Raw genomic sequence first — 52839 nt, forward strand, 5'->3', positions numbered from 1 at the left:
CGAGAATACCGAATGACGAACCGTGCCGGCCAGAAAGGCGACCTTCTTGCCTTTCAGATCTGCAACCGTCTTGATCGGCGAATCCGGTTTGACGATGATCGTGGTCGACGAATTCTTGGTGAAGCTTGACAGGCCGATCGCCTTGACATCGGCACCAAGGGCTGCGGCACGCAGGGCCGGGTTGTTGCCGGTGTAGGTTACTTCGATTGCCCCGGTCGCGAGCGCGGTCAAGGCCTCGGAGCCACCATTCGTGAAGGCTACCAGCTCGACCTTGATGCCATCCTTGGCAAATTCCTTTTCAAATGCGCCGTCATGGCGGCCCAGAATGAACTTCAGATGGCCCGGTGCGGTGGTGCCGATCCGGATCACGTCCGGCTTGTCTTCGGCAAACGCTGCGCCTGAGAGCAGGGAAGCGCCGAGAAAGGTGAGGGCGATGCCCTTTAAAAGGTCCCGGCGCAGGCGGGTGAATGTGTCGGTCATGGTCGTCCTTTGGCGGTTGTGTGTCGAACAGGGGATTAGTGGGGGGAGGATTCCGATGGGCTCTTCCAGCCGGTCGCCCAGCGCTCGAACCACACCAGCATGTAGTTCACGATCAGGCCAATGAAGGTCATCGTCAGGATGCCGGCATACATATCGGCCGTTTCCATCATCAACTGCGAGTTCTGAATGAGGTAGCCAAGTCCGGATTTGGCCGCGAGCATCTCGGCGCCGATCACCGCGAAGATGGAAGATTTCACGGCAAGCCGGGCGCCTGCGACGATGTGCGGAATACTGGCCGGCAGGATGACCTTGCGGAAAAGGTCCAGATCGGAGGTGCCCATCGACCGGGCGGCCTTCAACAGAAGTGGATCAACCGACTTCACGCCGGCGATGGTGTTGATCAAAAGGAAGAAGATCGATGAGTAGAAGGTGATGGCGATCTTGGAAGCCTCGCCGATGCCGAGCAGGAGGATGAAGACCGGCAGCAACGCGAACTGCGACGTGTTGCGCAGGGTCTGCACGAGAAGGTCAGAAACCTTCTCGAACGTCGAATATCGCCCCATCAGAAACCCAAGCGGGATCGCCACCACAAGGGCGAGTGCAAAGCCAATGAAGGCGCGTTGCAGGCTGATGCCGATATTGGCCGACAGCGTGCCATCCAGCAGCATGGCGTACCAGGCGGTCAGCACTTCGCTGAGCGGTGGAAAGAAGAGCGGGCTCAGCCAGCCAAGGCGCGGGGCGATTTCCCAAAATACGAAGAATATGATCAGCAATGGGAGTCCGTAGCCGAACGTGCCCAGATGAAGCCCGCGGCTCTTTCGGCGTGCCGGCGCTGACTTGTCGCGGGACCGTGGTGTCACTGCAGGCACGAAGCCGGATTTATCGGTTACAAAAGCCATCTTGGCCTCCCATTGTCTTTATGCGGCGTACAGCCTTCAGGCAGCATAGGCGGGCGAAAGCGCCCAATCTTTCTGCGCCTTGTTCACTTCGTCCCGCAGCGCTTCCCAGACGCGGCCGCGATGGCCGTTGAACTCGGTGCTGGAGCGGATATCGCCGTCGCGCGGACGTGGCAGATCGATATCGATGATCTCCTTCACGCGACCCGGGCGCGCCGTCATCACAACAATCCGGTCGGCGAGATAGATCGCCTCGTCGATGGAGTGGGTGACGAACACCACCGTCGTGTTGATCTTTTCCCAGATGCGCAGCAGTTCACTCTGGAGGATCTCACGGGTCTGGGCATCGAGAGCCGCAAACGGCTCGTCCATCAGCAAAACTTCCGGATCGGCCGCCAGCGCCCGGGCAATGGCGACACGCTGCTGCATGCCGCCGGACAGCTGGTTGGGGAACCGGTCCTCGAAGCCCGAAAGGCCGAAAAGCGACAGGAAATAACGCGCTTTGTCGGTGCGCTCGCGCTTGGTGACACCGCGCACTTCCAGCGCATACTCGATGTTGGCGAGCGCTGTGCGCCAGGGAAATAGCGCATATTGTTGGAAGACGTAGCCGGTCTTCGGATCGGGCTTGGTAATGACCTTGCCGTCGATCTCGACCGCACCGCGGGTTGCTTGTGTGAGCCCGCCGATGATGTCCAGCAGGACGGACTTGCCGCTGCCACTCGGGCCGACAAGTGTGATGAACTCACCCTTGCGGATTGTCAGATCGACCCCGTCGAGAACCGTAACGCTATCGGAGGGCTGGCCGTCGATGGTGACAAACTGACCAGGCTTCAGCTGGAACGTCTTGTGGACATCGGTAACGGTGATACGGTCCATATTTATGGTCTCCTTCGGTCTCAGACTTGAGCGACGCGAATGCGGTGTGTCGGATCGAATTGCGTGCCGCCGGGTTTGCCACGCTTCCAGCCGAGCGCACGGGAATAGCTGCCAAACAGGTCGCGCTGCTCGATCTCCGCCTCGGTGATGGCGATTGGTCCATCGGCATGCTCGGCCACATAGAGCGCATCTGTCGGGCAATAGATTTCGCACAGGAAGCATGTCTGGCAGTCATCCTGCCGGGCGATCACTGGCACGCCGCCGGTCTTGTCGAAGACATTGGCCGGGCAGACCTTGACGCAGATGTCACATTCGATGCAGCGGTTCCCGGAAATCACCTCGATCATCACGCAAGCTCCTTGCCGTGCTGTAGGGGAGGGGAGCCTTCAACGCGGATATCATCGACGCCGCTGACAAGAATGGGACGCGTGAAAGCGGGATCGCTTGTTTTGAAGTCAGCGCGCCGATGCATGCCACGGCTTTCCTGACGGGCAAGAGCGGCGTTCAGCGACCAGCGGCCGGTTGCGGCAATTGCTGCGGCTTCGCGGGTCCGGTAACGATCGACGCCGGCACCGGCCAGATGATGGCGGACGTCATGCCAAAGCGTGTCGAGTGTCAGGCGGCTTGTCTCCAGGCGATTACCATCGCGGAAATAGTTCTTTTCGAGCGGCAGGACTTCCGCCTGCACGGCAGCAACGACATCTCTTGCCGTGATACCGGGTTTTGGCGTGCCAGCCGGCCGTAGGCCGGCTTCGCCGAGGGGGTTGGAGGTCGAGCGAAAAGCCGACCGTTGTTCATGCCGCCTGGCAAATTGCGACGCGCCCTGACCAGACCACCAGCCGCTGGCAATAGCCCAAGAGGAATTGACCGCCCCGCCGCCCGACACGGCGCCGGTCATGTTCTCGCGGCTTGCAGCATCACCGGCCACATAGAGACCGGGTACATCCGTGCCGCAGTCGGCGGTGGCAACGCGAATTCCGCCGGTACCGCGAACCGTGCCCTCCGCCTTGAAGGTGACGCGGAACAAATCCTTGAACGGATCGATCCCCATACGGGAATACGGCACGAAACAGTTGGGCTGCCCTTGGCGCAGCCAGTCCTGCAATGCGGGTTCCGCCTGATCGAGGCGTGCATAGACCGGTGCCTCGATCATCGCCCGGGCGATTTCCTTTTCGCGTTCGCCGATACCGTTGCGCAGGGGTTCGCCGTCGCTGTTGATGAGCTCTGTGCCACCCTCGCGATAGAAGGTCGCCCAGCGGAACGGCAATCCCTTGTTGAGCGAGGAGCCATGCGGCGCCAGCGTATATTTGCCGGTGAATTCCATGCCGGAGAGCGTCGCCCCCGCCTCCGCGGCCATGAGATAGCCGTCTCCGGTCAGGCCCGTGGCACCGAGAATTCGCTCGTGAAAGGCGCAGCCGCCAGTCGCGAGCACCACAGCTTTCGCATCGACGCGCCAGTCACGATGTCGCTGGCGATCCACACCGGCCGCCCCGGTCACGGTTTCGCCGTTGGACAGAAGTTCAAGAGCCGGATGCTGATCGAGAACGGTGACGCCCGCAAGAAGTACACGGCGGCGCATGAAAGCCATGTAGTCCGGCCCGCGCAGATTGGCGATGTAGAGTTTGCCATCGTCCTCGCTCGGAAACGGGTAACCCCATTCGACGAGCTTCAGGAGATTTTCATAGGCCCGATCGACACAGCGCAGCATCCAACGTGGGTCAGCCAATCCGGCGGTGCGCTGCCATCGCCGTTCAACGATCTGGGCGCGGTCCTCGCCTGGGGCAACGCACCAAGTTCCGGTATTGGACGGCGCCGTGGCTCCGCTGGTGCCAAGATATCCTTTGTCGGCCAGCACGACCTTGGCGCCATTCTCCGCTGCAGCGAGCGCTGCCCACGCTCCCGAAGGGCCACCCCCGATCACGAGAACGTCGGCTTCCAGTTGAAGGCGGTCGGATCCGCTCGGATCTGTTTGTTTTGACGACATTCCGTCTCTCGTACACACTTTGGGAAGGCGGAGGCGGACCATGCCGCCGCTTGCGGAAAACGGATGCCTTAGGCAGCCGATGACCAGGACGGTTCGTTGCCCGGTTCCCATTTGATGTTGCAACCGATCGAAGGAATTTGGTTGGCTGCCGGGCGGGCGCCGGAGATGACTGCATCCACTGCCGCGCGCAGATCAGCGCCGGTTACATCCTTGCCGTTGCCCGGCCGCGCGTCGTCGAACTGACCGTGATAGGCGAGCTTGCGGTCGGCATCGAACAGGAAAAAATCAGGTGTGCATGCGGCGCCATATGCCTTGGCGACATCCTGCGAAGCGTCCTTCAGGTAGGGGAAGGTATAGCCATGGTTCTCAACTTCTTCACCGAGGCGCGACAGGCTTTCTTCCGGATGTGCGGCGGCATCATTGCTGTTGATTGCAATGATCTGCAGCCCTTTGCTTTCGTATTCCCGTCCAAATTTTGCGAATTCCTCACGCAGCAGGACCACAAACGGACAGCGATTGGAAATAAAAGCAACGAGCAGCGCCGGCTTGCCGGCAAAATCGGCCAACTGATGGATGCGGCCATGGGCGTCCGGCAGTGCGAAGCCTGCAGCATCGACGCCGATCTCGATGGGGTTGGATTGAGTTTTTGGCATGGATTCCCTCAAGGCTGAGTTTGATATTATGCTTGCTTTTAGTCTATAGATTTTATGTTCTTTGTATCGGGCGATTTTCCTTTCTGACGGGCTGATAGCGAACGATTTTTCTGCAGATAACGCATCCGGCGTCCGCATAGTGCCAATCAACGGCAAAACAGGATCCTGATTCCCGGTCTAGCGTGATCTTCGTACTTTCAAAAATTGAGGTGCCAGCCGAGGCGCCGTATGTGCCGGATTATAGTGTGTTTCCGGTATCACCGCTTCCTCAGCCTTGCGGGATGCCACCAGCGTTCCCACCTAAAAGGGAGCTACGATGCACTTCTGCCGAGATCGAAAATGGACATAAACTCAGTCACGCGTTCAATGGTTGGCATTCGCACTTCCATTCCTGATGATGCTTTCACGGCCGGGTCGCTCGGCACGGTTCGCGAAGGCAGTGGCGTAATTATTCGCGAAGACGGGCTGGTTCTCACAATTGGCTACTTGATCACCGAGGCAGAAGAAGTCTGGCTTACAACCGCGGACGGAACAGTCGTACCAGGTCATGCGCTCGCCTATGATCAGGAGACAGGTCTCGGTCTGGTTCAACCGCTCGGCGCGCTGGGTGGCCCGGCCATCACGCTCGGCGACGCTTCAAAAACACGTGTCGGCGACCCTGTTGTCTTTGTAGACGGGTTTGGGCGGTCGTTGCCGACCAAGATTGTCGCAAAGCGGGAGTTTGCCGGATATTGGGAATATCTGCTGGACGAGGCAATCTTTGTCTCACCCGCCCATCCGTCATGGGGAGGTGCCGCAGTCATTGATGAAGATGGCAGGCTGCTGGGCATCGGTTCGCTGAAGCTGGTGATGAGCCGGAACGGGACCACGTCCGACATTAACATGGTTGTGCCGGTCAACCTGCTTCCGCCCATTCTCGACGATTTGCTGACTTTGGGACGAGTGAACAAGCCGGCACGCCCCTGGCTTGGTGCTTTCACCGCGGAAAGCAACGGGGATGTGGTTGTCATGAGTGTTGCTGCTGGTGGACCTGCTGCGCAGGCCGGACTGCAGGGGGGCGATATTATTGCGGAAGTACGCGATGGAGAGATTACCGGCCTTGCGGATTTCTACCGTCAAGTCTGGAAGAGCGGCCAGGCAGGATCGGAAATTCCCGTCAGGATACTGCGCGACGGCCGCGAGGCTTGGCTGCGCGTCAAATCTGCTGATCGCGACAGTTTCTTGAAGAAGCCGCAGTTGCAGTAGGTTTGGTGTCGGCCAGAGAGCACATGAATGTCGATATAATAGAGTGAAATCAGATGTTTGTACGATTGAGGCCAGGCGTCGTGCTTGATGATCACCACCAATATTACGGCTGCCCGCAGTCCTCAACTCGGAAGAACCACCGGACGCAGAACGATACTGCCACTGAGGCTTCGACCCTGTTCCAGCGTTACCAACCCTGAGCCTGCTGGCATATTGTGGGCATTGGGCAGATGCGTCATGGGCTCAAAGCAGAAAAAATCCGCGTCGGCATCCGGCGAATAGATCATGAAGCAGTCGAATGGGCCGTCGGTTGTGACGGTGAGGTCAAGACCGTGCTCGGGCCAGTCTATCAGTGCTTCTCCACACCAGCCGTCATACGCATTGTTCAGCCAATGCGGGGGAAGGGTTCTCGCATCCGCGAAGTCCAGGTGGTTGGGGATCGAGGTGGGAGCGTCAGGCAAGTGTCCGCTACGCTCGGTCCAAAATCTCCTTGCCTTGGCCATCAACCGGGTCTGCGGCGTGCGCGGAAAGAAGGGGTGGAACCCCAATCCGAACGGCAGTGGATCATGGGACGTGTTGGTGACCGTCAGTCCCAATGTCAATGCATCCCCCTCGAGCAGGATCGTCTGTACGGCGTTATAGGCGTAGGGACCTGACGGGTTTTGATGGTGGACATAGCCCAGTACCACGTTGCAGCAGGATTGCGACAGGACTTCCCACTCGGCGAGCCAGCCGTCTCCGTGCAGGCAACAGGGGTCGGCGGTATTGGGTTGCATCGAAAACCGCTTGCTGCCGAAATCGAAGACGTTCGCCTCGATCCGGTTGCCGTAGGGCACAAGCGGGAAGCTGGCCTCCGCGCCGAACCGGCGTGACGCAAGCCCCGCCGTCGGCGTTGGTTTCAGGAAGGGTGTTCCGCGATACATTCCAGACAGAAGCGAGCCGCCGAAGCGGCTCACGTCTACCGAGAGATCACCATTCCGCAGATGCAGAACGTCCTCGCCCATCCGCGCTTCAGCCGCGCCGGCCGACGGCCACGGAGCGCAGGTTATCGAGGAGAACCGCGAGCAGCAGGATCAGTCCGCGCACCACATATTGGTAGAAGGCCTGAATATTCAGAAGGTTCATGACGTTTTCGGCAATGCCCATGATCAGCACGCCGACAATGACGCCAGCCATCGCGGCGCGGCCGCCTGCAAGCGAAACACCGCCGAGAACGCAGGCCGAAATCACCGAGAGTTCAAGGCCAGTCGCAGCATTCGGCTGGCCCGAAGTGATCCGGGACGCAAGCAGCACACCGGCGATGCCGCACACCAACCCCTGCAGCATGAAGATCCAGATGCGCATGCGGACGACATTGACACCGGCCAGCCGCGACGCTTCTGGGTTGCCGCCGATTGCCAGCGTATTTTTACCGAAGACGGTCCGGTTCAGCAGAAAGCCGAAGGCTACAAAGAGCACGCCCATGACCCAGATCGGTGTCGGCACGCCGAGGAATTTTGAAAGCGCCAGCTGGTAGAAGCCGGGATCATTGATGCCGACGGCCCGGCCGTCGGACGAGATCAATGCCAGGCCGCGAACGATCTGCATGGTTGCCAATGTGGTGATCAGCGCGTTGATACGGAAACGGGCAATCACCACACCATTGACCAGGCCGACGAAGCTGCCGCAAACCAGTGCTGCGAGCAGACCGAGAACGATTGATCCGGTGGCATTCGAAGCCATGACCGCGACCATGCCGGAAAACGCCACGGTCGAGCCGACCGAAAGATCGAAGTCGCGGGAAGCGAGGCAGAACATCATGGTGCAGGCAACGATGCCGATGGTGACGACCGACTGCAGCAAGCCAAGCATGTTGCGCTCGGTCAGAAAGTTGGGAACCGTCAGCGAAACGATCGCGAAGGCGAGGGCGAAGATGACGACCAGTCCCTGTTCGCCGAGAAGGAGTTTTTTCAAGGATGTCATCGGCTCTGTACCTGTTGAAGAGGAAGTTCGGCGGCGTTCGAAACGTCCGGCAGCGCGGCGGCGAGTATCCGCCGTTCATCGAAATCCGGGCGTTCGATCTCTGCGGCCATGCGGCCTTCGCACATGACGATGATCCGGTCGGTTATGCCCATGATCTCCGGCAACTCGCTGGATATGACGATGATCGCCATGCCCTGTGCAGCAAGGTCATAGAGGATTTCGTAGATTTCCGACTTGGCGCCAACGTCGATACCGCGCGTCGGTTCGTCGATCAGCAAAACCTTGACGCCCTGCTCGGAAAGCCAGCGGCCGAGGATGACCTTCTGCTGGTTACCGCCGGACAGGTTGATGATGTCCTGTTTGCGGGACGGCGTGCGCACGCGCAGCTTGGCGATGAAGGTTTCGGCCAGCTCGCGTTCCTTCTTCGGGTTGAGGATGCCGAAGGGGGAAAAATGACGGCGCGAGGAAATCGCCATGTTTTCCTCGATGGACCGGCCCTGAATGATGCCGTCCAGCTTGCGATCCTCCGGACACAAAACGACGCCGGCGCGGATGGAGTGCGCGGGACTGTCGGCTGTGACAGTTTCTCCGTCCACCGCGACCGTGCCTTGTGCCCTTGAGTCCGCGCCATAAAGGAGCCGGGCCATTTCGCTGCGACCAGCACCGATGAGGCCAAAAAATCCGAGGATTTCACCTTTCCGGACGCTGAAATTAATCGGCTGGGGCAGTTTGGGACCGGCAAGATTGTCGACCTGCAGCCGCGTGGCCCCTAGAGGCCGGGACCGCCATCCCCAGATATTGGCAATCTCGCGCCCGACCATCTCGGCGATGATCTGATCGCGCGTTACCTCAGAAATATCCGGATGGTGGGCGGCGAGTTTGCCATCGCGCAGCACCGACAAGCTATCGCAGAGGCGAAAGATTTCATCGAGACGGTGCGAGACATAGAGAATGACCGTGCCGTTTGCCCGCAGCCGGTCGATCAGCGAAAAGAGAATTTCGCTTTCCCGGGAAGACAGGGATGAGGTTGGTTCGTCGAGCGCGATGACACGCGCATCAACCATGACAGCCTTGGCAATCTCGACCATCTGGCGTTCGCCGATGGACAGTGACGCGACCTTGGCAGCCGGATCGACGTCGATGCCCATTTCGGTGAGCTTTTCAGCCACGACACCGATCAGCTTGCGCCGGTCGAGCACGCCGGCCCGGGCAGGGAAACGGCCGAGCCAGAGGTTCTCGGCAACGGTCAGTTCGGCGACCAGCTGCAGTTCCTGATGGATGACGATCACACCGGCCTGAAAGGCATCGCGAACCGACTTGTAGACCTGCTGTTCGCCGGCGATGCGGATTTCGCCGGTATCCGCAGCCTGATCGCCGGACAGGATGCGGATCAGGGTGGATTTTCCGGCGCCGTTTTCACCCATCAGGCCATGCACGGTCCCTTTCCGGACGGAAAAAGAGACATCGGACAGAGCCTGAACACCTGGATAGCCCTTTGATATGGCTTTGAATTCGAGAAAGTCTTGCATGAGCGGCGCTCCGAATAGGGGCGCCCGGCGGCTGAAGGCCGCCGGGCGTTTTTCGTTGATGCGACGATTACTCGATACCAAGTTCCTTGCGGACCGCTTCATAATTGTCGCGCAGTGCCACCTGGCCGGCCGTCAAGATCAGCTTTTCCGGCTCCTTGCCGTTGGCAACCCAGTCGTACATGTTGAGCGCAGTCTCATAGCCGTGACGCTTCGGCGAGATGATGATCGTGCCGAAAAAGCCGGTGGCCGTTGGCTTCTTGAACTCGTTGATGGCTGAATCCGCACCGCCGATGCCGACGCCGATCATGCTGTCAGCCGTAATGCCGACAGTTTCAGTGGCGCGCACGGCGCCGAGAACGGCTTCGTCATTGAGGCCAACCGCGACCCATTTCTTGATATTGGCATTCTTATTGAGAACGACGGTCGATGCGTTGAGTGCCGCTTCCGTATCTGTCTTTGCCTGGGGTGCATCAAAGATGTTGGCTTCCGGGAAGCCATTGGCCTTCAACACCGAAAGAGCACCTTCGATACGATCGACGGCCGTCGGAAGCTGATCGTAGGAAACGCGGATCGCGCCGACTTCGCTCATGTTCCAGCCGCGCTTCTTGATCTCGTCAACGATCGACTGACCGACCGCTTCGCCGATTTTTGTGGCAGAAATGCCCATGTGCGGCACGTCTTCGATCGGGCTGCCATCGGCGTTGACCAGGCGATCGTCAACCGTCATCAGCTTGAGATCGTTGGCCGCAGCCTTGGCAATGATGCCGGGGCCGAGCTTGACATCAGGCGTGCAGATGATGAAGCCCTGCGCACCCTGTGCGCCAAGGTTGTCGATTGCCGATTGAACCTTCTCGCCGTCTTCCGCGCCGATCTTGACGAGCGTGAAGCCCTTCTCCTTGGCAGCGACTTCCGCGAATTTCCATTCATCCTGGAACCAGGGCTCTTCAGGCTGCTTGACGATGAAGCCGATTTTCACATCGGCAGCAAAGGCCGACGTGGCAGCGAAAACGGCGACAGTGCCAGCCAGGATGGCTGCTTTTATAAAGCGCATGGTCTCTCTCCCTAAATCAAACTGCTCCCTGCAGTGATCATTTGTGTATGATGAAACATCATACTGGTCAATTGCGTTTGTATGATGATTAAAATATCTATGTATGATATTGTGAATGAGCGTGGCGGACCGTTCGCAGCGGTCGCCATGCAATTCAAACTGCGATATGCATCGCCAAAGGCGCGTTGAGCGTGCTGCGGCGGGGATGGAGATGCCGGTGGAAGGACAACAGGATCGATCAGTGGACGAGGGCGGCAACACGGTTGTCCGGCGGCCGCGCGTCCAGAAGAATGTGACGAGGGCTATCGCCGACGATATCTGCGCCGATATTTTTTCGGCTGGCGATTTCCTTCCAACAGAGAACGACCTGTGCGACCGTTACGGCGTCAGCCGCACGGTCATCCGCGAGTCGCTGAAGATTCTCGAATCGAAAGGACTGGTGCGCGGGCGTTCCCGTGTCGGTACCGTCGTCTGCCGTAAGGACGAGTGGAATATCCTCGACCAGCAGGTGCTGGAATGGATCGGTCCCCGGATCTTTGCATTCGATCTCTTGAACTGCATCCTTGAAGCGCGTCGCGCGATCGAGCCGGCTGCGGCGGAACTGGCTGCCGAACGGGCGACGGTCCAGGAGATTGCCGATGTCGAACGCGCCTGGCTTGAGATGCGCGACGCGGAAGGCGATATCGAGCGTTTTACCAAGGCGGACGTTGCGTTCCACACAAGCCTTCTGAAGGCCAGCCACAATCAGGTATTCCTGCAATTGTCGAGCATCATTCAGGTCGCATTGGAATTCTCGCTGCATGCTTCCAACGAGGTGGTGGATAGGCGCGACGAAGCTGTCGACATACACCGGCAGCTGGTCGAGGCACTGCGCATGCGTGACACGGCGGCCGCCCGCAACTGCTCTCTCCAGTTGCTGTCTCTTGCCGCGCGCGACCTTGCCGTCGCCGTAAAGAAGCACCAGCCGCAAGCCTCTTCATAACTGTCCGTTGCATCGGCGCCATGGCCGCTTCGATCCTGACGGACCAACACTTCTCTTCGACACAGGACCTTCGCTGATGAAGATCACCAAACTGACCACTTATATCGTTCCGCCGCGCTGGCTGTTTCTCAAAGTCGAAACAGATGAGGGCATCGTCGGATGGGGCGAGCCGGTGGTCGAGGGACGGGCGCTGACGGTACAGGCTGCGGTTCACGAGCTGGAGGACTACCTGATTGGCAAGGATCCGTTCCTGATCGAAGATCACTGGAACGTCCTGTATCGGGGTGGCTTCTATCGCGGCGGCGCCGTGCATATGAGCGCCATTTCCGGCATCGACCAAGCGCTCTGGGATATCAAGGGCAAGGCGCTCGGCCAATCCATCCATTCGCTGCTCGGCGGCCAGGTTCGTGACAAGATCAAGGTCTATTCCTGGATCGGTGGCGATCGCCCGGCTGACGTTGCCAACAATGCTAGGGACGTGGTTGCCCGCGGTTTCAAGGCGATCAAGCTGAACGGCTGCGAGGAAATGCAGATCGTCGATAGCTACGACAAGGTTGAAAAAGCCGTTCAGACAATCGCCACCATCCGCGAGGCGGTCGGCCCCTATATTGGCATCGGCGTCGATTTCCACGGCCGGGTTCACAAGCCGATGGCTAAGGTGCTGGCAAAGGAACTCGATCCTTACAAGCTGATGTTCATCGAGGAGCCGGTTCTGTCAGAGAATAAGGAGGCCCTGCGCGATATCGTCAATCATACCTCGACGCCGATAGCGCTTGGGGAGCGGCTGTATTCGCGCTGGGATTTCAAGCAGGTTCTGTCGGATGGCTTCGTCGATATCATCCAGCCAGACCTCTCCCATGCCGGTGGCATCACAGAATGCCGCAAGATCGCGGCGATGGCGGAGGCCTATGATGTGGCGCTGGCGCCGCATTGCCCGCTTGGGCCGATCGCGCTTGCCGCCTGTCTGCAGATTGATGCCGTCAGCTACAATGCCTTCATCCAGGAGCAGAGCCTCGGTATCCACTACAATAAGAGCAATGACATCCTCGATTACATCTCCAACAAGGAGGTCTTCCAGTATGCCGACGGTTTCGTCTCGATCCCGCAGGGGCCGGGTCTCGGTATCGAGGTTGATGAGGCCTATGTGATCGAACGGGCCAAGGAAGGTCATCGCTGGCGCAACCCGATCTGGCGCCATGAAGATGGCAGCTTTGCCGAGTGGTAATGGGGGAGTAGTGCGATGACGGACCGGCTCAAGGGCAAACGGATCATGATCACGGGAGCGGCGCAAGGCATTGGCCTTGCGATCGCCCGCGCCTGCGTCAAGGAAGGCGCAAGCCTGTTTCTCGTCGACCTCGATGCCGGCTTGCTGGAGACGGAAGCAAAGGCATTGCAGACCGGTGGCGCCGCCATCGGCTACGCCGTCGCGAGCATCGCGGATACAGTCGCAATTTCTGCAGCCATCGACCGTGCAGGAACCGAGATCGGCCCGATCAACGCGTTGATCAACAATGCCGGCGTCAATGTTTTTCATGAGCCGTTGGAGACCAGCGACGCGGAATGGCAGCGCTGCTTTGATATCAATCTGAAGGGCGCCTGGAATTGTTCGAAGGCCGCGCTTCCGGGGATGATCGGACAGGGCGGTGGCGTGATCCTCAACATCGCCTCGACCCATGCCTTCACGATCATCCCCCACACATTCCCCTATCCCGTGGCGAAGCATGCGCTCCTGGGCATGACCAAGTCGCTTGGCATCGAATACGCGCCCAAGGGCGTGCGCGTAAATGCTCTGGCACCGGGTTATGTGTTGACCCAGAAAGCCACCGAATACTGGAACAGCTTTCCCGACCCCGTGGCTGCCGAAGCAGCTACAATGAAGCTGCATCCCGGCGGCCGTATCGCCACGGCCGATGAGATCGCGCTCGCGGCTCTCTTCATGATCTCCGACGAGTGCCCGTTCATGAACGCCACCTGCCTGACGATCGATGGTGGCCTGAGCGTCCTGCACCACCCCGTCTGAACCGGCACGCTGTATCACCATCTCTGCTGAATTGACCATACATCAAAAGCTAGAAAATGTTGTAAAAGCATTAATCGGGAGCCATACTCGAAATGTACTCACAGTAAAATCGATCTCTTCGAGCAAAGCCGCCAAACTACGGGATGGTGGCGGACTATACCTTATGTCTAAGGGAAATGGCCGTTATTGGATACTCAATTATACATTTGGCGGCAAGCGCAGGGAGATGGGTTTCGGACCATTACACACTCTCGGGTTGGCGGACGCCCCTACAAAGCTAAAGATGCGCGCAAACTGATCCGACAAGGCGTTGACCCAGTCGCAGCGCGCAAAGAAGGCTGCAAAAGCAGGCAGGTGGCGCGGCGCAAATACCGAAGCGCGGTGGCGCAATCTGCTCGAAAACCATGCGAGGCCCATCAGGTCGAAAGCGTTGCAGGATATCACGACGACCGATGTCGTCGCATTGCTGAAGCCGCTTTGGGGCGAGCGGCAGGAAAGTGCCGAAAAGCTTAGGGAGGCCATCGAGCGCGTCCTGGATGCCGCGAAGGCAGAGGGCCATCGGCGAGGTGAAAACCCTGCTCGGCGGAAGGGCCACCTTGCCCTGTTGATGCACAAGCCCAACACCCTGACCACCGGAAGCCACCATGCCGCCATGCCGTATGGTGAAGTGCCGGCACTGATGTCGCGGCTTCAAAAAGAGAAGGGCGTCAATTTTCGCGCGCTGGAGCTCACAATACTCACGGCGGTTCGCAGTGGCGAGGCCAACTAGCATGTCGAGAACGATGGTCACTCGCTACCTCGCAGAAGGGCGGTTTCCGGTCGTCGAAATGGGTGATCGACGGATCGCCTTTGTCCGCAGCGAGGTGACGGAAAGGGTTAGGGCGAAAATTGCATTAAGGGCTGTAGCGTGAAATAAGGCGATTTGTTGTCTCGCCCCTTGATGGAGCCGGACCCAATATCGTTAATATCTACAGCGGGCCTAAATTGGAGCCCGTTACTTTTTACTATCCGCAGCCAACATCAGCCCAGCATAAATCTGAAGGCAATCACCGGAACCGCGGAGGCCGTGGCGGTTCATTGTTTTTCACCTCGTGCTGCGGCGCGTGTTTGCCGAGCAGTCTAAGCAATTTGCGCTCCTCAGCGGGGCCGATACCGAATTTACGACATTGCTGCACGACGCATCGGTCGTTGGGTCCGGGGGTGCGAATCTGACGATTATCGGATGAATGAGACATGACGTTTTCCTCCATAAGGAGGAGAACCAATCGCCGGAAGAGTTGTTCCGGCTCGCGGCATAAAACCAAGCAGTAGCAAAAAAACAACCGGCATTTTTTCTCGCCGTTTCACTACTTACAGTAACCATCAACCCCACCAACACGATCATGAACCGGCCGCTGCGCCGGGAGCAGGATCTATGCCCATTATTGCCACCAAAGAAGGTATCAACGTGAACCCGGCCCATGTTGTGCAGTACGAAAAGCTCCGCAACGGCTAAGTCCAAGGCTGTGGCGAATCAGAAGGCCGCTGATGCTGCTGCAGAAGCCGCAACGGTGCGCACCGATCTTGCAGCTCACCATCTGCACGGTGCGGAAAACTACATCGCCAAGGCAGGTATGCGCGAATCCACCAAGTTGATCATGGAGGCGCTACAAGGCGTCAAGCAAGCCGTCGATCATGTGGCGCTGCGCGTTGACCGAGTGGTCGAGAACCAGATTGGCAAGCCGCGCCCGCGCTCAGTTTAGCGAATCATGATATCCTGCCAGTGGTGGCGGACTGAACAGCCCCTTGCCTTAATTGGCGAGGGTTTTTTTTGCTTTTTACCTCTCGGCACGGTATTTGCGTAGAGGCTAATATAAATATTGCAAATTGAGGATGTGTCATGGGTTCGGACATATCGTGCCAATTTCCGACGGTTTGGCTGCTTACTGATGTCGGAGAACAATACAAACCAGTGAATACTGTCCTTGGAGCTGCTGATATCCTGCTTCATGAATGGCCACTGACTGTAGGAAAAGCTTACTTGGGGGCACTCGAGACCTGCCTTAGCGCGCTGAAGGAAAATGAACCGGCAACGGTTGTCCCCGAAGCACTAATGCGAGCCGCAGATGAAGCTTTCATTTGTTACATTCACGTTATTGGCGGTGGAATGCGACCTCACTGACAGCAAAGAGCGGTGTCCCGGTCACAACACTTCTAAACTCGCCGGACTCCGGCCTGCAATGCTGGACGTTGCCTCACTCGGGGGCTGCACCCCTGGGAAATCAGTCCTATGAGGAAAATGCAACTTAGCGAAACCCTAATGGCAAATTCCGATCTGCCAAAAATACGGTTCGATGTGAGCTTTGTTCGGGGCTTGTGGGTAGCGACGGTCTACAACGGTGACAATACCGAAAATCGGTCGTTCCGTAATGAGGACGATGACTTTGACCACGCTGAGGCCCGAATTGACCAGATCCGTTCGGGCCATCAAGAAATCCGCATATCCTAAATCCATTAACTGCTAATATGAGAAGAAAACCCTCCCGCGTTTCCGCAGGAGGGTCTGGGGGCATATGCTTCAAGCCGCTTGGAGTGGCCGTCCAAGCTCATGCTAATATTCCCACCGCGAGGTTAACGAAACGTTAACGTAGTCAGTCGGCAACCTCGGTCTCGCCATCCACCTTTGCCCACGTCAGTGACCATTCGTCCATGCTACCGGCGGCATGGGTGTAGGTGCCGTGGTCGGAAATCTCTGGGTCCATCATGTCCCAATCCAGCGGCGCCCCGCCGGGAAGGTCCATGACGCGCAGGTATTCATGCAACTCGGCCAAATCGGTGACGCGCTTGATATCTTGCCGGCCAGGTTTTGCGATGGTCCATACATAGATCGTCATGATTTTTCCTCGCCACCGCGGCCGTGGATGAGGGCGCGACCTTCATTGCTCTCTTCCTGAGCGGCGTTAGGATGGGGATGATCAGCGTACATAATGCGAAGGTTTTTCAGAACTTCTTCCATAGCGCTGATAGTCTCGAACGTGCCCCAGCCGTGAGACGTTGCTCGATCAAGGATGTCTTGCAGCGATCCGTCAACTTCCTCCTGACAGAGAAGATGACGATCGTCGTGAGAGACGGGAACTTTCGGCGTGTCAATCATCTTTGTACCTCCTATCGCGAGGAACCTGACTGCTACCGAATTGTTCCCCCCGAGAGGAGGGATCAGTCAACCTCGAAAAAATTGGCTTCTTCGGCGTCATCGCGAAGCCCTTTGAAAGAGGCATGCCTTAGTTTTCCGTCACCCGTCCAAGCGCGAAACTCGACTTCAGCGACCAGTTTCGGGTGGGCATAGACGAGGTTCTTCCCTTTGATGGAAACGGGCGGCCGCTCGATCGGCATCTGGTCTAGCTGCTGTTTCAGCTTGCGGGCCTCGCTGTGTTTGAAGCCAGTTCCTACAGAACCGACGTAGACCAGCCTGCAACCTTTGCGGGCGGCCAATAGCAGGCTGGCAATGGCGCCGGGCATCGTGGTCGATGGCTCGTAACCCACTACAGCAAAACTCTCGCTCTGAACGCACTTTATTTTTAGCCAGTCACCGAGCCTGCCAGACCGATACGGGCGACGGCGATGCTTCGCAATGATGCCTTCGAGGCCATACTCGCACGCGGTCGCCAGAAGCATATCGCCATCGGCTCCGATCTCTTCCGAGAGCCGGATTGGTCCCTCCATCTCGGTTATGATGCTCTCAAGGATTGCCCGACGTTCTCCTTGTTCCATCCGGGTGAGATCATGGCCATCATAATAGAGAAGATCGAACGCATAGAAGATCGCCGCCCCGGCATTTCTCTTCCCACCCCGGCCGCCCAGCGCAGTCTGCAGCGCTCCGAAATCTGACCGGCCCTGGTCGTCAAGAACGACCGCTTCCCCATCCAAGATCATAGTGGCGCCGAGGTCTCTGGCGGCTTTCTCTAAGCCCGAGAAGCGCGTCGTCCAGTCGTGGCCGCCTCGGGTCAGTATCCTGACCTTTGTCGGCTCGACGTCGATTGCCAGCCGGTATCCATCCCATTCGATTTCGAATGCCCAGTCGTCGCCCTTTGGCGGTTTGCCAGCCAGTAACGCCAGAGAGGGCTCTATTCGATCTGGCATGGGGTCGAAGGGAAGGCGGGGCTGGTTGGCGTCTCGGGTTTTGCGCGCCCGACTCTTCAGCGGCAGATCGGGTTCGGTGCGAAGGTCTATGGATTTGGGAGGTCGCTTTGCCATCCCGATATTGCGCCACAATCAGATTAACGAGTACTTGTGGCGCTTTATTTCGCGTCAGTTGGAGACGGTGGCGGGGTGGAGGCCTCGTCCCCTGCGTTTCTGGCTAGGCGCATCTCCCTGAGACGCTGTGTTTTCCGGGCCTCCGCTTCGCGATGTTCCCGGATCGTGTCCTCAGCTATAGCCTTGGACTGGTCGAAATTTCCGTATGGAGAAGGGCCGCGCTTGCGTTTCGGTTTCAGCACTTCCATTTCATGCCTCCTACAAGTAGCCGGCCACCTTTTCTTTGGCCCGAGTGAGAGCAGTGATTAAATCTTCTGGCAGACAGGGCTTTGAAACCCAAACGGCTTCCGTAAAAACCGGATCCGCGTCCTCCTGACTTGAGCCAGAACAAACGACAAATGGAACGCCCTTGTTCCTCAAGATTGTCGCAACGTCGGAACACGGGCCATCTCGGAGACGGACATCCAGTAGGGCGATTGTAGGGGAATTAGACTTGAGCCATTCGAGCGCTGCGGAACACGAGGAAAACATCGTGATCTGCGTAAAACCAGCTTGCCTCACATGGAGGTCATGATCCAAAGCGATGAGAGGCTCATCTTCAAGAATAAGAATTGATCTGGTTGTTCTGGCGTCCATTAAGGTCTCCTTCCATGACCCTAGGCGTTTCAACAACCTTGAATTAAAAATCTGATCTCGTCCGGAAGCAATAAAGAATTTAATACGCCTCGATATTTTTGGGGGTGGGAGACGTCCGTGTTTTCGGGTCAGTTTAATTGCGCCCTGGCGTCGCTGCTGCCCAATAGTCGGCCGCCACGTGCTCGCTGCACCGCCACTCAATAACGCCGCGGCGATCCTTCCCGAACGATCCCCAGCGCTTGCAGCCCACGTGCCCGCACCAGTGTTCGAAATGCACCGGCGAGTTCGGGTAAATCAATCTCTCGTCGCTCATGATCCCCTGCCTTGCGGGTCACGCGGCGCCATCACCCGCAGACACAGATCCCATCGTTCCTCAACCTTCTGCGTGGCAAGTCGGGCTGTGGGAGCGCAGCCAGCGTTCGGCATCGGCAGGGTTCCGATATGGGTTTTCGGGAACCAAGCAGCCCAGTGCCATTTCCCCTTGGTCGGTCCGTGCATCTCTTTTCGGATACGGCCGATCATTAATTCACCGTCGATGCCGATCCAGTCGGTATCCCTTGGCGGGTCGTTCTCGTCTAGCTCGGTGCGGTGCCATTGGTATTTGGGCTGGTAGTCGGTCATTGTTTCTTGCGCATATCCTGTGGATAGGCGGTGCATAACTCGGTAATGTTTTCCTTATTGTTCTGCTTATGTTCCAGAGGTGGCCGGAGTCAAGAAGGCAAGCCGAGCATTCTTAAAAACGGACCAATGAACGCCGTCAGTGCGATGCCGACAGCGAGGAAAATCAGCGCAAGAAGAATGAACTCTGGGAAGCGCTTGGGCATCAAGCCAGAATAGAGCGACAATCCAGTTTGGCAACCAGATGGAAGCCAGCCGCAGCGCATAGCGAGCAGCCAGCTTCCATGTCGCATCCGCCTTTGCGACGGGAATAAATAGCATTTTCTGTCGATCTGATCAACTTTGAGGGGAACATTTGAGCCTGGATTTGATGGGCAACTTCCAACGCTAAGCGGGACGAGTGGCGTAGGTTTGTGTCGCCTGTCGAGCCGGCAAGAAAAAACCCCGCCGGGAAGGGCGGGGCAAAACTGCTTCTGGGATTGGCTCACAGCAGATGCAGGGAAGTGGCAGCCCAGAGAGTGGGAGGGCCGCCCGCCGCAACAATAAGTGAGTTCATCCAATAGGGAAGGCCGGATTCCGCGATTCCGGTACGGTTGCTACAATAAAACGCCATTCAAGGCGGGCTTTCGGTTATCACTCGCCCCTCAAAACCTCATCTTTGGCATCCAGCACCATCTTCAGCGTCTGTATAGTTTCGGCCGCATCGAGCAGTGCATCGCGGGCCTGGTCTTCCGGCAAACCCTTTGCCCTCGCAGATGACGTTTGCAAGTAGATCACCACGTCACGGCCGAGAGCGGATTGCTCCACCCCAGTCTGCTCGCGCATGTCACGGATTGTATCCACCGATCGATCGAGCAGGCAACTGACCTCGAAGGTCGGCAAGCGATCGAGTTCGTTGGCAGCTTTGATCAGTTCGGCGATGAAATCGGTGGTGTTGGACATGTGCGGATGATTTTCTTGCGGGGCTGGGTGAGGCAATTGCAAAGAAAAAGGCCGGGCGAGATTCGCACCGACCTTCCATCATCGCCACACAGCAAGTGCCAGTACATCCGTGGTCTAATGCCGCGGGCGAGTTCTGCAATGGGATATGGGGCGTCCGGCGGCGGTTTCAAGGCCGTGTGAGGGAGGCGCCGCCCAGTTGGAAACCAGCCGCACAAGTAGCGCGACCAAACGCCGTGCCGCTTTCAGGTGATAGAATATTCATCCGGTTTTTATTGGAAAGTGCAAACGATCGCGCGCAACGGAATCTAACATTTCAGACGATCATCCGCAAATAACGATATCTCACAAATGACTTCGACGCTCTCACCGCAGACGTGGTAGGGCGTCCGCTGAATTTGAGCACCAAAGCATTTGGCAGCGGGGGGCTGTGTTGCGTTGGTTGCGGCTATCATAAACCTGCATCAAAGTTCAGTGAAAATTGCCCCGTGGGTCATCGCGATCGGCCCCGTTGCCAATTGTTGCTCGTCTTTCCAGCCGAGATGGAAGAGCTCCAATTAATTTCGACCGAAATGATCCGTTTTGCAGCCAGAAAGGCCAGAAACGCGGGTTTATGACGGATGTGGAGTCCCTTGAGTCGGCAGTTTCGTATCTCCGCCGGTAGCCCGCGCCCTCGACGCTGCCAACTCCCAACACCTCGTCGAATATCGGGTGGCTGCAGAGTGATGGCTAGCTCAGATCGGTCAAAACGTCACGGATGCTCGGCTCGTCCGGCTCCGGCCCTGGCTTGTCGTCGGGAACACGATCCGGATTGGTATCGCCCGGCGCAGGATCCGGAACATCGATTGGCGGAACGGGCGGGGTCGGGCCGGGCAGGTCTGGGCCGGGATTTACCGGAAGGGTCATGGTCAATTCTCCTTGGTTGATGTTGTTTAACCTGTGTCCGGCCAATAGGTTCCTACGGAGAGGGCAGCAATGTCGAACCTACGGAGATGATCGGCTGACTCGACCGCCGTATCGCCAGCGCAAGCCTATGGCTTGAGGATCATGGCAGGGAGCAAAGAGGCCTCGTCCTGAAAACGAGATTGCCACGAAGGAATACGACATCGCTCGGCTCGAGGAAATCCGTGCGGCATATGTGAAAGCGCTCGAACGCAGATCGGCGGCGGCATGAAGCGGGGATCTGGTCGTAGTTTCAAAGGAATGCTGGGAGCCGTTGCCCGGCAATCACGATCCGACTTGAATGTTCAGCCCGGCCTCGTGGGCGGCGGCGATAAAAGCTGCACGCGCGTAATCAGGGGGCTGTTTTCTCAACATCACGTCACGACAGGCTTCCTTAGCAGCAAAAAGGGCTTGGCCCCCACTTACTGGCCACTGGAAAAGAAGAATTTCGGTGGCTTTTCTGGTGTCGCTAACAAAGCGCTGCGGGCCTCGAAAGCTGAGTTGGATCACAACACCGTCGCTCCACTTGAATTCTTCCATTTCCGAAGACCTTTCGCCCCGAAAGCGCTGAGGCAAGAACGCTACAAACGAAACGCTAAGAAAGAATTTGGAGCAGCGACATGAGGCTCTTCCAAGATACATGGCCGTTCAGTGACCTAGAGCCCCACAGCTTCGACTTCATCATGGCGGATTTGAGAGGAAGTCTGCTCAAGCGCATTACAAGACCATGCCGAACGACGAGATCAATGCGATGCCGATCCTTGACCTCGCTGCGCCAGATACGTTGCTCTGACTGTGGGCAGTCAACCTTATCCTGCCGCAAGCGATCGAGACAATGACCTCGTAGGGGTTCGCCTTCAAGACCGCCGGCCATGGCTGAAGACGACCAAGCACGGAAAGGTCTAATTTTGGCACCGGTTACATCTTGCGCGTTCCGACGAGCCTTTCCTCATTGGAACGCGCGGTAGTCCTCGCACGGCCCAAAACGCCCGTTCCGGCTTCACCGGCCTGATCCGATCGCACTCCGAGAAGCCTGAAGGAGCCTACAGCGTCGCTGAGAAGCTCATGCCCAACGCGACGAGGCTGGAACTCTTCAGCCGGACGAACCGCTCAACGTGGGGCGATGAAGCAGGCAAGTTTGGAGAGGCAGTATGAGCCTAGTTCGCTCTCAACTCTTGATCCATCGTCGCGGCGATGAAGGCTTGTCTCGCCTGTTCCGGCGGTATCTTCCGCTCCAATGCCAGACGACAGCACCGGGCGGCATTCGCGCAGATGTTGCTATTCGGGCTGACCATGTGCAGGCTCAAGATTTCGAAACCCTGGAGGGGGCCGCATATCGTCCTCTCACCGCCACCGCGCAGTTTCACGATCACGGGTTGCCATTGGATCTCGGTTGGATTGCAGATTTCGTTCGGGTGCATCTTACTTCTCCCAGAATCTCTCCGCGCGAGAAACCGGCATCAGAACCTTTTGTTCCGGGGAGTGAAGTGAGCCACGAAATGGTGGTCCGATGAGTGGCGTCGTCTGGTCAAAATTCTTCTGGCAGGATTGGGAAATCGCCCTTGCCGTACGCCTCTGCTCCCTTTCGGCACAGGGGCTTTGGATGCGGATGCTCTGCATCGCGTCAGCGCACGACCCGATCGGCTACGTCGCGGTAGCAGGCAAGGGCCTTGATGAAACCTCACTCGCTCGACTGACCGGGCGCCAGGAATCCGAGATCGCTTTCCTTCTCACTAGCCTCGCACTCGAACAGAGGCGCGGAAGGATCAATTATCTTTAGCCCCCACAAGGGCTTTCAGCGAATGGTTTGCCGTTTATGACGCCGTAGCAGGCCTCGACACCATCCACGTCCATTATTTCCATCCAGTCGCCACTTCGGTTGCTGGCCTTCTTGTTCTTCACTCCTTTGGGAGTGAAGCCGCGGATGGTTCCCTTTTCGACATTAGGATCTCCAGTCGCTCTGGACAAAATCATCGAAATTTCGGCCAGACGCCCCCGGACTTCCTCCGATAGCCTGGCAAGTCTTTGAACGTCATCGATGCTTATCTCTGCCATGTTGTCACTCCGGGCTGGTGGGGTATACATCCCATAGTTTTGGTTAGGCAGCATTAGTCTATTCGAATGTACGAATGTCGGCTAGGGCTTTTGCCGGCAATAAAAGCACGACAATCAGTCGGGGTAGAGCTTCCGGTAGGCAACCGTTTGGGAAACTGATGTAAAGCGAAGCCGATGAAATCGGGGCAGGCTAGTACCCGGAACGACCGCCACCGCTGTTGCCGCCGCCATGCTCGTTGCCACTGTAGGAAGGGCGATTATCGTAGTTTGGCCCAGTCTGACACGCCGAAATCGTCAAAGTCGCAAGCGCAATAGCGATCGCTGTCACCGTATATTTGAGCTTCATGATTTTCTCCTTTAATGGAGCGCAGGGCCAGCCAGTCCGGCGTGGACGCCAGTGATTGTCTTCCTGATGTCAATCAAAGGCAAGCAACGAGGGCGACAGACAGTCGATCGCACTCACTGAAATCTGGCGCCGCGCCTCTGGCAACTTTAATTGATCATTTACCTTTCGACGCCGTCTTCTGAAACTATCGAGAGCCTCTACCGTTTCCCCTCTTCACATTTGGGGGACGCATGGAAATCGATCGAATTGAATGGCTCCGGGAAGCTCGTCAGCCACATAGTTACCGGCGCATGTACGGTCTCGTCATGATGATACTCGCTAACTCATCCGTTACCGCCGCAGAAAAGCGGATGGCCCAGTACATAAGCCGATTGCTCAATGTAATGGAGTTGGCGGTTGCCAGTGCGCCGGCCCTATTTAGGGCTCGAATCGGTTTTGCGCATTTAACGGAAATGGTCGTGGAAGCCGCGTGCAGTAACGCTTCCGGTGAGAGGGCGGTCAGCCCACGGTGAAGGCCGTCTTGCGATGATGGGCTGCTGACTGCCAGTCCTGGTGGTAACACTACGAGTGGTCATATGACGAAGCATCGAATTGAGGTGATCACGTCGGTTCAGCGCCGCCGCCGCTGGTCACACGAGGATAAGGGCGGTTTGTCGCGGCCTGCTTTGAGTCGCATGCGGTTATCTCGGAGGTTGCCCGCGCTGCTGGAATCCATGTCAGCCAACTCTTTCGCTGGCACAAGGAGCTTTGCCAGACCGAGGAGCCTGCGAAACACGCGACTTGATGGCACTGGAAGTTGGCGCTGCAACTGGTGCAGGCTATGGCGAAAAGAGCGCGCTTCGTGTGGCCCAAGCTTCTCGGCGGCAAAGCCAATCATATCGCGCAGCAAATCTGCATCTGCGCTCTTCTCAACAAACGAACGCAGGTTCATCATATCGTCGGTCATCGGTGGTGTCCTTCAGGTTGGTTCTAAGCAACCCGACCCCTACCGGAAATCACCGATGGCTATGAAATCCAGCTACACCACTCGCTGGGACACGATCACTCCATCGACTGCCCGCTTCGTAGGTTCTGCTGCGAAAGTTCATGCCAGTTTGCCGCACTCCGATTTCGCATGTCGTCGAGTACGGCCTTTTCCACCGGCGCTTGCGCCATGGCTCGACGCGTGTCGTTCACCGTCGGGCCATCTCTTTACCAGAGGCCAGCGCCGATCACCCCGTCCCGACACGCACGGCGCGCTGGCCGTTCCATAAGCAACCAATCACGCGATATTATACAGATGCACAACAACACCGAAAATGGACTTTGCAAAACCCCTAACATTGCAGTGTAGTCTGTGCACTCTTGGGAGAGAGTGCGCGCATATTTCTAATTCATAATGCGAGCCATTTTAGCGCCGCCATCTGGAAACGGATGGCGGTTTTTTATTGGTCGGCACCAACTACAATCCACGTAAAAAACCCCACCGCAGTTTTTGGCCGCGGTAGGGCGAGGCGGAATCATATCACCCGTTACAGAGGCCTAGTTGTTCGATGGGCCGCTTTTTCGCTTAGGTGTTGCAGCGGTGGTGGACCCGGATTGGTCGGGCAGGGGTATCGGTTCCAGATCCAGTTCGGGAGGCCGCGTAGTGTCTGTTGCAAGTGATCCAGTGCTCTCGCCGTCAATCTCCCGTTCCGCCTGAATCCAATGGTCCTCATGGCGGCCGTCAGGATTTCCTTCGGTCTCCCAAAGCGAATAGGCTCGCTCTTTCACTAGGTGCTCTCTGTCTATCATTACTTCCTCCATTTACTGCTGATCAAGACGGCCCCCACCTCCGAGTATTAACTACGGAAGCGAGGCCCTCTCAAAGCACCTCGCTTCCGTGCCGGCGGCCCTAATGAGGCTGATGCCGGGAGGACGCGTGGGAGGGCGCGCCACCATCGAACCACGGGAGGTCCGACGGGGCCCAACTGGTCGAGGCGTGGTTAGTTCCACCACTTGTGAGGAATTATTTTTTGAACGCCGGGCGCAGCCACTGGCTCGCTTTATTAGCGGGCCCTACGATGTCTTGAAACGGCCGCTGATTGAGATTGTTCCGCGTCGAGGCTCTGCTACGATCGCCCCATGTCTCCGGAGTGGCCCATGTTCATACTTCAGTGCCTAGTGGTCGTCGGACTCGCGGGCGTACTATTCATTCGCGGTCCGGGTGACTAGGCGGGGGAGCATGTGAGCACAGCCAGCGGCAGTATTGATTGGTCTGCGCGCTTCAGGGTGAAGTTTGGGGAGCCGCCTGGATTGGATTAGCTTGGAAATACGAATATGCTGATTCAACCCACTGCGCCCCGGGAACCCCACCTACAACTTGAATTAAGCCGGCGGTGGTTGCCACCACCATCGCCGCTAGATGCTTGTCGATGCAATTGCCAACACTCCTGAGATGCCGGCGGTAAAACGCTACAAGGATGGTTTCGCCGCTGGTCCTAGGGCTTTGCGACAACTTTTCATGGGCATGCAGAAAGGCAAGAAGGGCGAAACCGGAGAATTGCAATGGCAGGACATTCACTCTGCCACGTAAGACCGGACGAAATGGAACGCAGCGGTCGCTGCAATGACAGAGGACCATTTCCGGACATTGACTGAAACAGTGTCAGCCAAGAGCCTGCGCGAAATTGGTGAGGCACGAGGTTACAAGGGGCAGTACGCGATCGAGGCAGGACGCAGGCTCTTGGTGGCTGCAAATGATAATCTGATGGACGCGCTGAAACTGGCAGAAGAAGGAAAAGCCGAGGCGGCCTGACTTTCTGACAGTTCATCTCCCTATATAGATGAAGGGATGAATTCCCAACGGCCGCCTCTGTGCGGCCGTTTCTGTTCGGCGTTGCCGACCCTGCGCGAGTGATTAGCGCGGGGTAACTATTGACATCAACTAAGATGCTTTCCTTCGAATATCAATTGAAACGCCGTCGTTTGGGATGCGAGCGATTTTCATGACTGGTTTTCCTGGAATTTTAGAAATAACGACAGTGCTGATCAACTTGGGAAAGGGCACCTTTAACAGCTCTTTGTGTTCTGCCTCTAAAACCGAGACCCTCGAACTCAAGTCGGAGTGTCGCGCATGGTCGGACCATGTAGACCGCAAAAGTGCCAGGATGGTAAACACTGCACCAAGTAGAGCAGTCGCTCCGGATGCAAGTGGCAAAAAGGCCGACCAAGGCACGCTCGCCGGAATAGCCAAGACCATAATGGCTGTAGCGGCCGACGCTGTTGGGCAACTCACTGCTAGTGCGCCCAACGCAAAACCCGCGTTCCCAAACATCGGTGATTTTTCAGGCCTGTCGAGATAACTCATTCAATCCGCTCCGGTTGGAGCGATCGACTATCTCTTTAGATTCAAACAACCTCACAATGAGAAACGTCAAATTCTAATCACGCAGCGCGCCTCCTCCGCGACGGGCGATCGTGCGGCCGCTCCTTCCCTGAGAAGTCGAGCGGCCGCTTTAGTTATGCGGCGATCCGGCGCGCTGCCTTGGAGGCGTTTTTGATGTCATCGCCATATTGATCGAGAATCTTTTGGGCGTCTTCGACCGCGATGCGATGTTTTTTCGCGAATACGATAACGTCTTTCAGCGGCGTTACCGCCTGGTCATGCTCGGGCATTGTCATTCTCCTGAGAATAAATCGGCGCGCACAAAGGCCAATCGGCCGCGCAGCCGTCTACCGTTTATATGGATAGGGAACGCCGAGTTTTCTAGTGGCTAATGTTTGAACCGGTTTGCCGCCTTGTCGGCGGCATCTCGGTCAGGCCCATGTGCCTCGATGATGCGCTTAGCATCCTTGAGTTCCAAGCCATGCTTCTTCGCGAAGTAGGCGACTTCATATTTCTCGCCGCCTGCCACCAGTTTGCGGTCCTGACCTTGCTTTTGCTTGTTATCCGACATTTTCGTCTCCATCGGTTGTCACCGATGGTCAACGATTGACGGAATCGTAAGTTCCACCCCATCCCCATGCGCGCCGCCTCTCGCTGCGCGGTGATCGCGCGCCAGGTTGAGGTCCGGAAGATAAACCGGTCGCCTCCCCGGCGCTTTTGTTTTCTGCGTGGTTGGTGGTTGGCGCCGGCTGCCCAGGTTATGACGCTGGGGTTAGAAGTCGAATGATAGTTGTCGAGGCCACGACCTCATATGCGCACAGACGTGTTCCAGACGACCGAACCGCATACGAACATAAGCTCGAACACTCACTAACTTTGACGCGAACGCTTTCATGTTTGCTTTCTCCTATCTTGGGTGGACGGATTTCCACCTCTCTAGGGCATGTGCCCTTTCCGCATACGAGTTCAGATAGGTCCTGCCAGCGCCAACCGCTGGTAGAATAGATTACTATCGCCGACGGTTGCAAGGGGTTTACTATGTGGGGAATTGCTTTCAGCATCTGGCCTTCAGAGTGGCGGTTAGGCGCTTGCGATGCCGTAGAGGACAATGGCCGTGTCGTCGGCCGCTGGTACTGTTTTCGGCCCGATTGCCGTCACCTACGATCACGAATAATGCGGTTAAGAGCGCCGGTGCGCTCATCGGTCTCATAAGCCGAACTAGGCGGTTCAACTCCGCGGCCGCAACTAGTCATGGAATGTAGCTCAGTTGGTAGAGCAGGCGACTGTTAATCGCCTTGTCGTTGGTTCGAGCCCAACCTTTCCAGCCACTTAGACCGATCCACCCACCACCAAGGAGACACCCATGAAGACGTTCTGGAAAGCAGTCATCTGCACAGCCAATGCAATGCTCAAGGCTGCCAACGCTCGGTAGTGCCGATCCGACCACCCCGCTTCACTCCCGCCACACAACGCACCAAAGCAGAGCGCAAGCGCGATGCAGCGAAGAACAGGGTACAGGTGCCATGGTATGGCACCGCTCGGTGGCGACAGATACGCGAGGCTCAGTTATCGGCCTACCCACTATGTGTCATGTGCCTGGACGACGATGAAACGATCACGGCTGCAGAAGTCTTTGACCATGTGGTTCCCCATCGCGGGGACGAAGCGCTGTTCTGGTGCGGCCCGTTTCAATCTCTTTGCCATCGCCACCACAATGGCGCCAAGCAACGAGATGAGCGCGCGAAAGAGCGCCGAATAAACATAAATGATATCAATGCTTTGCTTGACTAACGGGGAGGGGCGGGTCGGATCTCTTCCTGTGCCGGCCCACTTATCGGCGACCTAAGCAATTTTTCTCATCCGCAAAATTTGAAATTTGGAGATTGGTGCCATGGCAAGGCCAAGGAAGCCGACGGCTGCCCTGGAATTGAAGGGCGCCTACAAGAAAGACCCGCAACGCAAGGCAGAGCACAAAGCCGAGCCGAAGCCATCCGGCGAGGTCGGTCCTGCGCCGAAATTCTTCGATGCCGATGAAAAGATGATTTGGGAAGACCTCGCCGGATTCGGTTTCTGGCTGACGGACGCCGATAGGCTGATACTCGAAATTGCGGTGAAGCTCATGTCGATGTTCCGCAATAACACGCTCGACGGCGGCGGCATCTCAAAACTCATCACGGCTCTGTCGAAGTTGGGTTTTAGTCCTGCTGATAGAAGCAAAGACCAGGCGCCAGGCGCCAAGGAGCCAGACGCGGACCCTTACGCAGACTTTAAGTGAGATCATGGAAATCGATGTCGAGAAGTATCCGCACGTAGCGGCAGGCTAACGCAGTACGCGATATCGGCGCAGCGGGATCCGCCATTACGGCGCGACAGCCCCTCTATTACGACACATCCACCGCCAAGTGGAATCCGGCCGACAGCACTGCGCCAACGGCCGCAGCGCGTGTCGCCACGGCAATCGCGCTGAACTCTGCCTCGTTGAATCAGCGGGTCTCGCTGCACAAGTCTGGCGACCTGGCCGTCGGGTCCGATTTGACGACCGGCGTTAGTTATTACCTTGTCGGGGCTGCTGCTGGAACGATTGTTCCGGTTGCCGACCTGACCACGGGTGATTACCCGCAGCTCATCGGCATTGCCAAGTCGACCAGCGTTCTCGCCGTTTCGTTTGTCTCGGCCGGCGTGGCTCTGTAATGTGGGTCCGCTTTACCGCGGACTTCGCCTGGCGTCAGCCGGCTTTCAGCATCGATTACAAGGCTGGTGGCGAACATAACGTCACCCGCGGCTGCGCTGACGAAGCGTTGACCAAGGGCGTTGCGGTTCGATCGCCAGGTAAGAAGCGGGACGAGAAGCGGGAAGTGAGGGCGGATGGCAAAGGCACCTAGTGCAGGCGCGGCCCGCCAGAAGGTCCATTTCCAGCAGCGAGTCACCCTCGACGACGGGATGGGCAACGAAACTTCGGACCAAACCATCTTCACAGACGCCGCCGAGTTCATCCCCTTGAGGGGCGGAGAGGGCGTGCAGGCGGCCCGCCTGACGGGCATTCAGCCTTATGTGTGCGCAGTTCCAATGCCTCGCGCGCTGTGGCGGCTGATTGGCAGAGTGGATGCTCGCTCCGGCGTCGTCTGCGCGATCACCGCGCCGCCCGTGAACACCGACCAGAAGAATGCCTGGCTGGATATCATGGTGACGCAGGGGCGGGCTTCGTAGGAGGACGGCATGGCGCTGAAGGCTAAAGTCCAAGGTCGGGCGGCTGTTACGCGAAACCTCAATGCGTTCGTTCCGAATGCGCTGAAATATGCGGCCGAGGCCAACCTGAAGGATGTTCAAGAGGTGGCTGAGAAGATTAGCGCCGTTGCGCCGACGGGCGCAACACTGGAATACATGGAAGGCTTCAGCGGGGATTTCCTCAAGAATCACCCGGACGCTACCAATTTCAGCAAGAACCCCACCAAGGACAAGGACGCCGCCGGCCTCTCTGCTCCTTGGACCCGGCGATTTCTGGAGTGGTGCACTGCGCCGCATAGCACTGCGCCAGGCGGCGGAACAGTGGCGGGCAGGGCGACAGCATCCGCCAATCCGGCTGGTATGCACCCCGGCACGGCGGCGCAACCACATATTTGGCCGACGTGGAATGCCTTTCGGGCGACAGCCATCAAAATCAAGAAGGCTGCCATTGCAAAGGCCTTCCGAGAATTTAACCGGAAGTAAGCGCTATGGCGAGTCCAGAACTAGAGCTTCAGGCGGCCATCTTGCCACTTTTGAAAGCAGACGCGACTCTGACGCCGCTTGTAAATGGCGTTTATGACCAACCGCCGGCTACATGCTGGGTCACCCCGAAAGAAGGGTTCGTCACGATCGGCGAGGCGCAAACGCTTCGCGACGATGCAACCTGCCTTGAGGGCGGCAGGGTATTCCTGACGCTCCACGGTTGGTCTCGCAAGGTTGGTTATCCGGCCGTTCGCGCGATTGCCGATGCCGTGGTCGAAGCGTTGCATTTGGCACCACTGACCCTACCGACGCACAGGCTGGTTTCAATCATGCAGACAGACGCGGACGTTTCGCGATCCGGACGGCCTTACCAGACATGCGGTCATCGACTTCATCGCGAGTTACGACCGGGCAGCTTGACTGTCCGCTGTCCTAGGACGGCCCCACACCACCAAAAACCACCACGACCGGCCATGTGCCGGTTTCTTCACATGAAGGAACCATCACATGCCACAGCAATTGGGCCGTGAACTTTACATCCAGATCTCGGACATGGCTTCGCCCGGTCCCGCCGTCTTCAATAACCTTTGCGGTCTGAAGACGCGCAGCTTCAATCTGTCTGCCAATGAGGTCGACCATTCCATCGTGCACGAAGAAAACTTCCCGCCCAGGCATCGTTAACCGCGCCTTCACCGGCTCTGGTGCGTGCGTTTCTTTGGCGTCGACGTCGGCGTTCATGGTTCATGTCATCGAGGCGACTGTTTTTGACGCTAAGGTCATTGTTCCCGGCCTCGGCGTATTTACCGGCCCGTTCTTCGTCACCGATTTCACGGCCGACGGCGACATGGAAAACAACATGGAATTCAGCGCGACATTCACGCCGTCTGACGTCCTGGCCTTCGTGGCGGAATAACCTGCGGTCCAGAGGAGAATAGCCGCGCTCCGATCCGCATGTCGTCGAGCCGGCCTTTTTTCTACCGGCGCCAGCGCCGGGGCTCGACGGGTGCCGTTCACCGTCGGGCCATCTTTTGCCAGAGGTCCCCATGCACCACCCGCACCCACAATAGCGGATGGGATGGCCAGTTAAAGCCGTCGCCTTACGGGGTGGCGGCTTTTTTAACTCAGCGAATTAGCATGACTGAAAAATGTCGAAGCCCAACGCCAGAATTTCGCGTTCACTATTGCACGAAACCTACCTCATTTGGGGGATGCGGTCGCCTTGTGATTGCAAGACGTTTTCCATGGGCAATTTTGATGCAAGGAAATGCGATGCACGACAAGCTTGAATGGCTGATTATGCAGTGCCGCCACTTAAACTACACTTCGTTCACTGCCTGCTTTGAAGAACATCGCGATGCATGGGATGCGGGCGAGAGATTGCCTTATCTCGCTGGCGGCCTTGCAGCCCTAATTGCTTTTCTTGTCGGTGCATATGCGATTTATCGACATCACACTGCCATAATGGGTGCTGTGCATACGTATTTCCACATGGCTGAACCAATCGCCACAGAAGCCGCCGCAGTGCCAGCAGAGACGGAAATTCAAGCCAGCGTCGAAGTGTCATCGCCTTCGATGCGAAAGACCGGCTGACCGCACATATGCCGCACGGCGTCCTGGCCGTTCCATGAGCAACCAAACACGCAATATTATCCAGATGCACAACAACACCAAAAATGGACTTTGCAAAACCCCTAAAATTGCAGTGTAGTCTGTGCACTCTTGGGAGGGAGCGTACTGCATCAACTATATTGCGGATATGTAATGCGAGCCATTTTAGCGCCGCCATCTGGAACGGATGGCGGTTTTTTATTGTCATGTACGATGGCCGCTCGTGCATCCTTTTGCCTCCGTCCGCGTTGTTTGACCACGATCAGATGAGGACAGTGCCATCATGCGCGTCAGGAAATCACGCAAACGCTCCCTTTCGGGAAATGACAATGAGCTTGGCGAATATTTCGCGGCGTTAGAGGACGAGGAGTTTGATAGCGATGCGCGCTCAAACCCTTCAAGCCAAGGCACACCAGGTCTGTCATCTGCTGAAGAAGTTCGCCGGCTCACGGCATATGTCGCTTATCTACGAGAAAATGTTTCAGCTCTCGAACGTCCCCACAGCTCGCCACCCCAGTCGCACTCCGTAGGCGCGATTGCTAGCTTCGCAGCCATGGTGGGAGTGGCCGCTGTTTTTGGCATTCTCGCGCACCGTGTGTCGCGATTTTAGCTTGGCGTGCTAGTCCGGCGCGATAACACTTTCTTTTGGGTCTATTGAACCATCGTTCTCCGTCACTGGTAGGCTCGCAATATAGACGAGGACCACCGCCAGTGCTGAACAGACAAGCACCGCGAAAACTGCTTGGTTGCCATTACGGATCATGGCCGGCTCCTTGAACTGACTAAGACAAGAGTTTTCCAGCCGCTCTAAAGCCAGTGGCCGGGGGCAGCCACTGGCTCGCTTCAATTGCCGGATCGGGGCGCAGGAAGCTGCCGACGTTGTAGGGACCGTCGACATGCAAAAACTGCGCAGTCAGCGAATAGTTCCACTGTGGAGTCATCGGTTCGGTTTTTGTTTTTCGCCAGCGCTCTTGCCGTCAGAACTCCTTGAGCGCTCTTCAACGCGATCAGCACCCTTGTCCAAATCTGAGCCCTTTCGAGCTTCTATTTTTTTCTCTTCCGCAGCGGTACTTCTGCGCAGGCCTTTTGCAGATTCTTTGCCTTGCTTAGTCGGAGCTTGTTCGACACCCAACGGTACATCCTCCAGTAACATTACGATCCTCTAAAACGGCGGATGATTGAGATTGTTCCGCGTCGAGGCTCTGCTACGATCGCCCCATGTCTCCGGAGTGGCCCATGTTCATACTTCAGTGCTTAGTGGTCGTCGGACTCGCGGGCGTACTATTCATTCGCGGTCCGGGTGATTAGGCGCGAGGATGCACGACAAGGACCAACTCCGCGACAGCAACCATTCGGCGCTTCGCACGTTCCCCCACGGAGACTACTTTGCAGATAGCAGGGCAGGGCCGTTACCTTCAGCCATACGAAGCCATAGAGCACGATCCACGGGTTGCAGGAGGCAGATCACCCAAACAGCAATATCGCCCTGTGCGGCCAACCTTGTGCCCGCAGGGCGACTTGAAAGCAGCTTCCGACTGGAGGCAATCGACTCCGCATGATTGAAAGCAGAACGATATCAACTTTGAAAAGTGGGTGGGAAGTGGGGAGGGAAGTGGGGAAGTGGGGAAGAAACTGCCTGCTATCGGAGTATATGACAATAACAGGCACTTGATTCTAAAATTGGCTCCCCGGGCCGACCTATAATCGGCATCTGCAATACCTTTTCCGAGTTGACGCCGTGCAACGCCCATTTCCGTGGGCTGATCGAACAGAATAAGGGGTACTGGAAGCGGGCGGTCTACCCGTCGTGTTTCCAGTGTTCTCCTGCGGTGAATCCAATCTTCGCCCAACGGCCATGCCGTTTCGCTACCTGGCGTCGATGGATGTTGAGGAGGCTATTCGTGGCAATTCGATGGATGGCGTCGTGCTGATGGCGGGTTGCGACAAGACCACGCCGTCGCTGGTCATAGGGGCGGCGTCCTGCGATCTGCCCGCCATCGTCATCTCCGGTGGACTGATGCTGAATGGCCGATTGAAGGGCCGCACCATTGGTTCGCGCACCGACGTAATTCTCCGAGGATGTGCGCGCCGGCATCATGTCGCCAGCCGATTTCATGGCTGCAGAAAGCGCCATGTCACGCTCCCCTGGTCATTGCATGACGATGGACACCGCCTCCACCATGGCGTCAATGGCTGAGGCCCTCGGGTTGGCGCTCCCCGAAACGCTGCTTACCCGGCTGTTGATGCGCACCGCGCCCGGCTGGCGCGGCTGACCGGCCGCCGGATCGTCGAGATGGTGGCCGAGGACCTGCGCCCGTCGCAAATCCTGACCCGGCAAGCCTTTGCCAATGCCATCCGCATCAATGGGGCGATCGGCGGTTCGACAAATGCCGTCGTCCATCTCCTTCCGATTGCCGGCCGCATCGGCACGGAACTGACGCTTGACGATTGGGACCGTTTTGGCCGCGACGTGCCGACCATCCTCAACCTGATGCCCTCCGGCGCGCATCTGATGGAGGATTTCTGTTACGCCGGTGGGCTGCCCGTGGTGATGAAGCAGATCGCCGACCTACTTGATCTGACCTGTATGACGGTGACTGGAAAAGGCGTCGGCGCCAATATCGAGACGGCAGAAAACTACAATCCGGATGTCATCCTGCCACGTGGAAAGGCTTTGACCCAGCAAGGCGGTATCGCCGTGTTGCGAGGCAATCGTGCGCCGCAGGGTGCTATTCTGAAGCCTTCCGCCGCAACCGCCAACCTGATGCAGCATCGTGGCCGGGCCGTCGTCTTCGAAACGATAGATCACGACAAGAGCCTTGTTGACGACCCTGAACTCGATATCGATGAAACCTGCATTAGGGCGATAACCAATTTCACGCCACTCACGCTGATCCCGGGCAATCCGCGTTGCGAGGAAACAATGGAAACGTCTCGGTTCGAGTTTTCATCCGTCAGGTTAGTACCCCGGCAATCACAGGGACGCGCGCCTATTCGCGTCGGCGCCGCGCAAGGTGCTGTTTGTTCAACGCATTCAGCCAGCTCCTTTCAGCCGCAGTCCTGCTGCGTCGAAGAAGCGGAGATCATCTGCCAGCCAGCGAAAGTGGAGAATATCGCCTGCCTCAACCGGCACGGAGGACCGGTACTCAGCCGTCACGGCCTGTCCGTCCTCAAGCTGACAATAGAGAAACTGCGTGCCTCCCAGATATTCGTAGAAATCCACCTTGGCGCGCAGTGTCCCTTCAGTGTCCGCAACAACATTCATATGCTCAGGGCGCACGCCGAGCGTCAGTTTATCGCCCGGCGCCATCCGGCTGTCGTCAATCTGCACCGCGATCCTGCTATTGCCTATGCGGATTGATCCATCGCCGGCCGATTCCGCATTCAGCAGGTTCATCCGCGGCGAGCCGATGAACCCGGCGACGAATGTGTTAGCTGGATTTTCGTAGATTTCGCGCGGACTGCCGGTCTGCTCAACCAGGCCGTCACGAAGGACGACGATCATGTCCGCCAGCGTCATCGCCTCCGTCTGGTCATGGGTCACGTAGATCATCGTATTGCCGAGCTCGCGATGAAGCCGCGCGATCTCGATGCGCATGGAGACACGCAATTCGGCGTCCAGATTGGACAGTGGCTCATCGAACAGGAACACGTCCGGCTTGCGCACGATCGCCCGGCCAATCGCCACGCGTTGGCGTTGGCCGCCGGAAAGCTGTCCCGGCCTCCGATCGAGCAGCGGATCGATCTTCAGGATGGCCGAGGCAGCCTTGACGCGGCTGTCGATTTCCGGCTCCGGCAGCCTCGCCATCTTCAGGCCGAATGCCATGTTTTCGCGGACGCTCATATGCGGGTAAAGCGCATAGGACTGGAAAACCATGGCGATGCCCCGATCGGATGGATCGAGATCCGTGACATTGCGCCCCTTGATCTCGATTTCACCATCAGTCACTTCCTCCAGCCCGGCGATCATCCGCAGGAGCGTCGATTTTCCGCAGCCGGACGGACCGACGAAGACCACGAAGGAACCCTCTGTGATCGTCAGGTCGATGCCGTGGATCACTTCGAGATTGCCGAAGCTTTTGCGAATGTCGGTCAGCACCACGCCGGTATCAGACATTTTATTCACCGTTCAATTCACCCGCTCTGACCCAGACAAGCATCTCACCCGGTGTCCGGTTGTCCCAGAAGGGATAGGGCACGAAACGCGCCGTCGCCTTTTTGGTTGTTGGCGGTGACGTCCGGTAAAGAGCACTGCCCCAGTCAGCCCGATCCCGTGTGACTGGCATATCGAGCGCGACGGCGCCCCGCAGGTCCGCAAGTTCGGCCGTCGTCCCATTGGAAAGGTCACCCGCCAGCCGTATGCCATTCAGGCCCTCACCGTTGTCCGTCGCCTCGACGCAATAAACCATCGGCCCGCGCATCAGCGCGACGCGCCCGGCATCCTGCCGCACCAGCGGATTGGCAAACAACGCACGCGGCGCCAGCGGGATATCGAGATCGATATGATCGCCTGTCCTCCAGTCCCGCTCGATACGGACATAACCATCGACTAGCGTCGCGGTCAGATCGAGTGCTTCGCCATTGACCTTCAACGTCGAGCCATCGGCCCATTCCGGGATACGCAGCGAGATCGCAAATCGCGCCGCCTTGTCCGCTGTCAGATCGAAGCGGATCGCGCCATCCCAAGGGTAGCGGGTCTTCTGGGCCAGTTCGAACTTGGCCCCGCCGATGTCGAACCGTGCGGTGCTTTCACCATAAAGATGCACCGCGATTTCGTCGTCCGATACGGCATACATGTAGGAGCCGATAGACGCGAGAAGGCGGGCGATGTTGGGCGGGCAGCAGGGGCAATGGTGCCAGACCCAGCGGTGATGCTTGCCACCGCTCTCGAGCGGGTTTTCATAGAAGAACGTCTTGCCGTCGAGTGACAGGCCAGACATGGCGCCATTGTACAGCGCCTGCTCCATGATATCGGCATAGCGCCGGTTGGGACCGCGCCCAAGCATGCGGTTGGCCCAGAACACCAGGCCAACGGACGCGCAGGTCTCGGCGTAGGCGCTTTCGTTGGGCAAGTCATAGTAATCGGTAAAGCCTTCGTTGGCCGCAGCCGGACCGATACCCCCGGTCACGTACATCTGCTTGGTCGTCAGGTCATCCCAGAGCGTTTCCAGCGCTGCAGTCAGGCTGTCATCGCTGTATTCGGTGGCAATATCGGCCATGCCGGAGTAAAGGTACATGGCACGCACGGCATGTCCGACGACCTTTTTCTGGTCGCGCACCGGCTGGTGCGCCTGACCGTACTCATAGGTCTTCTGATGGAAATCGGCGGCCGAGCGACCGTCCCGGATTGCTTCCTCGGTGAAGAAATGCGGTTCAGTGCCACGCTCGTCGATGAAGAACTTGCAGAGGTCGAGGTATTTTTTCTGGCCTGTCACGCGGGCCAGCTTCACCAGTGCCAGTTCGATTTCTTCGTGCCCGCAATAACCGCGCAACTGGCCCTCGCCACGGCCGAAGGTCTTGATCAGATAGTCGCAATAGCGGCACATGATATCGAGCAGCTTGCGTTTGCCTGTCGCCTGGAAATAAGCGACCGCCCCCTCGATCAGGTGCCCCGCGCAATAGAGTTCGTGATGGTCGCGCAGGTTTGTCCAGCGGCGCTCGGGCTGAACGCGCTGGAACCAGGCGTTCAGGTAGCCGTCTTCGTCCTGCATTTTTTCATACATGTCGATGATCTCGTCGACACGGGCTTCGAGCTTCGGATTCTTCCGGCGATAGAGCGAGTAGGCAACGGTTTCGATGGATTTGCCGAGATCGCTATCCCAGAACATTTGTGTTGTGCCGCCCCAGGCCTGGATCGGAATGACGATGCCGGGGCTGGGTTTGCTGGTGTCGATGGCGGTGATCATGCCGGCCTCCACGCAGCGGTCGAGCAGTGTTTCGGCAGTGGTATCGCAGATTGCGTCCTGGCGGTCGCCGAACAGGCCGTGGATATCGACGCTGGGTACGGGCAGGGGACGGAACTGGCGGTCTCTTTTCATCGTGTTCATGGTTTCATCCGTTTCTTGAGATCATTTCACCGCGCCGGCCATCAGCCCGCGCATGTAGTAGCGTTGCAACAGTAGGAAGACGATCAGGCAGGGGATCGTCATGACGGCGACGCCGGCTTGCACCGCGCCCCAGTTCACTGCACCGAGCCGCCCGGCGCGCACTGCCATCATCAGGACGGGCAGCGTGTATTTGTCGTTGCTCGACAACAGGATCAGCGCTGCGAGGAACTCGTTCCAGGCGTTGAGGAAGGCAAAGATGGCGACGGTGGCAACGCCCGGCAGGACCAAGGGCAGAAGCACCCGCACGAGCAGCCGCAAATCCCGCGCGCCGTCGATGCGCGCAGCTTCTTCGATTTCCTTTGGGACGGCATCGAAGGCGTTGCGCATCATGAACACCGAGAACGGCAACTGCAGTGTCACGTAGACCAGTGTTAGGCCAAGCAGCGAATTGTTCAGCCCGAGCTTGGCAAGGATGATGAACAGCGGCGTCAGGATCGACTGGAACGGGATCATCAGGGTTGCGATGATCAAAACGAACAGAACGTTCTTCAGTGGAAAGCGGTAGCGTGAGAAGCCGTAGCCGGCGAGCAGGCTGACGGCGACGGTCAGCACGACGGTTGCGATCGAGACCAGCAAGGAGTTGATCGCGTGCTGCCAGATCCCGGCGCCGAACGTGTCGAGCGACTGGTAGGAATCAAGGCTGATCCCGTTCGCCGGCCAAGGCGGCAGTGGCGGCAGGCGCGCTTCCGTTCCGTGGCGGAATGAGGCCAGGAAAGTGATGACGAAAGGCGCCAGGAAGAACAGGCAGATGGCGATGCCGGCCGCATGATAGGCGCTGTTTGCCCTGAAGGTTTTTCTGGCGCGGCGCTGCTTAGAATCGTGGGTTTTTGAAGCATTCATGGCCGTTCCTCACCGACTCGCAGCAGCCAGAGCTGCACGATGCTGATCGCGACCAGGATTGCCAGAAGCGCGATGGAAAGTGCTGCGCCATAGCCCAGATTGAACGACACGAAAGACTGGTTGAAGATGTAGTAGACCACCGAAATCATCCGGTTCTGTGGCCCGCCCGATGTCATGATGTAGAACTGGTCGAAGGCGAGGATCGAACCGGTGACGGAAATGATCAGCGCCAGCGCGATGGTTTTACGCATCAGGGGAAGCGTCACGTGCCGGAAACGCTGCCAGCGTCCGGCGCCGTCGATACGGGCAGCCTCTGTCAGGTCCGCGGGTATGGCCTGCAGGCCGGTCAGGAGAATGATCATGGTGAAACCGGCAATCTTCCAGACGACCATGATGACGATGGTAAGAAAAGCGCTGTCGAAAGTCGCAAGCAGATTGGGGCTTTTGTCCACCCACCCAAGCGCCTTCAGCGCTGGACCGATAAAGCCACTGTCGACATTGGCCAGCCATACCCAAAGCAGCGAGGCGGTGGCCAGCCCGATGACGACCGGCAGGAAGATGATGGTGCGGTAAGCGCTTACAAATCGCCGCTGTTTTTCGACGAAGATCGCCAGCGGAAAGGCGACGGCGAAGATCGCGATGGTGACGATGACCGTATAATAGGCAGTGAACCGCAGTGCCGACATGAAGCGGGCGTCGTGGAACATGCGGACGTAGTTATTGAAGCCGATCCAGCGTGTTCCGCCCATCAGCGGCCAGTTGTGCAGACTCATCCATCCGGTGAAGATCACTGGCATCACGAAAAAAAGGATGACGAGGGCCATCGCCGGCGCGATATAGACGAGGCCGCGCCAACCCGATCTGCGCCGTCTCTTGCGTTGAGGCGACAAGGTCTTCGAACCGGAACCGGTCATCGAAAAAGCTCCGCTTGGATTTAGGGAAATTGGCCGGGAGGCGGCTTTTCCTCCCGGCCACAGCAGCCGGGGAGATTACTGGCCGCTGTCGATGATCGATTGCATTTCGCTTTGGGCATTCGAAAAGGCGCCATCGACGTCTTCTCCGAAAATGGCGGCGTTGGTGAAGGTCGCCCATGGGCCATTGGCGCTGTTGATCAGGTCGTTGAACTGCAGCGTGTAGGGTGTCTTGGCGACGGAAATGGCCTGGATGCCCACCTGCAGCCGGGGATCGAGGCCCGCCAAAACTTTGTCGGCGATATCACCGCGTGTCGGCAGGCTGCCGTACTTCGCCATGATCTTCTGGCCGTCCTCGGAATAAATATATTCGAGGAATTCCTTCACGGCAGCGATCTTCGGCGTGCCTTTAGTAATGACGAAGTTGTCGCCACCGGCAAAGGAGGACGTTCCACCCGTTGCGCCGGGAATGAGCGTCACGCCGAAGTTGATATCCGGATGCTCCGTCACCAGCGATCCGATGGCAAAAGCCCCAAGGCTCTGCTGGCCGATCTTACCGTTGGTGAAGGAGAGAAAATTTGTGCCGTTGTCGCTGGCGGCACCCGCTGGCACAAGATCCTTCTTGACCATGTTGCGATAGATATCGACGGCCTTGCGCATTTCCGGCGTGTCGAGCGTTGCGGTTTTGCTGTCGGCAGACAGGATATCGGTGCCAGCCCCCCAGACCAGCGGCGTAAAGGTGAAGATCATGCAGCCACCACAGCCGCCGCCGGAGAAGTAAAAGCCGTAGGTATCGTCGCCCAGTGCCCGGATCTTCTCGGCATTGGCGGTGATTTCATCCCAGCTTGCAGGCGCCTTTTCTGGATCCAGGCCAGCCTTTTTGTAGAGATCCTTGTTCCAGGCGAAGACAGATGTCTCGACGGACAGCGGTAGACCGTAAATGCGGTCCTGATAGGTGCCAAGCTTTACGTGGGACGGTGATAGGGAATTGAAATAAGGCAGGGACTTTGCCCAGTCCGTGAGGTCTTCCAGTTGACCTGCGGCCGCAAAGGCGGGGTTGTAGATCAGATCCATGGACAGCGCGTCCGGCGCCTGTCCTCCGGCGATTGCAGTCGCGTATTTCTGAACCAGTTCCGAGAACGGCACCTCGGTCATCGCGACCTGGTTTTCGTGATTGGAATTATATGCTTCCACGGTTTTCTTGAAGGCGTCGCCGACGCCGGTGCGAACCCACATCTCGATCTTTTCGGCGGCCGATGCGCCGGACACCAGGCACAATGTAGCGATGCTGGTCGCTGCCAATAAACGTTTGATCATGACACTCCTCCCAATATGGCGCTATCTCCTCTGGCGCCTTGTTCATTCCCTCGGGTTGTTACTCCCGCACGATTGCCGGACGACCAGCCGGCATGGCAATTTCCTCACTCCCGGCTCGACAGGCCGTCCCTCTGCAAGCGCCAGGACGGTCAGTCCCGCCTGGCGCCCGAGTTCCTTCAATTCCATGTCCACGGTCGTCAGGGGTGGCCGCGTCTGGGCTGCGACAATCTCCCAATTGTCGAAACCGATGACGGACACATCTTCCGGCACCCTGATCCCCCGCTCGCGCAGCGCGTCGACAGCGCCGCGGGCAATCTGGTCGTTGCCACAGAACAGCGCGTCGGGTTTCTCCCCCATTCTCGTCCAGATTTCCGCGACGGCCTCATGGCCCCAGCTTTCCGACCAGACGCCGTACATCACCGGCTCGCCGCCACCTGCCGCCTTGCTGTACGCACCGGCCCGTTCGTGCACTGAAAAGAAATCCTTTGGACCGGTGATATGGGCAATGCGCCGACGCCCAGTCTGCAAAAGCCATTCCACCGCAAGCGTTGCTCCGTGCGCATCATCAGACCGGAAGGTGACGCTGTTCGGCGTACCTTCGGTAAAGGCGTAGACGACCGGAACAGGCAGGTTGGAAAGGTCAACCGGCAGCCGCCTGTCGAGGCGCTTACCGGTGGCGATGATGCCATCGACCTGCTTGTCGAGCATGGCTTCGACATGGATCTGTCCCAACGCCGGATCATCCTCGATCGCGCAGAGGAAGACGGATACGCCGTGATCGACCAGCGCCTCCGAAACGCCCGCCATGACAGGCAGTGAGAATCGCCCGTAAGTATCATTGGTGAGCAGCCCGACAGTGAAGCTGCGCTTGCTGAGCAGGCCACGGGCGAGGGCATTCGGACGGAAACCGATTTCGCTTGCCACCCGTTTGACCCGTTCCCGCGTCTCGTCTCCCATGCGCCCGTTATTGTTCAGCGCTTTCGACGCGGTCGAAATGCTGACACCCGCCGCAGCGGCAACGTCATGGATCGTGATCCGCCTTTTTGCTTCCCCAGTCTCCAGATTATCCTCCCTCAGTTGTGTTGAGAAAACCTTTTACCAATCTGACTGTCAAGTGAGAAAAGGTTTTCTCACGCTTCTTTATGCTATTGATACAGCAGTGCGCTCGTAACCTTTGCTTCGAGGCTGAAAGCGCTAGGCGGGTGTCGCCGGGTTTCTGTTCAAAAAAGGGAGGCTGGACGCCGTACGACTCTTCTGGCTGCACGGCAGAGGCGTGTTGTCGCGGATTGATCATATCTATTTTTCTGATACACATCAATTCTGCATTCGAGAGGGATATATGAGCACGCGATTTCTGATGATTGGCCCGGAGGACGGAAAAGAAGTGCTGAAATGCCTGTCGGCACCGGCGCGGCTTTCCATGCTGGAACTGCTGCATGTCCGCGGCCCGCTCAACGTCAATGACATTGCCGAAGCGCTCGATTTGCCTCAATCGACCACATCGACCCACCTCAATCTGCTGGAGGAGGCGGGTCTCATCCGCACCGAGGTCTCCAAGGCGCGCAAGGGCAGCCAGAAAGTCTGTCATGCCGTGCATGAGGAAATCGTCCTGTCCTTCGCAAGTCCGGCCAAGACCGGTCAAGAGGTGATCGAGGTCGCCATGCCTGTCGGCCTCTATAGCGGCTATGAGGTTGCGGCCCCCTGCGGCATGTGTTCCCGCGACGGCATCATCGGCTATCTCGACAGTCCCGACACCTTCCTCACGCCCGACCGCATGAAGGCAGGTTTGCTTTGGTTTACAATGGGATATGTCGAGTATCAGTTCCCTAACAACGCCCGGATCAAGGGTGCAGAAGTCAAGGAGCTGGAGGTTGCGCTGGAGCTCTCTTCCGAGGTTCCAGGCACCTCCGACAACTGGCCATCCGACATCACGCTCTCCATCAACGGCAAGGGCATCGGCGCCTGGACCTCGCCGGGTGACTTCGGTGATCGCCGCGGCAAATACACGCCCGACTGGTGGAAGCTGCGGGGCAGCCAATATGGCGTTCTCAAATATTTCCGCGTGACGGAAGAGGGCACGTTTATCGACGGGATCAGGATTTCCGATACGACTCTCACCGATCTCGACCTGCTTGAACACCGTTCGATCCGGCTTCGGATCGAGGTGCCGGAAACGGCGAAGAATCCGGGTGGAATCAATATCTTCGGGCGAGGCTTTGGTAATTATGATCAAGATATCGTGCTGCGGCTGAAGACCTGATTTTCCACTGATTGCATGTTTGCCACTCCAAGGCGGGTTGACGCCCGCAACTTCCTATGCGAATTATCATACTAATGGATATATATCTGATTTTCAGATATGCAGGGAGGTAAGCATGCGCGCAGTCGGCACCGCACACAGCGGTTACGTCATCGGTACTATCGATCCACGTCTCTACGGCTCTTTCGTCGAGCATCTCGGCCGGGCCGTCTATTCGGGCATCTACGAGCCGGATCATCCGACCGCCGACAAGAACGGCATGCGTCAGGACGTCATTGACCTCGTGCGGGAAGCCAACGTCCCGATCGTGCGATATCCCGGCGGCAACTTTGTCTCTGCTTACGATTGGGAAGACGGCATCGGCCCACGCGAAGAGCGCCCCGTGCGCCTCGATCTTGCCTGGCACAGCTCCGAAAGCAATCATGTCGGCATCCACGAATTTGCCGACTGGGCGGAGGCTGCCAATACCGACATGATGCTGGCCGTCAATCTCGGTTCGCGTGGCTTGGACTCAGCCCGCGCCTTCCTCGAATATGTCAATCATCCGGGCGGCAGCCAGTGGTCGGACCTTCGCCGCAAGAACGGCCGCGAAGAGCCCTGGAACGTCAAGATGTGGTGCCTGGGCAACGAGATGGACGGTCCCTGGCAGATCGGCCAGAAGACGGCGGAAGAGTATGGCCGCATCGCGTTCGAGACCGCCAAGGCCATGCGCGCCTTCGACAAGTCGATCGAACTCGTGGTTTGCGGCTCCTCGTCACCGAAGATGCCGACCTATCCGGCCTGGGAAGCCACCGTTCTCGACTACACCTACGACTCCATCGATTACATCAGCCTGCACATGTATTTCGACAATCATGCGGGCAATACGGCGGACTATCTGGCCCAGAATGCCCGCCTTGACGACTACATCGCCACCATTGCCGGCGTTATCACCTACACCAAGGCGAAGAAGCGCTCGAAGAAGGATGTCTATATCTCCTTCGACGAGTGGAACGTCTGGTACCACTCCCGCGAAGCCGACCGGAAGGTTCTGGAAGGCAATGACGGCTGGCCGCATGCACCGGCGCTGCTGGAAGACATCTACAATTTCGAGGACGTGCTGCAGGTCGGTTGCATTCTCAACACCTTCATCCGCCGTTCGGATGTGGTGAAGGTCGGCTGCCTGGCGCAGCTCGTCAACGTTATTGCTCCGATCATGACCGTTCCGGGCGGCCCTGCCTGGCGTCAGACGACGTTCTTCCCCTATGCCTATGCGTCAAAGTACGGCCGCGGCAAGGCGCTGAACCTGTCGCTTGATTGCCCAAGCTACTCGACCGATTTCGCCAAGGACGTAGCCTATCTGGACGTTTCCGCCGTCGAAACGGAGGACGATGGCGCGCTGACCTTCTTCATCGTCAACCGTCACCAGACGGAAGTGATCGAACTCGATCTCTCTCTCGAAGGTTTCGGCAGCCGCAAGGTGATCCTCGACAAGGTCATGGAAGGCCACGACCTCCGCGCCGTCAATGGTCCAGGAGCCGAGACGATCGAGCCACGGGATGGCTCGGGCGCATCGGTTACCCAAGGCCGTCTCGTCGCCGCCATCGCGCCGCTGAGCTACCGGATGATCCGGCTCGGGGCGTAAGGCAGACAACGACGGGGAGGAGAAACCATGTCGGCATCGATCGAAATTACCAACGTTACCAAACGTTACGGCGCGCTCGCCGTGCTGGACGACATTTCGTTGTCCATCAAGGCAGGCGAGTTCGTCGTCTTCCTTGGGCCTTCAGGCTGCGGGAAGTCCACGCTTCTGCGCATGATCGCAGGCCTTGAGGACGTGACCGCTGGTACGATCTCTGTCGCTGAACAGCGTGTCGATACACTGCCGCCCGGCAAGCGCGGCGTCGCCATGGTTTTCCAGTCCTATGCGCTTTATCCGCATATGACGGTTGCCCAGAACATGTCCTTCGGCCTGGAAAACATCGGCCTGCCGAAGGACGAAATCGAGCGCCGTGTCCAGCAGGCGGCGGCGACACTCGAAATCGCCCATCTTCTCGATCGTAAACCGCAGAAGTTGTCGGGTGGGCAGCGCCAGCGCGTGGCTATCGGCAGAGCTATCGTCAAGGAACCGAAAGCCTTTCTGTTCGACGAGCCATTGTCGAATCTCGACGCCGCCCTTCGCGGCCGCACGCGGCTTGAGCTTGCCCAGTTGCATGCCCGTCTCGGCAGCACGATGATCTTCGTGACGCATGATCAGGTGGAAGCGATGACGCTCGCCGACCGCATCGTCATCATGCATAACCGCAAGATCGAGCAGATCGGTACGCCGATGGAAATCTACCGGCGTCCCGCAAGCCGGTTCGTCGCGGGTTTCGTCGGCTCCCCGGCCATGAATTTCGTGCCGCTCCGAAGCGTAGCTGCCAATGGTCGCACCGTTACAATCGGCGCAAGCGGCCTTGGTGAGATCCATGCCGCGTTTCGTCTGCCGGCAAGCTTTTCGCCTGAGGGGGCAAATCTCGGCATCCGGGCCGAGGATATAACCGTTCTGCCAGCCGGACAGGCGGGCATTGCGCTCAAGGCCGAAGTCGTCGAGCGGCTTGGTGATCGCACGCTGATCTATGGCCAGCTGGCGGATGGAACGAAGCTGACGGCCGAAACGGACGGACGCAGCGAAGCGCGCGGCGGGGACACGCTGCAGATTGCGCTTGATACCACCGCCATCCACCTGTTCGACGCCGCCGGTACCGCTCACCATTCGGAGGGCGACTGACATGGCCGAGAGCTATCGCCGCAGCCAATGGAGCAACGGCCTCTTCATCCTTCCCTATTTGTCCGTCTTTGCGGTGCTGCTCGTTTTCCCGCTCTTTTGGGGCGCGTGGCTGAGTCTGCATAAGGTCGATCTTTTCGGTCCGGGCCGCTTTGTCGGCCTGGGAAACTATACCCGGGTGCTTGCCGACCCGGTTTTCCTGCAGGCGCTGCGTAACTCAATTATCTTCGTGCTCGTCAGCGTTCCGGCGCTTGTAATACTCGGGCTCTTCCTCGCACTGGCACTCAACAAAACGACGCGAACGACCTCGTTCCTACGTGGTCTGTTCTTCTCGTCCTCCGTGCTTTCGGTCACAATCGTGACGCTGATCTGGCGTTTCGTCTTTATCCCTGGCGACGGGCTCTTGGCCGTCATTTCCGAACAGTTCGGCATTCAGCCGGTCAATTTCTTGTCGACCAGCGGCTGGTCGCTGTTCTCCGTTGGCGTCGCCACAGTCTGGTGGTGTCTCGGCCTGCCAATGATGCTGTTCCTCGCCGCTCTGCAGCAGATTCCGAATGATCTCTATGAGGCGGCAGCGCTCGACAATGCCAGCCCCTGGCGTGTGCTGACACGTGTGACGCTGCCCTCGATCGCCCGCACCATCATGCTGGTGACGATCATCCAGATCGTCATGCAGTTCCAACTGTTCGGCCAGGCGCAGATCATGACCAATGGCGGCCCGAACGGCACATCCCGTCCGCTCGTCATGTACATCTATGAGGTTGGCTTCGTGCGCTGGGACGTCGGCAAGGCCGCTGCAGCATCCGAGTTCCTGTTCCTGATCATTCTCGTCGCGGCGATGGCGCAGTATGTCATCTCAAGCCGCAAGTCGGAGGTTTCCGAATGACGGACCAAACGACCTACCGTCCCGAAGCGCTGACCGGCAATCGCACGCTGCTTGTGATAGCCATTATCCTCTCCGTCGTCATGATGGCGCCGGTTGCCTGGCTCGTCGGCCTGTCGATCAAGGACAACAAGGAGCTGATGCTCGGAACGGAATCCGTCTTCGAGCTGCCCTATACGCTCGTCAATTATGTCAACATCATCTACTCGTCGCAGGCCTTTGGCTGGTTCTTCAACAGCCTTGTGGTGGCGATTGGACAGACGGCCGGCGTGCTCGTCCTCGCGTCTCTTGCGGGTTATGCCTTCGCCCGCCTCGAGTTTCCGTTCCGGCGCACAATCTTCGTCATCGTGCTGTTCGGTCTGGCCGTGCCGGAACAGGCGGTCATCATTGCTCGCCACCAGATGTTCAACTGGTTCGGCCTGCACAATTCCTATATCGGGCTGATGCTGCCCGGCATGTCGTCCGCCTTCGGCGTCTTCCTGATGACCCAGTTCTTCAAGGCGATCCCTAAGGAGATCGACGAGGCAGCCCTTCTCGACAATGCCTCGCCGCTGCGGATCTTCTGGAAGGTGCTGCTGCCTTTGACGCTGCCAGCCCAGGCGACCCTCGGCATCTTCACCTTCCTGCATGCCTGGAACGACTACTGGTGGCCGCTGATCTCCGCGACGAAGAAGGAGATGTTTACGCTCACCATCGGCATCGCCTCGTCGCAGACCAATTTTGCCCAGAGCGAAGGGCTCGGTTTCCTCAGTGCCCAGGCGGTCTTTGCCAGCCTGCCGGTGTTGATCGTCTACGTGATTTTCCAGCGCCATATCGTGACCGCGGTTTCGGGCGGCGCCGTGAAATGACTATTGCTGCGGCCAGGAGGAATGGCCGCAGTGGGTTTCAACGGGGCGGGGAGCCCCTTTCAAAGGGAGAGACAGACCATGAGACGTTTTCTACTCAGCACGGCAGCGTTGATTGCGCTGACCTGCGCCACGTCGGCCCAGGCGCAGACCAAGATCGAACTGCAGCGCTTCTTCGGCGCCTGCGATGCGGACTACGGCAAGGTGACAGACGTCTCCAAGGCTGTCGGCGAATGCGGCATTATCACTTCCTTGATCAACAAGTTCGAAGCCGACAATCCGGATATTGACGTCAATGTGACCACCGTTGAGTGGCCGGGCTACGACCAGCTCAATGCCCAGCTCGCATCGGGTGCAGCACCCGACGTCGTGTCGATGCACTATTCGGCGATCTCCGACTATCAGTCGCGCGGCCTGATCGACCCGATTGACGACGTCCTATCCGCCCAGGGCATCTCGCCCGATAGCTTCACCGATGCGGCCCGGGGCGGCGTTACCAAGGAAGGCCACCTGTTCGGCCTGCCGTTCGACAACTGGACCATGCTCTTCCACGTCAACCTTAACCTGATGAAACAGGCCGGCCTTGTTAACGCCGATGGAACGCCAATTCTGCCAACGTCCGCCGAAGAGTTGATCGCCCAAGGCAAGCAGTTCAAGGAAAAGACCGGCAAGCCGTACCTCGTGCAAATTCTTGCCAATGAAACGGCAGCCTATGCCCGCGTTCTCTATACGCTGCTGCAACAGCAGAATGCCGACTTCTTTGCTGATCCAACGAAGATCACGCTGAACACGCCGGAAGCCAAGAACGTCGTCGAGCTGATGAAAAAGATCAAGGACGAAGGTCTAACGACCACCGGCCTCGACTATGCGGCCTCCGTCACTTCGTTCACCAATGGCGACGGCGGCATCGCGGTCAACGGCACCTGGCTGATCGGTGATTTCGTTGCCCAGTCGGAAAAGGAAGGTACGGCGCTTGCGGGCGGCTACACCGTTTACCCGGTCCCGCAGCTCTATCCTGGCCGCGACAGCACCTATGCCGACGGCCATAGCTGGGTCATGCCGCACAAGGACCGTACGCCGGAACAGACCGAAGCAATCGGCAAGCTCTTCAAGTTCCTCGCCGAAAACGACTTCCAGTGGGCCCGCACCGGTCACCTTCCGGCCGTCAAGGCCGTCTTCGCAATGCCGGAATTCAAGGCACTGCCGCATCGTGAAAACATTGCGGAGATCGCCGAGACTGGCCGTTCTCTGCCGGGCGCCGTCCAGCGCCAGTTTGCCATCCAGGACATCATCGGCGAAGAAGTCGGTGCAGCTGTGAACGGCGACAAGAGCATCGACGAAGCCCTTGGCAGCGCTGAAAGCCGCATCAACGACCTGCTTGCCAATATCTGATTGTTGCAATCCGGATGCTCTCAAGGACGCAGGAACCCCGTTCCTGCGTCCCGACATTTTTTGCCGGCCGCGATGTGCCGGCGTTCGCCATACGGCCATGGAACGATGGCCAGACCCGGTCATCCCTAAGTTCGCAACGGCAAGGCCGATTTTTCATCTGAGTAAATACCGCAAATCCTCGCATCGGGATGTGACGAGCCGGCAAGCTTGGCCGGGACATTTCCAAAATATCAGGCGTTCGATCTGCTGGGGAAAGTTGCCGGCAGAGGTGCCGCAGTGCTTCTTGTCAGCCATGATCGTCGGGTTCTTGCGGAACGGGTGCCGGTCTATTCCTAAATTCCTTCATCGGCGGGCTGTAAATCGGGTCGGATGAGGGCGGCTTGCTTGAGGCGGCGCCGTTCGCAGAGAACACGGACGGCCACCTCGAATCTTTTAATATGACTACTTTACTCCACTATTGTCAGCCGATCTTCAAACCGGTATTGCGTCGAAAACAATTGCGGCAGACGGCAGGAGCGAAGGGATGGCAAGTTACGACGACGAGCTCGTGGCCGCTTTCGCGCGCAATGAACGCCGGATCAAGCGGTACCTGATCAGCAGAACCCGCTCGCACGCCGATGCAGACGACTTGGCGCAGGAAGCCTGGATCAAGCTCGCCCGCAACGGCGCTGCGGCCTTGACCGCGCCCGTCCCCTACCTGATGCGGATCGCGCGAACCCTCGCGGTCGATCACGACCGGGGACAAAAGCGCAAGCTAACCTCCGGCGACATCGATATCCTGCTGTCTGTTCCCGACGAACAGCCGGGACCGGAGAAGCAGATCGAAGACCGCGATCAGATCCGTTGCCTGATGCAAATCATGGACGAACTCCCCGAACGCCAGCGCAAAATGCTGGTAGCATGCCGGCTTGAGCAGCGCCGCCATGCCGATATCGCTGCGGAATTTGGCGTGTCCGTCCGCACTGTCGAACTGGAAATCCGCAAAGCGGTCGACTATTGCAGCGAGCGGCTTGAAACAATAAACCGGGCCTGACATTTCGGCTTTTCGTTTTTCAATCGTTGATAGTTTTAGAAGCAGGTATACGCATCCTGTCACGAACGCGCATAGGGAAGGGAGCGGAAGTTGGACGATAATTTCGAAGCTCTCAAGCGCGAAGCGACAGCCTGGATCGTCCGCCTTACATCAGGTACGGCAACGACGGAGGATGCAGAGGCGCTGTTGCGCTGGCGCTCCCGCAGCACCGCGCATGAGCAGGCCTTCCAGCAATCAGCTCGGCTGTGGAAGAATCTCGGTCCAGCGCTTGCCAAGGTCACGAAGCCACCTGCGGCAACCTTGACGAGACGCTCTTTTCTCGCGGCCGGAAGCCTTGCGGCCAGTGCGGCCGGTGCTGGTATAGTCCTGTCGGAACTCGGATTTCTGCCGCCGGTTGACGCCATGATGGCGGATTACGCCACCGGGATAGGGGAGCAGCGGACGGTTGAATTGCCCGATGGTTCGATGACGACGCTTGACGGTGGCACGACCCTTTCCCTCGATTATTCTCCATCGGCTCGGCACCTTGTGCTGACGTCAGGCGCGGCCGTCTTCGATGTCGTTCCTGACGCTGCCCGGCCCTTTGTGGTGAGCGCCGCTAACGGCAACACGACGGCAACCGGTACGTCCTTTTCGGTGAAGCATGGCGAGGATGATGTTTCGGTCGAATGTCTTCAGGGACATATCAACGTGCAATGTCTGGCCAACAGCGATCTCATCGGCGGCGAGGGCATCAGCTATTCGCAGGCCGGGCTTGGCGAGAAAGTGGCAGCCGATGCCGAAACGGCCGCAGCGTGGCGGCGAGGACTGTTGATCTTCAAGGACCGGTCGCTGGCCGACGTGGTGTCGGACCTCAACCGCCACCGCCGTGGCAAGGTGATGATTGCCAGCAGTACTCTGCGCTTGCGCCGGATGTCCGGTGTGTTTCATCTCGATCGTCCCGATGAAATCCTGGCGCATCTGGAAGAGACACTACAGGTTCGCCCCGTCAGCCTGATCGGCGGCATTGTGTTGCTCAGATAGCCAACACGCTTTTCTGCGAAAAAACTTGAGAAAAAATTTCGGGTTTGTGGATCCGGATCGTTTTCCCCAATAGAGGCCGCGTCAATGGACGGCGCAGCGACGATCGCATTGGGGACATTCGCATGGGGCAGTTCACCGCCGGAAGGCACGACCATCACGGCAAGATGGCATACAAATGGCGGATTGCACGTCTGTCGGCCTCCATCGCATTTGCGGCTCTTGTCATTGCCCCCTCGATAGCCTTCGCGCAGGAAAGCGTCAGCTATTCTATTCCCGCCGGCTCGCTTGATCGTGGTCTGACACGCTTCGGCGCCGCAAGTGGCATTCAGGTTCTCTACAGCAGTTCAGTCGCAAACGGGCTGAACACTGCGGGCATCAGCGGCCAGCTTTCGCCTGAAGCGGCATTGAACAGGCTTCTTGCCAATACCGGATTGACCTATCGCTTTACCGGACCAAAGAGCGTGACGATCAGCAATCCAGCGCAGACATCGGAGGCGGTAACGGTTGAAGGCGCAACGCCGCTTCAGACAATCACGGCGCAGGGCGGCGAAAATGCCTGGGGCCATGTCGATGGCATCGTTGCCAGCCGATCGGCAACGGGTACGAAAACCGACACGCCATTGATCGAGGTGCCACAATCGATTTCCGTGATCACCTCCGATGAGGTTAAGGCACGGGGCGCTGAAACGATCAAGGAAGCGGTGAACTATACGGCCGGCGTGCATGTCGGCGGCAGCAGCGCCTCGACACGTAACTTCGACAACATTGAAATTCGCGGCTTTGCACCCACGCCTCTTTATCTCGACGGCACTTATCTGCCCTATATCGGCGATCTTGGCGGTTCGCCGCAGATCGATCCCTATATGCTCGAGCGGATCGAAGTGCTGAAGGGGCCATCCTCTGTCCTCTACGGTCAGAATTATCCGGGCGGCATGATCAACATGGTCAGCAAGCGGCCGACGGACAAGCCATTCAACGAGGTGGTCGTGGGAACCGGCACGGACGGCCGCGCCTATGGCGCCTACGATTTTTCCGGGCCGGTGGCCAATAATGATGCCTTTCTCTATCGCTTGACGGGGGTGGCGACACGCACGGAAACGAATATCGACTATACCAAGGACGAGCGATTCATGATCGCGCCGTCCTTTACCTTGAAGCCGGATGAGGACACGACATTCACGTTCCTGTCCCACTACCAGAAGGACAATGGCGTCCCGGACTACCAGCCGCTTCCTTATATCGGAACGGTTGAGGCCGGACCTTATGGGAGGATCGATCGGGATCTTTTCACCGGCGAGCCGGCCTATAACAGCTATGACAGGGAACAGGCGATTCTTGGCTACGAGTTCAAGCACCAGTTCAACGATGTCTGG

Annotated in this window: 68 protein-coding genes, 1 tRNA gene and 1 pseudogene (2 of these 70 running past the window's edge); 34 read left to right on the forward strand and 36 right to left on the reverse strand. The window is 58.0% G+C overall.

What is annotated here, in order from left to right; all coding sequences use genetic code 11:
- The 6 genes from ACSQ3J_RS25595 to ACSQ3J_RS25620 form a co-directional block, all read right to left on the reverse strand.
- Window positions 1-480, reverse strand: the beginning of a protein-coding gene (locus ACSQ3J_RS25595; RefSeq protein WP_436040597.1) for an aliphatic sulfonate ABC transporter substrate-binding protein. 546 nt of this gene lie to the left of the window's left edge; the window shows 480 of its 1026 coding nt (coding positions 1-480); the start codon lies at window positions 478-480; its stop codon lies off the left edge, out of view.
- 35 nt (window positions 481-515) lie between these two features.
- The gene (locus ACSQ3J_RS25600) at window positions 516-1379 is read right to left on the reverse strand and encodes an ABC transporter permease (protein WP_436040598.1); all 864 of its coding nucleotides are present in this window, start codon (window positions 1377-1379) and stop codon (window positions 516-518) included.
- Between the two features lie 36 nt (window positions 1380-1415).
- Entirely contained in the window at window positions 1416-2252 is an 837-nt protein-coding gene (locus tag ACSQ3J_RS25605; RefSeq protein WP_436040599.1) for an ABC transporter ATP-binding protein, read from the reverse strand.
- A gap of 20 nt (window positions 2253-2272) precedes the next feature.
- Entirely contained in the window at window positions 2273-2599 is a 327-nt protein-coding gene (locus ACSQ3J_RS25610) for a 4Fe-4S binding protein (protein ID WP_436040600.1), read from the reverse strand.
- The gene (locus ACSQ3J_RS25615) at window positions 2599-4236 is read right to left on the reverse strand and encodes an FAD-dependent oxidoreductase (RefSeq protein ID WP_436040601.1); all 1638 of its coding nucleotides are present in this window, start codon (window positions 4234-4236) and stop codon (window positions 2599-2601) included. Before ACSQ3J_RS25615 ends, ACSQ3J_RS25610 begins: the two co-directional genes overlap by 1 nt.
- Before the next feature lie 68 nt (window positions 4237-4304).
- Window positions 4305-4889 carry a thioredoxin family protein gene (locus ACSQ3J_RS25620; RefSeq protein ID WP_436040652.1) on the reverse strand — a complete coding sequence of 195 codons (585 nt, stop codon included), beginning with the start codon at window positions 4887-4889 and terminating at the stop codon, window positions 4305-4307.
- A 339-nt stretch (window positions 4890-5228) separates the two neighbouring features.
- On the opposite strand from ACSQ3J_RS25620, the gene ACSQ3J_RS25625 reads away from it, so the two are divergent.
- Window positions 5229-6134: a S1C family serine protease gene (locus ACSQ3J_RS25625; RefSeq protein WP_436040602.1), complete on the forward strand. Its 906-nt coding sequence runs from the start codon at window positions 5229-5231 to the stop codon at window positions 6132-6134.
- Between the two features lie 122 nt (window positions 6135-6256).
- Here ACSQ3J_RS25625 and ACSQ3J_RS25630 read toward each other — a convergent pair whose 3' ends face one another.
- From ACSQ3J_RS25630 to ACSQ3J_RS25645, 4 genes are all read right to left on the reverse strand, one after another.
- Complete coding sequence (locus ACSQ3J_RS25630) at window positions 6257-7138, reverse strand: aldose 1-epimerase (RefSeq protein ID WP_436040603.1); 882 nt, start codon at window positions 7136-7138, stop codon at window positions 6257-6259.
- 7 nt (window positions 7139-7145) lie between these two features.
- Entirely contained in the window at window positions 7146-8096 is a 951-nt protein-coding gene (gene araH, locus ACSQ3J_RS25635) for an L-arabinose ABC transporter permease AraH (RefSeq protein ID WP_060503316.1), read from the reverse strand.
- On the reverse strand, window positions 8093-9625 hold the full coding sequence (gene araG, locus ACSQ3J_RS25640; protein WP_436040604.1) for an L-arabinose ABC transporter ATP-binding protein AraG: 1533 nt from the start codon (window positions 9623-9625) through the stop codon (window positions 8093-8095). Before araG ends, araH begins: the two co-directional genes overlap by 4 nt.
- A 67-nt stretch (window positions 9626-9692) precedes the next feature.
- Window positions 9693-10676 (reverse strand): arabinose ABC transporter substrate-binding protein, encoded by a 984-nt coding sequence (locus ACSQ3J_RS25645; protein WP_060503318.1) that lies wholly within the window; start codon window positions 10674-10676, stop codon window positions 9693-9695.
- A 205-nt stretch (window positions 10677-10881) separates the two neighbouring features.
- Here ACSQ3J_RS25645 and ACSQ3J_RS25650 point away from each other — a divergent pair, with 205 nt between their 5' ends.
- From ACSQ3J_RS25650 to ACSQ3J_RS25675, 6 genes are all read left to right on the forward strand, one after another.
- The gene (locus ACSQ3J_RS25650; RefSeq protein WP_436040605.1) at window positions 10882-11658 is read left to right on the forward strand and encodes a FadR/GntR family transcriptional regulator; all 777 of its coding nucleotides are present in this window, start codon (window positions 10882-10884) and stop codon (window positions 11656-11658) included.
- A 76-nt stretch (window positions 11659-11734) separates the two neighbouring features.
- Entirely contained in the window at window positions 11735-12883 is a 1149-nt protein-coding gene (gene dgoD, locus ACSQ3J_RS25655) for a galactonate dehydratase (RefSeq protein WP_060503356.1), read from the forward strand.
- Between the two features lie 15 nt (window positions 12884-12898).
- Window positions 12899-13678, forward strand: coding sequence for an SDR family oxidoreductase (locus ACSQ3J_RS25660; RefSeq protein WP_060503319.1), 780 nt, complete (start codon window positions 12899-12901; stop codon window positions 13676-13678).
- A gap of 31 nt (window positions 13679-13709) precedes the next feature.
- On the forward strand, window positions 13710-13976 hold the full coding sequence (locus ACSQ3J_RS25665; RefSeq protein WP_348270798.1) for an Arm DNA-binding domain-containing protein: 267 nt from the start codon (window positions 13710-13712) through the stop codon (window positions 13974-13976).
- A gap of 12 nt (window positions 13977-13988) precedes the next feature.
- Entirely contained in the window at window positions 13989-14447 is a 459-nt protein-coding gene (locus ACSQ3J_RS25670; RefSeq protein WP_060503320.1) for a phage integrase central domain-containing protein, read from the forward strand.
- A gap of 13 nt (window positions 14448-14460) precedes the next feature.
- Window positions 14461-14589, forward strand: coding sequence for a helix-turn-helix transcriptional regulator (locus ACSQ3J_RS25675; protein WP_436040653.1), 129 nt, complete (start codon window positions 14461-14463; stop codon window positions 14587-14589).
- A 135-nt stretch (window positions 14590-14724) separates the two neighbouring features.
- Here ACSQ3J_RS25675 and ACSQ3J_RS25680 read toward each other — a convergent pair whose 3' ends face one another.
- Window positions 14725-14913 (reverse strand): hypothetical protein, encoded by a 189-nt coding sequence (locus ACSQ3J_RS25680; protein ID WP_082512037.1) that lies wholly within the window; start codon window positions 14911-14913, stop codon window positions 14725-14727.
- Window positions 14914-15183: 270 nt separating this feature from the next.
- Between ACSQ3J_RS25680 and ACSQ3J_RS25685 the strand changes: the two genes are divergently transcribed.
- Window positions 15184-15420: a hypothetical protein gene (locus tag ACSQ3J_RS25685; protein ID WP_060503321.1), complete on the forward strand. Its 237-nt coding sequence runs from the start codon at window positions 15184-15186 to the stop codon at window positions 15418-15420.
- A 137-nt stretch (window positions 15421-15557) separates the two neighbouring features.
- A complete protein-coding gene (locus tag ACSQ3J_RS25690) occupies window positions 15558-15839 on the forward strand; it encodes a DUF982 domain-containing protein (protein ID WP_082512038.1) in 282 nt (93 codons plus the stop codon).
- 469 nt (window positions 15840-16308) lie between these two features.
- Here the strand turns inward: ACSQ3J_RS25690 and ACSQ3J_RS25695 are convergent, their stop codons facing one another.
- The 9 genes from ACSQ3J_RS25695 to ACSQ3J_RS25735 form a co-directional block, all read right to left on the reverse strand.
- Window positions 16309-16551 (reverse strand): hypothetical protein, encoded by a 243-nt coding sequence (locus ACSQ3J_RS25695; protein ID WP_060503323.1) that lies wholly within the window; start codon window positions 16549-16551, stop codon window positions 16309-16311.
- Window positions 16548-16811: a hypothetical protein gene (locus tag ACSQ3J_RS25700; protein ID WP_060503324.1), complete on the reverse strand. Its 264-nt coding sequence runs from the start codon at window positions 16809-16811 to the stop codon at window positions 16548-16550. Before ACSQ3J_RS25700 ends, ACSQ3J_RS25695 begins: the two co-directional genes overlap by 4 nt.
- 62 nt (window positions 16812-16873) lie before the next feature.
- Window positions 16874-17911 (reverse strand): non-homologous end-joining DNA ligase, encoded by a 1038-nt coding sequence (ligD, locus tag ACSQ3J_RS25705; RefSeq protein WP_436040654.1) that lies wholly within the window; start codon window positions 17909-17911, stop codon window positions 16874-16876.
- Window positions 17912-18169: 258 nt separating this feature from the next.
- Complete coding sequence (locus ACSQ3J_RS25710) at window positions 18170-18547, reverse strand: response regulator (RefSeq protein WP_060503326.1); 378 nt, start codon at window positions 18545-18547, stop codon at window positions 18170-18172.
- 309 nt (window positions 18548-18856) lie between these two features.
- The gene (locus ACSQ3J_RS25715; protein ID WP_060503357.1) at window positions 18857-19168 is read right to left on the reverse strand and encodes a hypothetical protein; all 312 of its coding nucleotides are present in this window, start codon (window positions 19166-19168) and stop codon (window positions 18857-18859) included.
- Between the two features lie 89 nt (window positions 19169-19257).
- Window positions 19258-19458, reverse strand: coding sequence for a hypothetical protein (locus ACSQ3J_RS25720; RefSeq protein WP_156397456.1), 201 nt, complete (start codon window positions 19456-19458; stop codon window positions 19258-19260).
- A 340-nt stretch (window positions 19459-19798) separates the two neighbouring features.
- Entirely contained in the window at window positions 19799-20107 is a 309-nt protein-coding gene (locus ACSQ3J_RS25725) for a hypothetical protein (protein WP_060503327.1), read from the reverse strand.
- Window positions 20108-20833: 726 nt separating this feature from the next.
- Window positions 20834-21010 (reverse strand): hypothetical protein, encoded by a 177-nt coding sequence (locus ACSQ3J_RS25730; protein ID WP_200956624.1) that lies wholly within the window; start codon window positions 21008-21010, stop codon window positions 20834-20836.
- A 321-nt stretch (window positions 21011-21331) separates the two neighbouring features.
- Window positions 21332-21586: a DUF982 domain-containing protein gene (locus tag ACSQ3J_RS25735; RefSeq protein WP_060503328.1), complete on the reverse strand. Its 255-nt coding sequence runs from the start codon at window positions 21584-21586 to the stop codon at window positions 21332-21334.
- Window positions 21587-21997: 411 nt separating this feature from the next.
- On the opposite strand from ACSQ3J_RS25735, the gene ACSQ3J_RS25740 reads away from it, so the two are divergent.
- The 3 genes from ACSQ3J_RS25740 to ACSQ3J_RS25750 are packed head-to-tail and all read left to right on the forward strand — an operon-like array spanning window position 21998 to window position 22826.
- A complete protein-coding gene (locus tag ACSQ3J_RS25740; RefSeq protein WP_244482006.1) occupies window positions 21998-22201 on the forward strand; it encodes an S-adenosylmethionine-binding domain-containing protein in 204 nt (67 codons plus the stop codon).
- On the forward strand, window positions 22198-22560 hold the full coding sequence (locus tag ACSQ3J_RS25745) for a hypothetical protein (protein WP_436040606.1): 363 nt from the start codon (window positions 22198-22200) through the stop codon (window positions 22558-22560). Before ACSQ3J_RS25740 ends, ACSQ3J_RS25745 begins: the two co-directional genes overlap by 4 nt.
- Window positions 22557-22826 (forward strand): hypothetical protein, encoded by a 270-nt coding sequence (locus ACSQ3J_RS25750; protein ID WP_060503330.1) that lies wholly within the window; start codon window positions 22557-22559, stop codon window positions 22824-22826. The genes ACSQ3J_RS25745 and ACSQ3J_RS25750 overlap by 4 nt, the downstream gene beginning before the upstream one ends.
- On the opposite strand, the gene ACSQ3J_RS25755 is transcribed toward ACSQ3J_RS25750, so the two are convergent.
- The 4 genes from ACSQ3J_RS25755 to ACSQ3J_RS25770 form a co-directional block, all read right to left on the reverse strand.
- Window positions 22823-23101 (reverse strand): hypothetical protein, encoded by a 279-nt coding sequence (locus ACSQ3J_RS25755; RefSeq protein WP_436040607.1) that lies wholly within the window; start codon window positions 23099-23101, stop codon window positions 22823-22825. The two genes, ACSQ3J_RS25750 and ACSQ3J_RS25755, sit on opposite strands and share 4 nt — an antisense overlap.
- Window positions 23102-23291: 190 nt before the next feature.
- A complete protein-coding gene (locus ACSQ3J_RS25760) occupies window positions 23292-23447 on the reverse strand; it encodes a hypothetical protein (RefSeq protein ID WP_156397458.1) in 156 nt (51 codons plus the stop codon).
- A 610-nt stretch (window positions 23448-24057) separates the two neighbouring features.
- Window positions 24058-24393, reverse strand: a complete 336-nt coding sequence (locus tag ACSQ3J_RS25765) for a hypothetical protein (protein ID WP_060503422.1) — start codon at window positions 24391-24393, stop codon at window positions 24058-24060.
- 575 nt (window positions 24394-24968) lie between these two features.
- On the reverse strand, window positions 24969-25232 hold the full coding sequence (locus tag ACSQ3J_RS25770) for a DUF2934 domain-containing protein (RefSeq protein WP_082512051.1): 264 nt from the start codon (window positions 25230-25232) through the stop codon (window positions 24969-24971).
- Between the two features lie 598 nt (window positions 25233-25830).
- Between ACSQ3J_RS25770 and ACSQ3J_RS25775 the strand changes: the two genes are divergently transcribed.
- Together ACSQ3J_RS25775 and ACSQ3J_RS25780 are read left to right on the forward strand one after the other, a co-directional pair.
- Entirely contained in the window at window positions 25831-26001 is a 171-nt protein-coding gene (locus ACSQ3J_RS25775) for a hypothetical protein (protein ID WP_436040608.1), read from the forward strand.
- Window positions 26002-26034: 33 nt separating this feature from the next.
- A complete protein-coding gene (locus tag ACSQ3J_RS25780; RefSeq protein WP_060503420.1) occupies window positions 26035-26223 on the forward strand; it encodes a hypothetical protein in 189 nt (62 codons plus the stop codon).
- Between the two features lie 129 nt (window positions 26224-26352).
- Here ACSQ3J_RS25780 and ACSQ3J_RS25785 read toward each other — a convergent pair whose 3' ends face one another.
- From ACSQ3J_RS25785 to ACSQ3J_RS25795, 3 genes are all read right to left on the reverse strand, one after another.
- Entirely contained in the window at window positions 26353-26775 is a 423-nt protein-coding gene (locus tag ACSQ3J_RS25785) for a hypothetical protein (protein WP_156397478.1), read from the reverse strand.
- 152 nt (window positions 26776-26927) lie between these two features.
- A complete protein-coding gene (locus tag ACSQ3J_RS25790; protein WP_436040609.1) occupies window positions 26928-27083 on the reverse strand; it encodes a hypothetical protein in 156 nt (51 codons plus the stop codon).
- A gap of 98 nt (window positions 27084-27181) precedes the next feature.
- On the reverse strand, window positions 27182-27376 hold the full coding sequence (locus tag ACSQ3J_RS25795; protein ID WP_436040610.1) for a DUF3606 domain-containing protein: 195 nt from the start codon (window positions 27374-27376) through the stop codon (window positions 27182-27184).
- A gap of 669 nt (window positions 27377-28045) precedes the next feature.
- Here ACSQ3J_RS25795 and ACSQ3J_RS25800 point away from each other — a divergent pair.
- The 7 genes from ACSQ3J_RS25800 to ACSQ3J_RS25830 all read left to right on the forward strand — a co-directional run bounded on the left by ACSQ3J_RS25800 (window position 28046) and on the right by ACSQ3J_RS25830 (window position 31031).
- Window positions 28046-28121, forward strand: a tRNA-Asn gene (locus ACSQ3J_RS25800).
- 599 nt (window positions 28122-28720) lie between these two features.
- On the forward strand, window positions 28721-29068 hold the full coding sequence (locus ACSQ3J_RS25805; RefSeq protein ID WP_436040611.1) for a hypothetical protein: 348 nt from the start codon (window positions 28721-28723) through the stop codon (window positions 29066-29068).
- 203 nt (window positions 29069-29271) lie between these two features.
- Window positions 29272-29484: a hypothetical protein gene (locus ACSQ3J_RS25810; RefSeq protein ID WP_436040612.1), complete on the forward strand. Its 213-nt coding sequence runs from the start codon at window positions 29272-29274 to the stop codon at window positions 29482-29484.
- Complete coding sequence (locus tag ACSQ3J_RS25815; protein WP_060503415.1) at window positions 29484-29675, forward strand: hypothetical protein; 192 nt, start codon at window positions 29484-29486, stop codon at window positions 29673-29675. The genes ACSQ3J_RS25810 and ACSQ3J_RS25815 overlap by 1 nt, the downstream gene beginning before the upstream one ends.
- Window positions 29659-30000, forward strand: a complete 342-nt coding sequence (locus ACSQ3J_RS25820) for a phage head completion protein (protein ID WP_436040613.1) — start codon at window positions 29659-29661, stop codon at window positions 29998-30000. Before ACSQ3J_RS25815 ends, ACSQ3J_RS25820 begins: the two co-directional genes overlap by 17 nt.
- Before the next feature lie 9 nt (window positions 30001-30009).
- On the forward strand, window positions 30010-30501 hold the full coding sequence (locus ACSQ3J_RS25825; RefSeq protein WP_436040614.1) for an HK97 gp10 family phage protein: 492 nt from the start codon (window positions 30010-30012) through the stop codon (window positions 30499-30501).
- A gap of 5 nt (window positions 30502-30506) precedes the next feature.
- Window positions 30507-31031: a DUF3168 domain-containing protein gene (locus tag ACSQ3J_RS25830; RefSeq protein WP_436040615.1), complete on the forward strand. Its 525-nt coding sequence runs from the start codon at window positions 30507-30509 to the stop codon at window positions 31029-31031.
- On the opposite strand, the gene ACSQ3J_RS25835 is transcribed toward ACSQ3J_RS25830, so the two are convergent.
- Window positions 30934-31239, reverse strand: coding sequence for a hypothetical protein (locus ACSQ3J_RS25835; RefSeq protein ID WP_436040656.1), 306 nt, complete (start codon window positions 31237-31239; stop codon window positions 30934-30936). The two genes, ACSQ3J_RS25830 and ACSQ3J_RS25835, sit on opposite strands and share 98 nt — an antisense overlap.
- Between ACSQ3J_RS25835 and ACSQ3J_RS25840 the strand changes: the two genes are divergently transcribed.
- From ACSQ3J_RS25840 to ACSQ3J_RS25850, 3 genes are all read left to right on the forward strand, one after another.
- A complete protein-coding gene (locus tag ACSQ3J_RS25840) occupies window positions 31238-31414 on the forward strand; it encodes a hypothetical protein (RefSeq protein ID WP_244482017.1) in 177 nt (58 codons plus the stop codon). The genes ACSQ3J_RS25835 and ACSQ3J_RS25840 overlap by 2 nt on opposite strands.
- A 356-nt stretch (window positions 31415-31770) precedes the next feature.
- Window positions 31771-32091 (forward strand): hypothetical protein, encoded by a 321-nt coding sequence (locus ACSQ3J_RS25845; protein WP_060503412.1) that lies wholly within the window; start codon window positions 31771-31773, stop codon window positions 32089-32091.
- 301 nt (window positions 32092-32392) lie between these two features.
- Window positions 32393-32719, forward strand: coding sequence for a hypothetical protein (locus ACSQ3J_RS25850; RefSeq protein WP_156397474.1), 327 nt, complete (start codon window positions 32393-32395; stop codon window positions 32717-32719).
- A gap of 9 nt (window positions 32720-32728) precedes the next feature.
- Here the strand turns inward: ACSQ3J_RS25850 and ACSQ3J_RS25855 are convergent, their stop codons facing one another.
- Both ACSQ3J_RS25855 and ACSQ3J_RS25860 read right to left on the reverse strand, forming a co-directional pair.
- Window positions 32729-32872, reverse strand: coding sequence for a hypothetical protein (locus ACSQ3J_RS25855; protein WP_156397472.1), 144 nt, complete (start codon window positions 32870-32872; stop codon window positions 32729-32731).
- A 174-nt stretch (window positions 32873-33046) separates the two neighbouring features.
- Window positions 33047-33241 (reverse strand): hypothetical protein, encoded by a 195-nt coding sequence (locus ACSQ3J_RS25860; protein ID WP_082512054.1) that lies wholly within the window; start codon window positions 33239-33241, stop codon window positions 33047-33049.
- A 559-nt stretch (window positions 33242-33800) separates the two neighbouring features.
- On the opposite strand from ACSQ3J_RS25860, the pseudogene ACSQ3J_RS25865 reads away from it, so the two are divergent.
- Window positions 33801-34993, forward strand: a pseudogene (locus ACSQ3J_RS25865) (dihydroxy-acid dehydratase); the annotation flags it as partial.
- A 150-nt stretch (window positions 34994-35143) separates the two neighbouring features.
- On the opposite strand, the gene ACSQ3J_RS25870 reads toward ACSQ3J_RS25865, so the two are convergent.
- The 6 genes from ACSQ3J_RS25870 to ACSQ3J_RS25895 form a co-directional block, all read right to left on the reverse strand.
- On the reverse strand, window positions 35144-36226 hold the full coding sequence (locus ACSQ3J_RS25870; protein WP_436040616.1) for an ABC transporter ATP-binding protein: 1083 nt from the start codon (window positions 36224-36226) through the stop codon (window positions 35144-35146).
- 1 nt (window position 36227) lies between these two features.
- Window positions 36228-38156: a glycoside hydrolase family 127 protein gene (locus ACSQ3J_RS25875; RefSeq protein WP_436040617.1), complete on the reverse strand. Its 1929-nt coding sequence runs from the start codon at window positions 38154-38156 to the stop codon at window positions 36228-36230.
- Between the two features lie 21 nt (window positions 38157-38177).
- Complete coding sequence (locus ACSQ3J_RS25880) at window positions 38178-39056, reverse strand: carbohydrate ABC transporter permease (protein WP_060503407.1); 879 nt, start codon at window positions 39054-39056, stop codon at window positions 38178-38180.
- The gene (locus ACSQ3J_RS25885; RefSeq protein ID WP_060503406.1) at window positions 39053-39970 is read right to left on the reverse strand and encodes a carbohydrate ABC transporter permease; all 918 of its coding nucleotides are present in this window, start codon (window positions 39968-39970) and stop codon (window positions 39053-39055) included. Before ACSQ3J_RS25885 ends, ACSQ3J_RS25880 begins: the two co-directional genes overlap by 4 nt.
- 75 nt (window positions 39971-40045) lie before the next feature.
- Window positions 40046-41284: an ABC transporter substrate-binding protein gene (locus tag ACSQ3J_RS25890; protein WP_060503405.1), complete on the reverse strand. Its 1239-nt coding sequence runs from the start codon at window positions 41282-41284 to the stop codon at window positions 40046-40048.
- Between the two features lie 42 nt (window positions 41285-41326).
- Complete coding sequence (locus ACSQ3J_RS25895; protein ID WP_436040655.1) at window positions 41327-42346, reverse strand: LacI family DNA-binding transcriptional regulator; 1020 nt, start codon at window positions 42344-42346, stop codon at window positions 41327-41329.
- 277 nt (window positions 42347-42623) lie between these two features.
- Here ACSQ3J_RS25895 and ACSQ3J_RS25900 point away from each other — a divergent pair, with 277 nt between their 5' ends.
- From ACSQ3J_RS25900 to ACSQ3J_RS25940, 9 genes are all read left to right on the forward strand, one after another.
- Entirely contained in the window at window positions 42624-43544 is a 921-nt protein-coding gene (locus ACSQ3J_RS25900) for an ArsR/SmtB family transcription factor (protein ID WP_060503403.1), read from the forward strand.
- Window positions 43545-43659: 115 nt separating this feature from the next.
- Window positions 43660-45168 (forward strand): arabinosylfuranosidase ArfA, encoded by a 1509-nt coding sequence (arfA, locus tag ACSQ3J_RS25905; RefSeq protein WP_436040618.1) that lies wholly within the window; start codon window positions 43660-43662, stop codon window positions 45166-45168.
- 27 nt (window positions 45169-45195) lie between these two features.
- On the forward strand, window positions 45196-46293 hold the full coding sequence (locus tag ACSQ3J_RS25910) for an ABC transporter ATP-binding protein (RefSeq protein ID WP_060503401.1): 1098 nt from the start codon (window positions 45196-45198) through the stop codon (window positions 46291-46293).
- 1 nt (window position 46294) lies between these two features.
- Window positions 46295-47176: a carbohydrate ABC transporter permease gene (locus tag ACSQ3J_RS25915; protein WP_060503400.1), complete on the forward strand. Its 882-nt coding sequence runs from the start codon at window positions 46295-46297 to the stop codon at window positions 47174-47176.
- A complete protein-coding gene (locus ACSQ3J_RS25920; RefSeq protein ID WP_060503399.1) occupies window positions 47173-48021 on the forward strand; it encodes a carbohydrate ABC transporter permease in 849 nt (282 codons plus the stop codon). The genes ACSQ3J_RS25915 and ACSQ3J_RS25920 overlap by 4 nt, the downstream gene beginning before the upstream one ends.
- A 78-nt stretch (window positions 48022-48099) precedes the next feature.
- A complete protein-coding gene (locus tag ACSQ3J_RS25925) occupies window positions 48100-49410 on the forward strand; it encodes an extracellular solute-binding protein (RefSeq protein WP_060503398.1) in 1311 nt (436 codons plus the stop codon).
- Between the two features lie 523 nt (window positions 49411-49933).
- Entirely contained in the window at window positions 49934-50443 is a 510-nt protein-coding gene (locus ACSQ3J_RS25930; RefSeq protein WP_060503397.1) for an RNA polymerase sigma factor, read from the forward strand.
- A 90-nt stretch (window positions 50444-50533) separates the two neighbouring features.
- Window positions 50534-51466, forward strand: a complete 933-nt coding sequence (locus ACSQ3J_RS25935) for a FecR family protein (protein ID WP_436040619.1) — start codon at window positions 50534-50536, stop codon at window positions 51464-51466.
- 122 nt (window positions 51467-51588) lie between these two features.
- On the forward strand, window positions 51589-52839 hold the 5' portion of the coding sequence (locus tag ACSQ3J_RS25940) for a TonB-dependent siderophore receptor (RefSeq protein ID WP_436040620.1). Its footprint extends 1209 nt past the window's final position; the window shows 1251 of its 2460 coding nt (coding positions 1-1251); the start codon lies at window positions 51589-51591; its stop codon lies off the right edge, out of view.

Source organism: Rhizobium sp. LjRoot98, from assembly GCF_964252935.1.
GTDB lineage: Bacteria > Pseudomonadota > Alphaproteobacteria > Rhizobiales > Rhizobiaceae > Pararhizobium.

Coding starts and splice junctions, on each gene's coding strand:
- ACSQ3J_RS25600 (WP_436040598.1), bottom strand. CDS start 1,379: ATGGCTTTTGTAACCGATAAATCCGGCTTCGTGCCTGCAGTGACACCA.
- ACSQ3J_RS25605 (WP_436040599.1), bottom strand. CDS start 2,252: ATGGACCGTATCACCGTTACCGATGTCCACAAGACGTTCCAGCTGAAG.
- ACSQ3J_RS25610 (WP_436040600.1), bottom strand. CDS start 2,599: ATGATCGAGGTGATTTCCGGGAACCGCTGCATCGAATGTGACATCTGC.
- ACSQ3J_RS25615 (WP_436040601.1), bottom strand. CDS start 4,236: ATGTCGTCAAAACAAACAGATCCGAGCGGATCCGACCGCCTTCAACTG.
- ACSQ3J_RS25620 (WP_436040652.1), bottom strand. CDS start 4,889: ATGCCAAAAACTCAATCCAACCCCATCGAGATCGGCGTCGATGCTGCA.
- ACSQ3J_RS25625 (WP_436040602.1), top strand. CDS start 5,229: ATGGACATAAACTCAGTCACGCGTTCAATGGTTGGCATTCGCACTTCC.
- ACSQ3J_RS25630 (WP_436040603.1), bottom strand. CDS start 7,138: ATGGGCGAGGACGTTCTGCATCTGCGGAATGGTGATCTCTCGGTAGAC.
- araH (WP_060503316.1), bottom strand. CDS start 8,096: ATGACATCCTTGAAAAAACTCCTTCTCGGCGAACAGGGACTGGTCGTC.
- araG (WP_436040604.1), bottom strand. CDS start 9,625: ATGCAAGACTTTCTCGAATTCAAAGCCATATCAAAGGGCTATCCAGGT.
- ACSQ3J_RS25645 (WP_060503318.1), bottom strand. CDS start 10,676: ATGCGCTTTATAAAAGCAGCCATCCTGGCTGGCACTGTCGCCGTTTTC.
- ACSQ3J_RS25650 (WP_436040605.1), top strand. CDS start 10,882: ATGGAGATGCCGGTGGAAGGACAACAGGATCGATCAGTGGACGAGGGC.
- dgoD (WP_060503356.1), top strand. CDS start 11,735: ATGAAGATCACCAAACTGACCACTTATATCGTTCCGCCGCGCTGGCTG.
- ACSQ3J_RS25660 (WP_060503319.1), top strand. CDS start 12,899: ATGACGGACCGGCTCAAGGGCAAACGGATCATGATCACGGGAGCGGCG.
- ACSQ3J_RS25675 (WP_436040653.1), top strand. CDS start 14,461: ATGGTCACTCGCTACCTCGCAGAAGGGCGGTTTCCGGTCGTCGAAATG.
- ACSQ3J_RS25680 (WP_082512037.1), bottom strand. CDS start 14,913: ATGTCTCATTCATCCGATAATCGTCAGATTCGCACCCCCGGACCCAAC.
- ACSQ3J_RS25690 (WP_082512038.1), top strand. CDS start 15,558: ATGGGTTCGGACATATCGTGCCAATTTCCGACGGTTTGGCTGCTTACT.
- ACSQ3J_RS25695 (WP_060503323.1), bottom strand. CDS start 16,551: ATGACGATCTATGTATGGACCATCGCAAAACCTGGCCGGCAAGATATC.
- ACSQ3J_RS25700 (WP_060503324.1), bottom strand. CDS start 16,811: ATGATTGACACGCCGAAAGTTCCCGTCTCTCACGACGATCGTCATCTT.
- ligD (WP_436040654.1), bottom strand. CDS start 17,911: ATGGCAAAGCGACCTCCCAAATCCATAGACCTTCGCACCGAACCCGAT.
- ACSQ3J_RS25710 (WP_060503326.1), bottom strand. CDS start 18,547: ATGGACGCCAGAACAACCAGATCAATTCTTATTCTTGAAGATGAGCCT.
- ACSQ3J_RS25715 (WP_060503357.1), bottom strand. CDS start 19,168: ATGACCGACTACCAGCCCAAATACCAATGGCACCGCACCGAGCTAGAC.
- ACSQ3J_RS25720 (WP_156397456.1), bottom strand. CDS start 19,458: ATGCGACATGGAAGCTGGCTGCTCGCTATGCGCTGCGGCTGGCTTCCA.
- ACSQ3J_RS25725 (WP_060503327.1), bottom strand. CDS start 20,107: ATGTCCAACACCACCGATTTCATCGCCGAACTGATCAAAGCTGCCAAC.
- ACSQ3J_RS25730 (WP_200956624.1), bottom strand. CDS start 21,010: ATGACCCTTCCGGTAAATCCCGGCCCAGACCTGCCCGGCCCGACCCCG.
- ACSQ3J_RS25735 (WP_060503328.1), bottom strand. CDS start 21,586: ATGGAAGAATTCAAGTGGAGCGACGGTGTTGTGATCCAACTCAGCTTT.
- ACSQ3J_RS25745 (WP_436040606.1), top strand. CDS start 22,198: ATGAGCCTAGTTCGCTCTCAACTCTTGATCCATCGTCGCGGCGATGAA.
- ACSQ3J_RS25750 (WP_060503330.1), top strand. CDS start 22,557: ATGAGTGGCGTCGTCTGGTCAAAATTCTTCTGGCAGGATTGGGAAATC.
- ACSQ3J_RS25755 (WP_436040607.1), bottom strand. CDS start 23,101: ATGGCAGAGATAAGCATCGATGACGTTCAAAGACTTGCCAGGCTATCG.
- ACSQ3J_RS25760 (WP_156397458.1), bottom strand. CDS start 23,447: ATGAAGCTCAAATATACGGTGACAGCGATCGCTATTGCGCTTGCGACT.
- ACSQ3J_RS25765 (WP_060503422.1), bottom strand. CDS start 24,393: ATGACCGACGATATGATGAACCTGCGTTCGTTTGTTGAGAAGAGCGCA.
- ACSQ3J_RS25770 (WP_082512051.1), bottom strand. CDS start 25,232: ATGGAGGAAGTAATGATAGACAGAGAGCACCTAGTGAAAGAGCGAGCC.
- ACSQ3J_RS25775 (WP_436040608.1), top strand. CDS start 25,831: ATGCTTGTCGATGCAATTGCCAACACTCCTGAGATGCCGGCGGTAAAA.
- ACSQ3J_RS25780 (WP_060503420.1), top strand. CDS start 26,035: ATGACAGAGGACCATTTCCGGACATTGACTGAAACAGTGTCAGCCAAG.
- ACSQ3J_RS25785 (WP_156397478.1), bottom strand. CDS start 26,775: ATGAGTTATCTCGACAGGCCTGAAAAATCACCGATGTTTGGGAACGCG.
- ACSQ3J_RS25790 (WP_436040609.1), bottom strand. CDS start 27,083: ATGCCCGAGCATGACCAGGCGGTAACGCCGCTGAAAGACGTTATCGTA.
- ACSQ3J_RS25795 (WP_436040610.1), bottom strand. CDS start 27,376: ATGGAGACGAAAATGTCGGATAACAAGCAAAAGCAAGGTCAGGACCGC.
- ACSQ3J_RS25815 (WP_060503415.1), top strand. CDS start 29,484: ATGTGGGTCCGCTTTACCGCGGACTTCGCCTGGCGTCAGCCGGCTTTC.
- ACSQ3J_RS25820 (WP_436040613.1), top strand. CDS start 29,659: ATGGCAAAGGCACCTAGTGCAGGCGCGGCCCGCCAGAAGGTCCATTTC.
- ACSQ3J_RS25825 (WP_436040614.1), top strand. CDS start 30,010: ATGGCGCTGAAGGCTAAAGTCCAAGGTCGGGCGGCTGTTACGCGAAAC.
- ACSQ3J_RS25830 (WP_436040615.1), top strand. CDS start 30,507: ATGGCGAGTCCAGAACTAGAGCTTCAGGCGGCCATCTTGCCACTTTTG.
- ACSQ3J_RS25840 (WP_244482017.1), top strand. CDS start 31,238: ATGGTTCATGTCATCGAGGCGACTGTTTTTGACGCTAAGGTCATTGTT.
- ACSQ3J_RS25835 (WP_436040656.1), bottom strand. CDS start 31,239: ATGAACGCCGACGTCGACGCCAAAGAAACGCACGCACCAGAGCCGGTG.
- ACSQ3J_RS25845 (WP_060503412.1), top strand. CDS start 31,771: ATGCACGACAAGCTTGAATGGCTGATTATGCAGTGCCGCCACTTAAAC.
- ACSQ3J_RS25850 (WP_156397474.1), top strand. CDS start 32,393: ATGCGCGTCAGGAAATCACGCAAACGCTCCCTTTCGGGAAATGACAAT.
- ACSQ3J_RS25855 (WP_156397472.1), bottom strand. CDS start 32,872: ATGATCCGTAATGGCAACCAAGCAGTTTTCGCGGTGCTTGTCTGTTCA.
- ACSQ3J_RS25870 (WP_436040616.1), bottom strand. CDS start 36,226: ATGTCTGATACCGGCGTGGTGCTGACCGACATTCGCAAAAGCTTCGGC.
- ACSQ3J_RS25875 (WP_436040617.1), bottom strand. CDS start 38,156: ATGAACACGATGAAAAGAGACCGCCAGTTCCGTCCCCTGCCCGTACCC.
- ACSQ3J_RS25880 (WP_060503407.1), bottom strand. CDS start 39,056: ATGAATGCTTCAAAAACCCACGATTCTAAGCAGCGCCGCGCCAGAAAA.
- ACSQ3J_RS25885 (WP_060503406.1), bottom strand. CDS start 39,970: ATGACCGGTTCCGGTTCGAAGACCTTGTCGCCTCAACGCAAGAGACGG.
- ACSQ3J_RS25890 (WP_060503405.1), bottom strand. CDS start 41,284: ATGATCAAACGTTTATTGGCAGCGACCAGCATCGCTACATTGTGCCTG.
- ACSQ3J_RS25900 (WP_060503403.1), top strand. CDS start 42,624: ATGAGCACGCGATTTCTGATGATTGGCCCGGAGGACGGAAAAGAAGTG.
- arfA (WP_436040618.1), top strand. CDS start 43,660: ATGCGCGCAGTCGGCACCGCACACAGCGGTTACGTCATCGGTACTATC.
- ACSQ3J_RS25910 (WP_060503401.1), top strand. CDS start 45,196: ATGTCGGCATCGATCGAAATTACCAACGTTACCAAACGTTACGGCGCG.
- ACSQ3J_RS25915 (WP_060503400.1), top strand. CDS start 46,295: ATGGCCGAGAGCTATCGCCGCAGCCAATGGAGCAACGGCCTCTTCATC.
- ACSQ3J_RS25920 (WP_060503399.1), top strand. CDS start 47,173: ATGACGGACCAAACGACCTACCGTCCCGAAGCGCTGACCGGCAATCGC.
- ACSQ3J_RS25925 (WP_060503398.1), top strand. CDS start 48,100: ATGAGACGTTTTCTACTCAGCACGGCAGCGTTGATTGCGCTGACCTGC.
- ACSQ3J_RS25930 (WP_060503397.1), top strand. CDS start 49,934: ATGGCAAGTTACGACGACGAGCTCGTGGCCGCTTTCGCGCGCAATGAA.